Annotated in this window: 46 protein-coding genes and 1 other annotated feature (2 of these 47 cut by a window edge); of the genes, 31 read left to right on the top strand and 15 right to left on the bottom strand. The window is 35.4% G+C overall.

Translation table 11 applies throughout. The features are described from left to right. Together O1A01_RS19925 and O1A01_RS19920 are read left to right on the top strand one after the other, a co-directional pair. Positions 1–115: the end of a DUF84 family protein gene (locus O1A01_RS19925; RefSeq protein ID WP_235858076.1), read on the top strand. Its footprint begins 413 nt before the window's first position; 115 of the gene's 528 nt are visible here — the last part of the coding sequence; its start codon lies beyond the left edge, outside the window; the stop codon is at positions 113–115. A gap of 171 nt (positions 116–286) precedes the next feature. Then, positions 287–1,012 (top strand): D-Ala-D-Ala carboxypeptidase family metallohydrolase, encoded by a 726-nt coding sequence (locus O1A01_RS19920; RefSeq protein WP_235858074.1) that lies wholly within the window; start codon positions 287–289, stop codon positions 1,010–1,012. A 60-nt stretch (positions 1,013–1,072) separates the two neighbouring features. On the opposite strand, the gene O1A01_RS19915 is transcribed toward O1A01_RS19920, so the two are convergent. Beyond that, positions 1,073–1,513 (bottom strand): YtoQ family protein, encoded by a 441-nt coding sequence (locus O1A01_RS19915; protein WP_066413213.1) that lies wholly within the window; start codon positions 1,511–1,513, stop codon positions 1,073–1,075. 227 nt (positions 1,514–1,740) lie between these two features. Between O1A01_RS19915 and O1A01_RS19910 the strand changes: the two genes are divergently transcribed. Beyond that, the gene (locus tag O1A01_RS19910) at positions 1,741–2,271 is read left to right on the top strand and encodes a hypothetical protein (protein ID WP_066413210.1); all 531 of its coding nucleotides are present in this window, start codon (positions 1,741–1,743) and stop codon (positions 2,269–2,271) included. A 185-nt stretch (positions 2,272–2,456) separates the two neighbouring features. On the opposite strand, the gene O1A01_RS19905 is transcribed toward O1A01_RS19910, so the two are convergent. After that, positions 2,457–4,553, bottom strand: a complete 2,097-nt coding sequence (locus tag O1A01_RS19905) for a methyl-accepting chemotaxis protein (protein ID WP_066413208.1) — start codon at positions 4,551–4,553, stop codon at positions 2,457–2,459. 189 nt (positions 4,554–4,742) lie between these two features. On the opposite strand from O1A01_RS19905, the gene O1A01_RS19900 reads away from it, so the two are divergent. Together O1A01_RS19900 and O1A01_RS19895 are read left to right on the top strand one after the other, a co-directional pair. After that, complete coding sequence (locus O1A01_RS19900) at positions 4,743–5,777, top strand: PTS sugar transporter subunit IIC (protein ID WP_270064818.1); 1,035 nt, start codon at positions 4,743–4,745, stop codon at positions 5,775–5,777. Between the two features lie 4 nt (positions 5,778–5,781). After that, positions 5,782–6,096 carry a thioredoxin family protein gene (locus tag O1A01_RS19895; RefSeq protein WP_270064817.1) on the top strand — a complete coding sequence of 105 codons (315 nt, stop codon included), beginning with the start codon at positions 5,782–5,784 and terminating at the stop codon, positions 6,094–6,096. Positions 6,097–6,141: 45 nt separating this feature from the next. Here O1A01_RS19895 and O1A01_RS19890 read toward each other — a convergent pair whose 3' ends face one another. Then, positions 6,142–10,545, bottom strand: a complete 4,404-nt coding sequence (locus tag O1A01_RS19890; RefSeq protein WP_270064816.1) for a S8 family peptidase — start codon at positions 10,543–10,545, stop codon at positions 6,142–6,144. Positions 10,546–11,387: 842 nt separating this feature from the next. Between O1A01_RS19890 and O1A01_RS19885 the strand changes: the two genes are divergently transcribed. The 5 genes from O1A01_RS19885 (at position 11,388) to murC (ending at position 18,530) form a co-directional block, all read left to right on the top strand. After that, positions 11,388–12,182: a DUF1444 domain-containing protein gene (locus O1A01_RS19885; RefSeq protein ID WP_270066441.1), complete on the top strand. Its 795-nt coding sequence runs from the start codon at positions 11,388–11,390 to the stop codon at positions 12,180–12,182. 23 nt (positions 12,183–12,205) lie between these two features. Next, a complete protein-coding gene (ytpR, locus tag O1A01_RS19880; RefSeq protein ID WP_270064815.1) occupies positions 12,206–12,814 on the top strand; it encodes a YtpR family tRNA-binding protein in 609 nt (202 codons plus the stop codon). 179 nt (positions 12,815–12,993) lie between these two features. Next, positions 12,994–15,444, top strand: a complete 2,451-nt coding sequence (locus O1A01_RS19875) for a DNA translocase FtsK (protein WP_270064814.1) — start codon at positions 12,994–12,996, stop codon at positions 15,442–15,444. Positions 15,445–15,526: 82 nt separating this feature from the next. Beyond that, entirely contained in the window at positions 15,527–16,612 is a 1,086-nt protein-coding gene (locus O1A01_RS19870; RefSeq protein ID WP_066413189.1) for a nicotinate phosphoribosyltransferase, read from the top strand. A 622-nt stretch (positions 16,613–17,234) separates the two neighbouring features. Next, the gene (gene murC / locus O1A01_RS19865; RefSeq protein WP_066413186.1) at positions 17,235–18,530 is read left to right on the top strand and encodes a UDP-N-acetylmuramate--L-alanine ligase; all 1,296 of its coding nucleotides are present in this window, start codon (positions 17,235–17,237) and stop codon (positions 18,528–18,530) included. A gap of 54 nt (positions 18,531–18,584) precedes the next feature. On the opposite strand, the gene O1A01_RS19860 is transcribed toward murC, so the two are convergent. After that, on the bottom strand, positions 18,585–19,700 hold the full coding sequence (locus O1A01_RS19860) for an aminopeptidase (protein WP_066413181.1): 1,116 nt from the start codon (positions 19,698–19,700) through the stop codon (positions 18,585–18,587). Between the two features lie 204 nt (positions 19,701–19,904). On the opposite strand from O1A01_RS19860, the gene O1A01_RS19855 reads away from it, so the two are divergent. The 6 genes from O1A01_RS19855 to motS all read left to right on the top strand — a co-directional run bounded on the left by O1A01_RS19855 (position 19,905) and on the right by motS (position 25,160). Continuing rightward, positions 19,905–20,351, top strand: a complete 447-nt coding sequence (locus O1A01_RS19855; protein WP_066413180.1) for a DUF948 domain-containing protein — start codon at positions 19,905–19,907, stop codon at positions 20,349–20,351. Between the two features lies 1 nt (position 20,352). Beyond that, positions 20,353–20,814 carry a YtxH domain-containing protein gene (locus O1A01_RS19850; RefSeq protein ID WP_270064813.1) on the top strand — a complete coding sequence of 154 codons (462 nt, stop codon included), beginning with the start codon at positions 20,353–20,355 and terminating at the stop codon, positions 20,812–20,814. A gap of 297 nt (positions 20,815–21,111) precedes the next feature. After that, a complete protein-coding gene (locus O1A01_RS19845; protein ID WP_066413173.1) occupies positions 21,112–22,188 on the top strand; it encodes a bifunctional 3-deoxy-7-phosphoheptulonate synthase/chorismate mutase in 1,077 nt (358 codons plus the stop codon). A gap of 314 nt (positions 22,189–22,502) precedes the next feature. Next, positions 22,503–23,501 (top strand): catabolite control protein A, encoded by a 999-nt coding sequence (gene ccpA / locus O1A01_RS19840; RefSeq protein WP_066413170.1) that lies wholly within the window; start codon positions 22,503–22,505, stop codon positions 23,499–23,501. Positions 23,502–23,601: 100 nt separating this feature from the next. Further along, positions 23,602–24,405, top strand: a complete 804-nt coding sequence (gene motP / locus O1A01_RS19835) for a flagellar motor protein MotP (RefSeq protein ID WP_066413169.1) — start codon at positions 23,602–23,604, stop codon at positions 24,403–24,405. Then, entirely contained in the window at positions 24,402–25,160 is a 759-nt protein-coding gene (gene motS, locus O1A01_RS19830; RefSeq protein ID WP_270064812.1) for a flagellar motor protein MotS, read from the top strand. The genes motP and motS overlap by 4 nt, the downstream gene beginning before the upstream one ends. 81 nt (positions 25,161–25,241) lie before the next feature. Here motS and O1A01_RS19825 read toward each other — a convergent pair whose 3' ends face one another. From O1A01_RS19825 to O1A01_RS19815, 3 genes are all read right to left on the bottom strand, one after another. Next, complete coding sequence (locus O1A01_RS19825) at positions 25,242–26,414, bottom strand: acetoin utilization protein AcuC (RefSeq protein WP_270066440.1); 1,173 nt, start codon at positions 26,412–26,414, stop codon at positions 25,242–25,244. Continuing rightward, a complete protein-coding gene (locus O1A01_RS19820) occupies positions 26,408–27,052 on the bottom strand; it encodes an acetoin utilization AcuB family protein (RefSeq protein WP_270064811.1) in 645 nt (214 codons plus the stop codon). Before O1A01_RS19820 ends, O1A01_RS19825 begins: the two co-directional genes overlap by 7 nt. Before the next feature lie 70 nt (positions 27,053–27,122). Continuing rightward, positions 27,123–27,755 (bottom strand): GNAT family N-acetyltransferase, encoded by a 633-nt coding sequence (locus tag O1A01_RS19815; RefSeq protein ID WP_270064810.1) that lies wholly within the window; start codon positions 27,753–27,755, stop codon positions 27,123–27,125. Between the two features lie 313 nt (positions 27,756–28,068). Between O1A01_RS19815 and acsA the strand changes: the two genes are divergently transcribed. Beyond that, on the top strand, positions 28,069–29,787 hold the full coding sequence (gene acsA, locus O1A01_RS19810) for an acetate--CoA ligase (RefSeq protein ID WP_270064809.1): 1,719 nt from the start codon (positions 28,069–28,071) through the stop codon (positions 29,785–29,787). Positions 29,788–29,930: 143 nt separating this feature from the next. Here acsA and O1A01_RS19805 read toward each other — a convergent pair whose 3' ends face one another. After that, on the bottom strand, positions 29,931–32,867 hold the full coding sequence (locus O1A01_RS19805) for a transglycosylase domain-containing protein (RefSeq protein WP_270064808.1): 2,937 nt from the start codon (positions 32,865–32,867) through the stop codon (positions 29,931–29,933). Positions 32,868–33,001: 134 nt separating this feature from the next. Continuing rightward, positions 33,002–33,230, top strand: a binding site (T-box leader). A gap of 54 nt (positions 33,231–33,284) precedes the next feature. Here O1A01_RS19805 and tyrS point away from each other — a divergent pair. Next, on the top strand, positions 33,285–34,544 hold the full coding sequence (gene tyrS / locus O1A01_RS19800; protein WP_066413155.1) for a tyrosine--tRNA ligase: 1,260 nt from the start codon (positions 33,285–33,287) through the stop codon (positions 34,542–34,544). 258 nt (positions 34,545–34,802) lie between these two features. On the opposite strand, the gene O1A01_RS19795 is transcribed toward tyrS, so the two are convergent. Then, the gene (locus tag O1A01_RS19795) at positions 34,803–36,920 is read right to left on the bottom strand and encodes a glycoside hydrolase family 3 protein (RefSeq protein ID WP_066413153.1); all 2,118 of its coding nucleotides are present in this window, start codon (positions 36,918–36,920) and stop codon (positions 34,803–34,805) included. Positions 36,921–37,025: 105 nt separating this feature from the next. Then, positions 37,026–38,588, bottom strand: a complete 1,563-nt coding sequence (locus O1A01_RS19790; RefSeq protein WP_066413151.1) for a glucose PTS transporter subunit IIA — start codon at positions 38,586–38,588, stop codon at positions 37,026–37,028. A 248-nt stretch (positions 38,589–38,836) separates the two neighbouring features. On the opposite strand from O1A01_RS19790, the gene O1A01_RS19785 reads away from it, so the two are divergent. Continuing rightward, complete coding sequence (locus O1A01_RS19785) at positions 38,837–40,030, top strand: helix-turn-helix domain-containing protein (RefSeq protein ID WP_066413150.1); 1,194 nt, start codon at positions 38,837–38,839, stop codon at positions 40,028–40,030. A gap of 113 nt (positions 40,031–40,143) precedes the next feature. On the opposite strand, the gene rpsD is transcribed toward O1A01_RS19785, so the two are convergent. Beyond that, positions 40,144–40,746, bottom strand: coding sequence for a 30S ribosomal protein S4 (gene rpsD, locus O1A01_RS19780; RefSeq protein WP_066413147.1), 603 nt, complete (start codon positions 40,744–40,746; stop codon positions 40,144–40,146). 303 nt (positions 40,747–41,049) lie between these two features. On the opposite strand from rpsD, the gene O1A01_RS19775 reads away from it, so the two are divergent. From O1A01_RS19775 to megL, 3 genes are all read left to right on the top strand, one after another. Then, a complete protein-coding gene (locus O1A01_RS19775) occupies positions 41,050–41,658 on the top strand; it encodes a hypothetical protein (RefSeq protein ID WP_066413145.1) in 609 nt (202 codons plus the stop codon). 64 nt (positions 41,659–41,722) lie between these two features. Then, entirely contained in the window at positions 41,723–43,465 is a 1,743-nt protein-coding gene (locus tag O1A01_RS19770; RefSeq protein WP_066413142.1) for a sensor domain-containing diguanylate cyclase, read from the top strand. A 141-nt stretch (positions 43,466–43,606) separates the two neighbouring features. After that, complete coding sequence (megL, locus tag O1A01_RS19765; RefSeq protein WP_066413141.1) at positions 43,607–44,788, top strand: methionine gamma-lyase; 1,182 nt, start codon at positions 43,607–43,609, stop codon at positions 44,786–44,788. 36 nt (positions 44,789–44,824) lie between these two features. Here the strand turns inward: megL and O1A01_RS19760 are convergent, their stop codons facing one another. Beyond that, on the bottom strand, positions 44,825–45,310 hold the full coding sequence (locus O1A01_RS19760) for a GAF domain-containing protein (RefSeq protein ID WP_066413138.1): 486 nt from the start codon (positions 45,308–45,310) through the stop codon (positions 44,825–44,827). A gap of 156 nt (positions 45,311–45,466) precedes the next feature. On the opposite strand from O1A01_RS19760, the gene refZ reads away from it, so the two are divergent. Then, positions 45,467–46,099, top strand: coding sequence for a forespore capture DNA-binding protein RefZ (refZ, locus tag O1A01_RS19755; protein WP_270064807.1), 633 nt, complete (start codon positions 45,467–45,469; stop codon positions 46,097–46,099). Here refZ and hisJ read toward each other — a convergent pair. Further along, positions 46,096–46,902: a histidinol-phosphatase HisJ gene (hisJ, locus tag O1A01_RS19750; RefSeq protein ID WP_270064806.1), complete on the bottom strand. Its 807-nt coding sequence runs from the start codon at positions 46,900–46,902 to the stop codon at positions 46,096–46,098. The genes refZ and hisJ overlap by 4 nt on opposite strands. Positions 46,903–47,090: 188 nt before the next feature. On the opposite strand from hisJ, the gene ezrA reads away from it, so the two are divergent. Beyond that, positions 47,091–48,788, top strand: coding sequence for a septation ring formation regulator EzrA (gene ezrA, locus O1A01_RS19745; RefSeq protein WP_066413132.1), 1,698 nt, complete (start codon positions 47,091–47,093; stop codon positions 48,786–48,788). 36 nt (positions 48,789–48,824) lie between these two features. Here the strand turns inward: ezrA and brnQ are convergent, their stop codons facing one another. Further along, positions 48,825–50,132 carry a branched-chain amino acid transport system II carrier protein gene (brnQ, locus tag O1A01_RS19740; RefSeq protein WP_066413131.1) on the bottom strand — a complete coding sequence of 436 codons (1,308 nt, stop codon included), beginning with the start codon at positions 50,130–50,132 and terminating at the stop codon, positions 48,825–48,827. Between the two features lie 238 nt (positions 50,133–50,370). Between brnQ and O1A01_RS19735 the strand changes: the two genes are divergently transcribed. The 4 genes from O1A01_RS19735 (at position 50,371) to O1A01_RS19720 (ending at position 54,947) form a co-directional block, all read left to right on the top strand. Then, positions 50,371–51,513: a cysteine desulfurase family protein gene (locus tag O1A01_RS19735; protein WP_066413129.1), complete on the top strand. Its 1,143-nt coding sequence runs from the start codon at positions 50,371–50,373 to the stop codon at positions 51,511–51,513. Between the two features lies 1 nt (position 51,514). Continuing rightward, positions 51,515–52,726 carry a tRNA uracil 4-sulfurtransferase ThiI gene (gene thiI, locus O1A01_RS19730; RefSeq protein ID WP_066413126.1) on the top strand — a complete coding sequence of 404 codons (1,212 nt, stop codon included), beginning with the start codon at positions 51,515–51,517 and terminating at the stop codon, positions 52,724–52,726. A 107-nt stretch (positions 52,727–52,833) separates the two neighbouring features. Further along, on the top strand, positions 52,834–53,037 hold the full coding sequence (locus O1A01_RS19725; protein WP_066413123.1) for an alpha/beta-type small acid-soluble spore protein: 204 nt from the start codon (positions 52,834–52,836) through the stop codon (positions 53,035–53,037). A gap of 314 nt (positions 53,038–53,351) precedes the next feature. Then, the gene (locus O1A01_RS19720; RefSeq protein ID WP_270064805.1) at positions 53,352–54,947 is read left to right on the top strand and encodes an amidohydrolase; all 1,596 of its coding nucleotides are present in this window, start codon (positions 53,352–53,354) and stop codon (positions 54,945–54,947) included. Between the two features lie 114 nt (positions 54,948–55,061). Here O1A01_RS19720 and O1A01_RS19715 read toward each other — a convergent pair whose 3' ends face one another. Next, complete coding sequence (locus O1A01_RS19715) at positions 55,062–55,862, bottom strand: NAD kinase (RefSeq protein WP_066413117.1); 801 nt, start codon at positions 55,860–55,862, stop codon at positions 55,062–55,064. A 144-nt stretch (positions 55,863–56,006) separates the two neighbouring features. On the opposite strand from O1A01_RS19715, the gene sppA reads away from it, so the two are divergent. The 3 genes from sppA to O1A01_RS19700 form a co-directional block, all read left to right on the top strand. Next, positions 56,007–57,008 carry a signal peptide peptidase SppA gene (gene sppA / locus O1A01_RS19710; RefSeq protein WP_270064804.1) on the top strand — a complete coding sequence of 334 codons (1,002 nt, stop codon included), beginning with the start codon at positions 56,007–56,009 and terminating at the stop codon, positions 57,006–57,008. Positions 57,009–57,020: 12 nt separating this feature from the next. After that, a complete protein-coding gene (locus O1A01_RS19705) occupies positions 57,021–57,524 on the top strand; it encodes an RDD family protein (protein ID WP_066413114.1) in 504 nt (167 codons plus the stop codon). 83 nt (positions 57,525–57,607) lie between these two features. After that, positions 57,608–57,671, top strand: partial view of a DUF2953 domain-containing protein gene (locus O1A01_RS19700; protein WP_235858071.1) — the beginning only. It continues 635 nt past the right edge of the window; 64 of the gene's 699 nt are visible here — the first part of the coding sequence; its start codon is at positions 57,608–57,610; its stop codon lies off the right edge, out of view.

Here is a 57,671-nt window from a genome sequence, read left to right as displayed (position 1 = left end):
AGAAGGAGCAATAGGAATATTTACTGATGGAGCAATGAATAGAGCTGCTATGTTTGAACATGTTGTAAAACTGTTACTAGGTCAATGGCAATATGTAATGAAAAATAAAAAGTAAAAAGTAAGTAGATAGAATTACTAGCAATCCTTATTTTTATTAATAGTTTAGTAACTTATTACTGATTTTATAAAAACACTTCTAAATCTCTTAAAGTAGGATACATATTTAATGAGCTCATAAGCATGGTTAATTAACCTTGATATTTCTTTATTAGGGAGAGGGATAGAAGTGAGAGGGAAACTAGTAAAATATTTATTTAGCTTTTGTTTAATGTTGTTAGTAGGGATAGGTGTTTCGATTTTTTCGGCTCCAGAGGCGAGTGCATACAATTGGGATCGTACATTAAGAGAAGGTCACTCAGGGGCGGATGTTAGAGAACTTCAAATTCGTGTTGCAGGTTGGGCAGCTGATTCTCCAACCCAAACTTATGTCGGTGTAGATGGTCAATTTGGCCCGCAAACAACAGCTGCAGTCAAAAGATTTCAACGAGCATACGGACTCTCAGTAGATGGTATCGTTGGTCCTCAAACACAAGCGGTCTTAAATGACCTTGAACGGTCTAATGGAACGAAACATTTTAATTATAGCGAATTCCATTCCAAAGATGGTAGTGGATTTAGAGGTGGTAATGTTAGTGAGGCGACAGTTCGAGAAAATGTAAGGCGAATGATGTACAAGCTAGAAGCTGTACGTGTAAAGCTTGGAAACAAGCCAATTATTGTTAATTCGGGGTTTAGAAGTGTATCTCATAACCGAAATGTAGGAGGGGCTTCTAATAGTCAACATACGTACGGGATAGCGGCAGATATTAGAGTGTCAGGTGTATCAAATAGTACGATACAAAATGCTGCGAAAACATCCGGTTTTAGTGGTATTTATAGTGAAAGTAGTTTTACTCATATGGATAGTAGAGTAGAATATCCGTACGGTTCTAGATCTTGGTGGTGGAGATAAATTTTAAAAAAAGTATAGCTTAGTAGAAAAAGCTAAGCTATACTTTTACTTCATTTTCAATTATTCATAAATATAGCTAAGAATTTTAATAGCTTGATTAACGGTTTCAACCGTTACATCTGCTTTATTAGAAAGCTCTTTTAATGGATGGTGTAACGATTCAGGACGAATTAATATTAATGGTTTTTGAAGGGCAATTGCAGTGCTAGCATCCATTGCTGTATTCCATTGTTTATACTTTTCGCCAAATAGGGCAATTACTAAATCTGCTTTTTTCATTAATATAGTAGTACGTAAGTTGTTAATTTGAGAAGCAGCTTCATCTTTTGTAATAGCATTAGGTTGTTTACCGAGTATTTCTTCTCCGATATGGTCAGATCGATGATGATCTGTCATTGGGCTAACAAATTGAATATCGAGCTGTAATGCCTTGGCCTTTTCTTGAATTTCCTCTCTCCAATTACTATGAATTTCTCCGGCGAGATATACAAGTAAATTCAAGTTCATACCTCCCTATATAGTTTATTTTTTACAACATCTACATTTTAGTCTATCATAGGAAACGGGAATATTGAAACTGATTAGCATAGTAAGTATGAAGTAGAGTTGCGAAAAAACGGAAAATTTAGATAATATAATAGTAAAATAGTCTTGAGTCTTCGATTTTAGTTCGGTAATATAGAATTAGTGAGTAAAATTGTTAAATTAGTGTATAGGAGTGGAACACATTGAATAAACGAATCTTCGTCAGTATTGTCTTTCTATTAAGTCTCCTTTTATTAACGGCATGTAATGTATCAGAAAAGGATGCATTAGGCAACGCAGAACTGGCATTAGAGCAGACACTTGAAATGGAACCAATGGAAGGAACAGCTGAAGGAGAAGATTTTACATATTATATACCTAGTGGATTTACAGTAGATGAAGATATAGAAGGTTCTAATAATGTAGTCCTCAATGATAAAGAACAATTGTACATCCTTTTTGTTAACCCATTTGAGCAGGACGATTCAAAAGTTGTCTTTGAATCTACACTACTTTCATACAATAATGTATTAATTAATGAATCATTTATGAAAGACAACAAATTTGTCTATTTAATTATTGATAAAGAACAACAAAAAGACGGAGAATACGAAGTAACATTTGGAATAGGTGGAGTTAAAATAACAACAGTTACCGATACGAACAACATGGAAGATAGCGTTCGAAAAATGGTGGAAATTGTTTCATCTGTCAATCTTGAAGGAGAAGAATAATCCCTTTAAAGTATTCTTTTCAAAGATTAGAACTGACAGTGTATTGAATAGGGACAAGCTAACTTAAATGTATTTTAAGGTAGAAACCAATGCAAGTGATGTTTTTTCCTAATGAAGCTTATTTTTAAGATATATTTTAACAATAGAAAAAGTTGAGTCCTTCATTAGACTCAACTTTTTTTAAATTATTTTTTTGGTTCATTGAACTGTTCATTATGTGTTTCATCCGTATTTTCTTTCCCTGCGTCTAATTCTTCCTCTACATGTTCCTCATCTTCACTAAGCTCTTCTTCCAATTCATTATGTGCATGCTCTTCCACAATGAATTGATTTACTTCGTCTTGAAGTTCTGTTGCTATATCGGATAACGAAATAGCTGCTTCATTTACTTGTTCAATAGCCGCTATTTGATGTTCACTAGATGCACTAACTTCTTCAGATGTAGCAGCAGCCTGTTCGGAAATGTATTGAACTTCCGTTAACTTTTCAGCTAAAGAATTATTTGATTCATTTACTTCATCAACAGCAATTTGTACAGAACTTACTTTTGCATGTATTTCTCCTACGTTACTAGTAATGTTTACAAATGAGTTTTTTGTATCTGCTACAGACTTTCGTTGGTAGTTTCTATATTCACTTAATTGTTCGGCTTCTTCCGTCAAAGTATCCATCTGTTTACTAATGGTGGAGACTAATTTTTTTATATTCATTGCTTCTTCTTTTGAACGTTCCGCAAGTTTTCTAACTTCCTGGGCTACTACCGCAAAACCTCTTCCAGCATCACCTGCTCTTGCAGATTCAATCGTTGCATTTAAAGCTAGTAAATCTGTGTTTTCTGCAATCTCTTGAATAGTTCCTACAATAGAATTAATTTGTTGTGATTGCTTTGAAGTTTGTTGAATTCTTTCTGTTAATAAATTGGCTAACGATAAGAATTGTTCAGACGATGATTGTAATTCCTCGACAATTGTAAGTCCTTCTTCACCAGTAAGTTGCGCTTGATCTGCTTTTTGCTTTATCTCTTGACTAAGTAGTCTAGTACGATCAATTGCTGCTTTTACATTAATTAATATCGTATTTCCTTCCTCTATGTGACTAGCTTGTTCACTAGAGCCGGTTGCGACGTGTTTAATTGCTTCATTTACTTCCGTTGATTGAGCTGTCGTTTCTTCAGAAATCGCTGCTAGATTTTGAGAAGCGGAATGTAAATTATCGGAAGCAGACATAATCTTCAGTAAAGAACTTTGCATCGTTTCTGCCATTTTATTAAAAGTTGCTGCTAAATCGGCCATTTCATCTTTTGTCGTAATGGGAACTCGATATGCAAAATTACCATTACCTATTTTTGCTGCTCCATCTTTTAGCGATTGAATAGAATTTCTAATATTACGATTTAAGAAAAAGCCAGTAATGCTTAAGAAAAGAAGAATCACGATACTAATAATAATGGAGAAAGTCATAATAAGTTGGTTCCTACTATCAAGGTCTGACTGTAAATCTCTTTGAATAGTAGAGACGCCATTTTCAACTTCTTGTACATTATTTTCAACTGTTGAGCTTAATTCTCCGAAATTACGGATCAACCCAACTGATTGTGTATAATTCCGATAAATTTGATCCATAGATTCGACGTATAAATTTAAATAGTTATGTGCCGGAGATTGTTCTTCACCCTCTGCTATATTTTCAGAAAGAAGAGATTGTAGGTTTTCCGCTGCACTTTTGAAATCACGGTATGCATTTTCTTGTCTCGTTGTTAAATATTGCTGCTCATTAAGACGAATATTTAAAAGAGTGGATTCTAATTCTTGATTGTTAGAAACATTCACTGTTAAATTCCGGGCTGTGCTATGAATTTCTCCACGGAGTCCAATATAAGCATCAAATCCAATTTCCTTGTATAAACTTTCTAGCTGAGTAAATTCTTCTAAATAAGTAGTTACTGATTGTTCAATACTAGTAAAGTGTTCCACAAGCGAAGAGTAATCAGAAAATTGTTCCGATAATGAATTAGACATGTTTACTATTTCTTCAATATTTAATTTTATAGTATTGCCTAATCCTTCACTAGGTTGACGCAAAAATTCTTGTTCGCTTCTTCTAGTATCAGCAAATAGAAATTTAATCTCTTTACTTCCATTTACAGCTTCTAGAAGTTCTGTCTCTTGTTGCTTAGCATTACTCTGAACGAAATAAAATAAAAAGTTGCATAATAGTACGATTGCAAATCCGATGATTGATGTAAGTAAAATAAATGTAACTCTTCCTCTAATAGTTTTCATTTTAACCCCCATAAGAAACATAGAAAGATTGAATTATGTAATTTTGGTAAATATTTATTATATTAAGACAATTATAGACATAATTCGCCATTTTCTCAATAAAAGTTTGATAATTCTTTTTTCTCTTTACATGAACGACAAATAAGTTATGATAAAAAATAGAATAGTGACGATAAAAGGAGAGTAACAATGAAGCAATTTTTTCAAAAAAAAGGGGTAACCCTATCAATTAAAGTATATTTAATTGACGGTTTGTCTTATATGGCGCTAGGTTTATTCTCTAGTTTAATTATAGGATTAATTATTAAAACTGTCGGTGAACAGATTCAAACATTACTTCCAACAGTAAGTACATATTTAATTGATATGGGAGCACTTGCGATGGGATTAATGGGACCTGCAATTGGGGTTGCTGTAGCTTACGGATTAAAAGCTCCACCGTTAGTTATTTTCTCTGCACTAATAGCTGGTGCTGCTGGTGCGCCATTAGGAGGTCCAGCTGGTAGTTTCATTGCTGCACTTATTGCTACAGAAGTTGGGAAACTTGTATCAAAAGAAACGAAAGTAGATATTTTAGTTACACCGTTTGTAACCATTGCTTCTGGTTTTTTAATAGCCGCTTTTGTAGGTCCACCAATTAGTGGGGGATTGCAATACTTCGGTAGCGTTATTATTTGGGCAACAGAACAACAGCCAATTATTATGGGGATTATCGTTGCAGTATTAATGGGCTGGGCATTAACTGCTCCTATTTCAGCTGCAGCTATTGCTATAATGCTCCAGCTTGATGGAATAGCCGCCGGTGCAGCAACGATTGGCTGCGCAGCTCAAATGGTAGGATTTGCAGTTAGTAGCTATAGAGAAAATAAGACGTCCGGTTTACTTGCGTTAGGAATCGGTACTTCTATGCTTCAAGTAGCTAATATTGTAAAAAAACCAATTATTATATTGCCACCAACAATAGCAGCTGTAATCGTTGCCCCATTTGCGACTACCATTTTTCAAATGACAAATGTACCTGAAGGGGCAGGGATGGGGACTAGTGGTTTCGTTGGACAAATTATGACGTTTACTTCGATGGGCTTTTCTGCCGTCGTGTTTTTAAAAGTTGTTATACTTCACATCGTTGCACCAGCTGTGATAAGTTTACTATTGTCAGAATGGATGAGGAAAAAAGGCTATATACAACTTGGTGATATGAAGATTAATACAGGGGGAGAATAAATTAATGGAAAAATTACAATCAGTAGAACAGTTTAGTGCTTTGCGAGAAAATGAAGATGTTGTATTCATGTTTTCTGCAAGTTGGTGTCCAGATTGCGTATTTGTAGAACCGTTTTTACCAGAAATAATGGAGAAGTTCAACAATTATACTTTTATTTACGTTGATAGAGATGAGTACATCGATCTTTGCGTAGAACAAAATATTTTTGGTATACCGAGTTTTCTCGTCTTTAAGAATGGGGAAGAGGCAGGTAGGTTTGTAAGTAAAGACCGTAAAACTAAGGAAGAAATAGAAAGTTTTCTAACTTCATTAGTATAATAAAGAGGGCCAAACTGCTATTGCAATTTGGCCCTCTTTTACTTATTAATTTCTTCCTTTACCTTTACCAGGGTTATCTGGTCTACCTGGATTAGGGTTGCCAGGTCTATCATCGCCACCATTGCTAACGTTAATGAATAATTTTCCTTCTGCGATTTGACGAGTAACATTTGAGTAATCATCTTGTACTTTTACTTCAATTTCTGCACCAAATGCTTGAACGCTTGAAGTAGCAGTCCAATAGCCTACATAATATCCAGGAGAAACTTCTCGAAGAGGTAACTCCATCGCATTGTATAATTCTTGGTTATAAAGGTCTGCATTTGTGTTTGTCAGTGGCATACGGATTGTAAATGTTGCATCTAATCCAGGGTCACTATTAAACTCAATTTTTACAGACTCTCCTGCTCTTAAATAAACATCATCAGTTGGAGCTAAGTTTGTAATTGCAGGAGCAGTATATTTTGCATCTACAACAACAGATGCTTCCGTACTATTACCTGCTTTATCTTGTGCTACAACCGTAATAATGTTTTCCCCATTCTCAAGCATCACTCTTTGAGAATATTGACCGTCGTTTACTGCTACGTCTCTACCGTTTACTTTTACAAAATCAAGGTTTTCATCTGATACAGTACCAGTAACGGTAACTGTTTCACGGTTAGTTTTAGAATTGTTTTCAGGGCTAGTAATTGCTAACTCTGGCGCTTCTTGATCTAATACAACCGTAATTGGTTCAGATTCTTCCGTAGTACCATTTGCTGTAGATGCTTTTGTTGTTAATACGTTTACTCCTTGTTGTAGTTCAATATCTACATTAAATGTACCTTGATCTGATGTAGCAACCTCTGCAACTTCTTCACCATTGTTTAATACATGTACTGTTGTAGTAGGAGCTGCTGATCCTTCTACTGTAACAACTTCTTGATTAGTAAATGTACCATCAACAGGTGAAGTTACTGTTGGAGGTGTTACTTCAAAATTAACAGTTGCACGAATCATATAGTTTCCTTCTGCTTCAGGTGAAGGAGACCATGCACCGCCAACTAATTGCCAACTACGACCTGCGTTAGGGCCATCTTCATCTGTTCCTAAACCAGGTGCATTTGGATTTGGATGTGATTGAATGTAAACCATATAGAAATCTTGATTTACGATAATACCGTGTTCTGATAGGTCAACATTTGTCCATTCACCCGTACGTAAAGCGGTAGCTGAGATAGGACCAGCTAATCTATTACCAGGGGACCCGTCTGGACCAGTTGCATCATATACTGCTACTTGGAAGTCAGTTCCACCCGGAGTTGGCCAGCTAGTATCCCAGAAGCGGAATAAGCCTCCAGTTACTAATGCTTGACTATGTCCTTCAGGTAAAGACATTTTCACAGCCCATCCGTTTCCAGCATCGTAAAATGCACGTGCATTTTCAGCTGTTCCATCATCGTATCCAATTTCTCCTGGATATCCAATGAACGGTCGTAAACTAATGTTTTGTTCAGTAGAGCTGTTTCCTTCAACTGTGATCGTAACGTCTTCACTATAGAAGGAAGGAGCCATTACTCTTAATGTATACTCGCCCTCATATGCTGAAATTGTGAATGCTCCATTCTCATCTGTTTCAACAGGAGCGATAGCAGCATCTTCAACAAGTAATAATGTTGCATCTGCTACTGGATTTCCAGTTGCACTATTCGTTACTACTCCAGTAACTGTTCCTTGTGGAATTTCATCTAATACAAAGTTTGCAGTTGCTTCACCGTCAGCTGGAATGTTAACAGATTGTTCAGCTGGATAATAGCCATATGCTTCAGCCTTCACTGTGAATTCACCCGCTGCATGAAGTAATTCATATTGTCCGTTTGCTGGATTCGTATTAACAGAACGGTTAGATTCTACTACTGTTACTTGAGCATTTAAAGGTAACCCAGAAGTGTTAACTGCACTATCATTCACTTCATTAAAGTCTACAAGAGAACCTGCAGGTACAATCTTATCAGGGTCAACTTTTTCATCTTTAGCTGCTACATTGTTATCTTCTTTCGTAATTGCAATAGCAGTTTCTCCATCTGCTAAAGGTTCATCAGATAATTGAACATCATCTAAATACCATCCGACGCGAACAACGCTACCATCAGTTGTAACGTTAAAGCCAACTAAAATCGTATGACCAGCGTACTGAGATAAGTCAACTTCACGATCTACCCAGCCATTTGTTACGTCATCAAAGCGATAAGCTTGTGTCCACGTTTCTCCTCCGTCAGTAGAAACGAATACGTGACCGAAATCCCAACGAGTTTCAAGGTTATGCCAGCTCTTATATTGTAAATAAGCTTCGCTATCTTCAGGTAATTCAACTGGAGGCATAACAAGAGTCATATTTGCTCGGTTGTCATAGTTTCCAGCTAGGTTTGTCGCATATACTTTTTCACCAGAATACGCTCCATTTGGACCACTTGTTGGAACACCCCATTGCCAGCTATTATTGTCACCAAAAGAGTACCAGCCAATTGGATCTGATTCAAAGTCTTGGAAATAACCGATAGAAATACCAGGCTGAACGCTTACTTCATACGTATCAGTTGTAACTTCATTTCCTCCAAAGTCAACAACGTGGAACTTATAGGAAACAGATGGAACAGCAATTTCATCGCCTGGAATAGCTGCTTGATACGTTGCATTGTTGTATGTGCCAGAAGTACGAGTAGCTTCAACGTCTACCCATTCACCTTCAGCATTTTCATATTGAAGTGTTACAGATGTTATACTTACATTATCTTGAACGTCAATGCTTAATGGTAGTGCCATTCCTGCATATGTTTCAGCAGGTGCAGTATGTTCAAATGTAGGTGCTTCATCATCTTCACCATCACGAACTACTTGGCCTTTAATTTTCCCTAACCCAGAAATAATAGAAGACACAGCATCGTGCACATTAATGATACCGTGACCGAAACCGTTATTAGGTGCTTCTGGATATTGAGCGTTCGTTCTTGGTGTTGCAGTATTTTCTAATATTTCCGCAATTTCATCAATCGATAACGATGAATTCACTTGTTTTAATAAAGCAACTGCACCGGCAACGTGTGGAGCAGCCATGGATGTACCGTTCCAACCGCCTTGATAATTACTACCTGGAGTAGCGGAACGAATGTTCACACCAGGAGCAGATACTTCTGGTTTCATTTCCCCATATGGAGAAGGTCCTTGTAAAGAGAAACTACCTAAGTTCATGTTCACGTCAGTTGCACCAACTGCGTAACTTTCAGGATAGTTAGCTGGAACTGCCACAGATCCAGGACCACCTGGGTTTGTTAACGTTGTATTACCAGCTGCGAACACAGGATAAATATCTGCAGCTCTCCATGCTTGAACCATTGGACGGAACCATTCGTTCATTCCTGCTCCGCCGCCCCATGAGTTGTTAACGATATCAGGAGCCATCGCTGGGTTTGGATTTCCATTCGCATCAGTTGGTGCTAGTAACCATTGAGCACCATTTAAAATTTGGGCTTGAGAACCACTACCAGAAGCGTTTAGGATTTTAACACCAATCCATTTTGCTCCAGGAGCGACACCAATTTGGTTTGTACCATTTTGCTCCCCACCTACTGCTGTTCCAGCAACATGCGTACCATGCCCATGGTCATCGTATGCTGCTGATTGACCAGAAACTGCATCAAAGAAGCTGTAAGTATGAGTAGGGCTATTAGGATTTGCTGGGTCAAAGCCTCGGTATTGCTGCATTAATGCTGGGTGATTCCACTGTACCCCGGTATCCATAACGGCAACTACAGCACCTTGGCCATCCACACCCATTTCCCAAGCTTGTGGAGCTCCAACTTGTTGAATATTCCATTCAACGTTGTCGTTTGTAGGAGTATTTTTGTCATTTTCTGTAGTACCAGCAGGTGCCTCTACAGATGGATATAATTGTACTTCTTCGTTTGGCGTAATCATTTCTACTTCTGGGAAAGAAGCGATTTTCTCCATAACTTCTTTCGTAGCAGTTACTGCCATTCCATTTACAATGAAGAAGGATTGAATATCTTTAGCATTTCCAGCTGCTTCTTGTTTCTCTAAATAAGCTTTCACGTCAGCTTGAGTAGAAATAGCAGTCGAACGAAGCTCAGAAACTAACACATTTCTTTTCATAAGTTTTGTTTGCGCTGCTGTTACTGCTTGAACAGTAGCTTCATTTTCTACTTGTTTAGCAATTGCCATTGTGTCAACTTGCTCTTTAAACTTTATTAGAAATGTTACTTTTTCATCTTTGTTAAATTGATCATTTAACGTTTTACTAATTTTTGCAGCAGCAATTTCTTTTGAATCATTAACTGCGACGCTAACGCCTTTTGTTGTAGCTGCACTTACTGACATAAAACTTGGTGCGATTAACAACAAACAAAGCATTAACATAAATACTTTATATACGCTCATTTTTCGGCGCATATGCCATCCCCCTTTAAAAAGTATAGTTTTTTTAAACCAATCGAGCTCACAGAAAAAATGCAATTCCTAAATAGCGAGCTGATCTAAAACTTTAAAAAGACAGTCCCCCCTTCTTTTAAAAATTGCCTCCTGTAAATAAATATGTAGTTTGTCTAGGTGACAATTTAATCGTACGTAAAGCGGAAATAGAAAAGTGTCGATTTTCGTCGAAGTAATTTTGAATTTTCAGAAAATAATTATTTAGTTATATGTGATAGAATCTTGTAGTAGGTAAAATGGAGTACGTTAGAGCTAGAAACTGTTGGGAAATTTTCTTTGTTTGAGGAAAATATTAGGAAAAGTAAAGGGAAATATATTAATCGTTATTAAGGATAAAGGTACTAGTTAATTTGTTTGTGGGGGTATGTGGAATAAAATCGTTATTAATGCCTATTCAAGATATTCCTATAAGAATAAGCGTGACTAAGGTATTATCGTTACGGAGAGTGGCGAAAATAGCAAACAGTCTATTCCGACTAAAACTATTTACTGCTCATACATCTAAAGTATTACATAGGAAAAATTAGAACGTTAGCCAATGTGTATGCATTAAAAAGTCTCCTAGCCTTTTACTATCAAAATTTAGATATAAGGGGGAGGAATTGCGACTATAATTAGTTCAATCAAATATCAATAGAATAAGTTAAACGGACTGATAAAATTTAGAGTAATAAAGATTAGATATGAAATAAGTAGTTCCCCTTTATTGTCATAGTAGTTTTATTGTAAAATAAAAAAGATGTTTGTTAGAGTAAAGATAAGTATAATGGTTTTTCATGAAGGGAGCTTTTACATTGTCACGAATGACAAGTATTCAATTAAAAAACTTACTCGAAAAAGAGCTTGCCCACGAAAATTGGGTGTTTACATATGATAGAGAAAAGGATTCTGTGCGAGTAGAAGATAAAGAGAGTAAAAAAGGGGTAACCATTTCCCTACCTGGTCTTATAGCAAAATACGAGCAGAACGGTCAAAACGCGATAATGGAATATGTATATTATGTTAAAGAAACGTTGTCTAGTATGAAACGACAGGTAACGTTAAATGGGCAAGAACGTAATATATATCCTGTTATTCGTTCTACTTCATTTCCTACAAAAACGAGTGATGATATACCATTAGTTTATGACGATCATACAGCGGAAACGAGGATATATTATGCAATTGATATGGGGAAATCATATCGGTTAATTGATCAAAAACTTGCGGAGCGTGAAAATTTAAATTTAGAATCAATGAAAGAAATGGCCCTATTTAATGTACGATCCTTACCTACAGCTGTAAAAGAAGATACCGTTGCAGGCAATAGCTTCTACTTTATAAATTCTAATGATGGCTATGATGCAAGTAGAATTTTAAATGATTCATTTTTAAATAGTATGAAGAAGAATATAGTTGGGACGATGACAATTTCTGTTCCCCATCAAGATGTATTAATTATTGGTGATATTCGTAACGAAAAAGGGTACGATATACTTGCAGAACTAACGATGAGTTTCTTTGTAAGTGGGAAAATACCGATAACAGCTCTATCGTTCTTATACGAAGAAGGCAAGTTAGAACCAATTTTTATATTAGGAAAAAACAATAAAGAATAACATTGGAAAGGAAGTTAGTGAAAATGAATGTGTTTTATAATAAAGATGGTATTGGAGATACTCTTATTATCTATTTAAAAGATATTAATATAGAAAACCGTGTTGCGGAAGTGAAAGGAAACGTTGCAAAAATAGTTGATAAAGAGACGAATGAGATAGCAGGATATAACATATTTCAAGTTTCCTCTTATATGAACGTGCAATCAGAAAATGGCGTTGTAACCTTAACAGAAGAACTAGTTAGTAAAATTAATAAAGTTTTAAACGAAACTGGTATGGAAGGATACTTAAACCCTGATTTAAGTCCAAAGTTTGTAGTTGGGTATGTAGAGGGAAAAGAAAAACATCCTAATGCAGATAAATTAAGTATTTGTCAAGTTAATGTCGGTACAGAAGTGCTTCAAATTGTATGTGGCGCACCTAATGTAGATGCTGGACAAAAAGTAGTTGTTGCAAAAGTAGGAGCGGTAATGCCTAGTGGTTTATTAATTAAAGATGCAGAACTAAGAGGAGTTGCTTCGTCTGGAATGATTTGTTCAGCAAAAGAATTAGCATTGCCAAACGCTCCTCAAGAAAAGGGAATTTTAGTGTTAGATAATCAGTATGAAGTTGGACAAGCCTTCCCAGCATAGATTTATAAACGTGTGTGGAAGAAAAGCCACTAGAGTATCATTCTAGTGGTCTTTTTTGCACATATATGCTTAGCGTGTACATTCTAGAAAAAAGCCGAAGCATCTAAGATTAGGTTCCTATTTTTGCTAATAGTGGGAGCTGTCACTTAAATATAAACATAGAAAAGAGTGGGAGAACGTTGAGTTGGTGGAAGAAAATAATAAACCAATTAAAAGTTGAAGATGAAGAAAAAAGTGTAATAGCACGTAAAGAATTCATCCCAAAAGAGAAAATAGTAGAAAAAGAACTAAAAGCAAGAGTATCTTACCAGTATCCACAAAACACGACTAAATATTTGCCAGATAGGATGGAGAAAGTAGAGAGAAAAGAGAGAAAAAGAAATTGGGAACAGGTAGAACAACAACCAGTAGAGGAAAAAGAGGAAGTTAAAAAGAAAGAAAAACAAGTAGAAGTTATCGTCAAAAAGGAAGAAAAAAGCTACTTTAAGAAGCCTTTTTATAGAACGGAAGTACCTTCACCTATATATGGTTTTAAAAAAGATGAGCAAAAAATAGAAGATATTGTACCAGAATATGAATTACCAAAAGTAGTATCAAGAAACATAGGTTCTTTTAATGAAATAAAAAATGAATATATATCCTATGATGTAGAAGAAAATATTATAGATGTACATAAAGAAAAAAGTCTATTTTATGAGGATTTGGCTGAACAAGAGAATTCTTCTGGAAAAGCATCAATAGAGGAAATGTATGATCTACCGCCAGCGGAACAAGAAGAAGAAGTATTGGTGGAAGTAGAAACCGAGCAAAATCATGAAGGCGAAATATATCAGCATGAATCTATTAACCTAGTAGATGTAGAGAAGACTGTCGATCAAGCTACTTTAATGCAACAGGAAAAAGACACGTTAGAGCAAACTATTGTTGTTAGATCCGAGCAAATAGACGACGTTGAGGTAAACTCTGATACTACGAAAAAATCAACTCAGCATGAAGAGGACGAAACTGTAGTTCAGGGAGAGGCGCAGCTTCAGTTAATGGAACAAAGTAAACAGGAAATTGCATCTTCTATTGAAGTAGAAAAAAAGGTGGAGCGTACAGAACAGCCGGTAACAAATAAAGAAAACAAAAAACAATGGGTTCCATTTAATGTTATTATGCTTGAAAAAGATCGAAAAAATATGCAAAAACAATCGATGGAAAGACATAGACATAATGGGTTTCAAAAGCCAAATGTAACGCTATTAAACATCCCACCACAATTTTCAAACGATGATGAGAATTGGGTACAAGAACAAAAGCATTTGCTAAATCAAACATTGCAACATTTTAGAGTAGGAGCAACAGTAGTACGTGCAACAAAAGGGCCAGCAGTAACTCAGTTTGAGGTGCAACCAGAGCCAGGAGTAAAAGTTAATAAAGTGACAAATTTAAGTGATGATATTAAGCTAAGTCTCTCTGCTAGAGATATTAGGATAGAAGCTCCGATTCCTGGAAAAAATACAATAGGAATAGAAGTTCCAAACAAAGTTAGTAAGCCAGTTGTAATTCGAGAAATCATTAGACAAAAGGAATTTATGCAACATTCATCACCTCTAGCGGTTGCTTTAGGGCTTGATATAGCTGCACAACCAGTAGTGTTAGATTTAATGAAAATGCCACACGGTTTAATTGCTGGTGCAACAGGATCGGGTAAAAGCGTTTGCGTCAACTCTATTATTGTAAGCTTACTTTTTAAATCTAGTCCAGAAGAAGTAAAATTATTATTAATTGATCCGAAGATGGTAGAGTTAACACCATACAACCATATACCGCACTTAGTCAGTCCTGTTATAACGGACGTAAAAGCTGCTACCGCTGCGCTAAAATGGGCGGTTGAAGAAATGGAAAGAAGATATGAACTGTTTGTTCATGCGCAAGTTAGAGATATATCACGATTTAATGAAAAGGCTGAACAGCATAACCAGGAAAAACTACCTTATCTAGTAATTATTATTGATGAGCTTGCCGACTTAATGATGATGGCTCCTAGTGACGTAGAAGATGCTATATGTCGAATAGCTCAGAAAGCACGTGCATGCGGGATTCACTTATTAATTGCTACACAAAGACCTTCTGTTGACGTAATTACAGGTCTAATTAAAGCTAACATCCCGACAAGAATTGCATTTTCTGTTTCTTCACAAGTAGACTCGAGAACAATCATTGATGTTAGTGGAGCAGAAAGATTACTCGGTAAAGGGGATATGTTGTTCTTACAAAATGGTGCTCCAAAACCAATCCGTGTGCAAGGAAATTTTGTCTCAGATGAAGAGATAGAAAAGGTAGTTAGCCACGTAAAAGCTCAAAGAGAACCAGATTATTTATTTGAACAAGAAGAACTATTAAAGGACCAAGATGACCTAACGGATGAAGATGAGCTTTTCTGGGAAGCATGCCGTTTTGTCATAGAACAAGATGGAGCATCCACTTCCAGTTTGCAGCGACGATTTCGTATCGGATACAATCGTGCAGCAAGGCTTATTGATATGATGGAGAATCAAGGAATTATATCAGGTTCTAGAGGAAGTAAGCCTCGAGATGTGTTATTAACAGAAACAGAGTTGCAAAACATACAGAGTACACAATGATGCTTGGTAGTTGTTTTATTTACCTCCTTTCATTAAGATAAGGATTATAAATAAGAATATAGGGGAAGTAAGGAGCTTTGTGATGAAGGAAATCGAGTTAAAGCTACAAGGAAAAATAAAAAGATTAACGAATCAAACATTTAAGTTTGATGAAAGAATTAAAGATGGTTGGTTCTCTGCTGTTTATTTTTTAAAAACAAGAGAAATTGTTAAAAGGCATAAGGAAGATAATATTGTAACGATGCAATTTTTCCAAAAGAACCATGCAGTGTTATGTGGAACAGATGAAGTAATTGCTTTGTTAAAAACTTTTTCTGATGATCCTAATTCTTTAGAAATTCATTCTTTAAAAGATGGAGATAAAATAAGCCCATTTGAAACAGTACTAACGGTAACCGGGCCATACCAAAATTTCGGGTACTTAGAAGGAGTTATTGACGGTATTTTAGCTAGAAGAACATCTGTAGCGACAAATGTTTATAACGTTGTTAAAGCAGCAGGTAAGAAACCAGTTATATTTATGGGAGATCGCGATGATCACTATACACAACAAGCTGGTGATGGATATGCTGCACATATAGGTGGTTCTACTGCACAAGCAACTCATGCGATGAGTGAATGGTGGGGCAAAGAAGGAATGGGGACTATGCCACACGCACTCATTCAACTATTTAACGGTGATATTGTAGAAGCTTCCAAAGCATATCATGAGACATTTCCAAAGGATGAGCTATTAGTCCTAGTTGACTATAATAATGACATTATTACAGACGCATTAAAGGTAGCAAGGGAGTTTGGAGACTTATTAAAAGGGGTAAGAGTGGATACGTCAAGAACGATGATTGACCAGTACTTCATTCGAAACCCAGATTTACTAGGGACTTTCGATCCGCGTGGTGTAAACGCACCGTTAATTTTTGCTCTTAGAGAAGCACTGGATAACGAAGGTTTTAACCATGTTAAAATAGTCGTTAGTGGTGGATTTAACGAAAAACGTATTAAGGAATTTGAAGAAGCACATGCGCCTGTTGATATGTATGGCGTAGGAAGTAGCTTATTAAAAATAAACATTGGCTTTACAGGAGATAATGTTCTCTTAAACGGAGAAAATCAAGCAAAAGCCGGTCGAAAATACCGATTTAATCCAAGATTAGAAAAGGTAGAATAAACTAAAAAAACTGATAGATACCACATCTATCAGTTTTTCTAACTAGGCAAACTTTTTTTAAAAAAATAAAAATAAAAATATACACAAGGTATGCTAACGCTTTTAACAAGGAGAATGAAGAAATAGGTTATGCTTGTTTTAGAAAAGTTACAATGTTTTACCCTTCAAGATTTAAAATCGAGAGTGGAACGTAGCGAAGTGCAACAGCTAACTTAAAACGTATACCTACGATCAATGTAGTCTATAATGAAGTGTCATTTAGCCAGATAGATTAAAAAAGCAAATATCGTTCATTTTTTCCGTAATAGGTAATAATGATAATATAGGAAAACTTTCTTCCCCCAAATAATAAATGAACAAACAAGCACGTATATGTTAAAAAAACGCCCTACTCTTTTCCTATGGAGTTACATATTGTTTAGTGCTATAATATGTTGATGTGAAGTTACATAAGCATTTACGTAAGGGACTAAATAATGAGCAATTTTAGACGATTGTCATATACTAACTATTAAGATTAGGGAAATGCCTATTTCGGTTTTATGATTTAGTTTATTTTTTGTACTCTCTATGGATAAAGCTTGTAACTTAGTTAGATAGATAAATGTTGGAGGTTCTTTTCATGACCATTTATCATTTTGTAGGTATAAAAGGTACGGGAATGAGTGCACTTGCACATATTCTCCATGATATGAAATTAAAAGTACAAGGATCAGATTTAGAAAAGAGATTTTTTACGCAAATCGGTTTAGAACAAAAAGGGATAAAAATACTCCCTTTCGCAAAAGAAAATATTCAACGAGGCATGACAGTTATTGCTGGTAATGCATTTGCTGATACTCATGAGGAAATAGAGGCTGCCCATGAATTAGGAATTCCTGTAATTCGATACCATAAATTTTTAGGTCAGTTTATGGAGAAATTTACGAGTGTAGCTGTTACAGGTGCTCATGGGAAAACATCAACGACAGGATTATTAGCACACGTTATTCAAGGAGCAAAACCAACTTCGTATTTAATCGGAGATGGCAGTGGTAAAGGTGAAGAGGATAGCGAATATTTTGCATTTGAAGCATGCGAATATCGACGTCATTTTCTGGCGTATCATCCTGATTACTGTATTATGACGAATATCGATTTTGATCATCCTGATTATTTTCAAAATGTTGACGACGTTTTTAATGCCTTTCAAGAAATGGCATTAAAAGTAAAAAAAGGAATTATCGCTTGTGGTGATGATGAACATTTACAAAAAATACAGGCGAAAGTACCAGTTATTTATTATGGATTTGGTGAAGAAAATGATTTTCAAGCACGTTCTATAGAAAAATCAACAGCAGGTACTGAATTTGACGTGTTTGTTCGTAATAACTATTACGCAACTTTTAAAATTGTCGGATATGGTGATCATAACATTTTGAATGCGTTAGCTGTCATCGCTATTTGTCATTATGAAGGTGTATCAGAAGAAATTATTCAAGATAGGCTATTAACGTTTGAAGGTGTAAAAAGGCGTTTTTCAGAGAAGAAAAAGGAAAATCAAGTATTAATTGATGATTATGCTCATCATCCAACTGAAATTCGTGCAACGATTGAAGCTGCTAAGCAAAAATATCCAGAACGAGACATAGTTGCTGTATTTCAGCCTCATACGTATACTCGTACGCAAACATTTCTTCAAGAGTTTGCCGATACATTAAACTTAGCTGATCACGTATACTTATGTGATATTTTCGGTTCTGCTAGAGAGAATCATGGAAAATTAACAATTCAAGATTTAAAAGAAAAAGTAAACAATTCACACGTAATCGATGAAACAAATGTTGAAGCGTTAAAAGCTCATGAGAATGGTGTTATTATTTTTATGGGTGCTGGTGATATTCAAAAATACCAAGAAGCATACGAAGCGCTTCTATAATGTTTAAAAAGAAGTGGAGCCCGTACATTGATGTACGGACTCCACTTTTGTTTTTCACTTTAAATTTTCTGGATTAAGTGCTTCTAATTCAGGGATAACAAATCGTCCGTCTTTACGAATTAGTACATCGTCAAAATAAATTTCTCCTCCACCATATTCTGGTCTTTGAATCATAACCATATCCCAGTGGATGTTAGAATTGTTACCATTCCAAGCGTCTTCATAAGCTTGTCCTGGTGTAAAGTGGAAGCTACCGTCAATTTTCTCGTCAAATAAAATATCTTGCATCGGATGTTGAATATAAGGGTTTACTCCAATAGCAAATTCACCTACGAAGCGAGCTCCTTCATCCGTGTCGAAAATTTTATTGATGCGCTCTGTATCATTTGCCGTTGCTTCTACAATTTTTCCGTCTTGGAATGTTAATTTAACATTCTCATACGTAAATCCTTGATAAGGGGATGGAGTGTTATAAGTAATCACACCGTTTACTGAATCTTTAACAGGTGCCGTATACACTTCCCCATCTGGAATATTCATTTCACCTGCACATTTAATAGCCGGGATGTCTTTTATAGAGAAGGTTAAGTCTGTTCCAACTCCAGTCAGTCTTACTTTATCTGTTTTATTCATTAACTCTACTAGAGAATCCATTGCCTTACTCATTTTACTGTAATCTAGGTTACAGACATCAAAATAGAAATCTTCAAATGCCTCCGTACTCATTTTTGCCAATTGTGCCATAGATGCGTTTGGATAGCGTAATACTACCCATCTCGTTTTAGGTACACGGATTTCACGATGTACACGTTTGCCAACAGTGTTACCATGGATTTTCATTTTTTCGTCTGGCACATCTGACTGTTCACTAATGTTATCTCCAGAGCGTAAACCTATGTATGCATCCATTTTTTCCATAACATTTCTTTCGAAATCAGCAATCATATTGAATTGTTCTTCTTGTGCACCCATTAATAGTGCACGGTCAACTGTTGCATCTTTAAGTGAAACGAATGGGTAACCGCCTGCTTTATACGCTTCGTTTACGAGTGCAGTGACTAATTCTTTTTGTAGGCCAAAGTTTTCTATTAACACCTTTTCGCCCTTTTGTAGACGAACAGAATAGTTAATTAAATTTTTAGCTAACGTTTGGATACGAGGGTCTTTCATTTCATTTCCTCCTTTTTATTTGAAAAATCTTTTATTTTTACTATAATATTGTAACCGAAAAACAAAATTTTGTTTATACTTAAAGTAGTAACTTAAAACTTCTTTTTTTTGCAGGGATTTGCTAGTCATAATAGAATAGAGATAGAAGGATGTTTATACTTTTAGTAGAAGGGTATAGACTAACAACAGGAGGTGTTGAAGTTCATGTTAATTAATCTACTATATATCAGTGCCTTCATTATAGCTATTGCTTTCCTTGTGCTAGTTATTTATGTATCTAAAACGTTACGTTCAGTGCAAGGGACTTTAGATCAAGTAGCAGGGACTCTTGGTGGAATTGAAAAACAGATGCAAGGTATTTCAAGTGAAACAGAGCAATTACTACATAAGACAAACTCATTAATGGATGATATTCAACATAAATCAGAGCAACTTAATACAGTTGTCGTAGCTGTTAAAGATGTTGGAACATCTCTACAAAACTTTAACCATTCCGTTCAACGGTTATCAAATAATGTTGTCCAGCAAATGGACAAGAACCAAGATAAAGTATCACAAGTTGTGCAATGGTCGAATGTAGTAATGGAATTGGTTGAGAAATGGAATGTAAAAAAGAAACAAAAAAATGAATTCGAAAGAGGAGGAATGTAGCATGAGTAAAGATGGGATCAACACAAAAGATTTTTTAATTGGTACATTAATAGGTGGGATTGTAGGGGCTACAACAGCACTATTCCTCGCTCCGAAGTCAGGGAAAGAATTGAGAGACGATTTACAAGAACAAGCGAGCCACTTAAAGGATAAATCTGAACAATGGAAACAACAAGCTACTGAGATTTCTAGCGAGTTAGCTTCGACTGCAAAAGAAAAAACAAATCAGCTATCACAAGTTATATCTGAACAGTCCCAAGTTGTTATGGATAAAGTAAAACATTTAAAGGAACAATCGATTGATGCATCAGAGGAGTTACAAGAGGAAGTGGAAGACGTAATAAATGAAGCTGCTAGCGCAATTGAAAGCGGTTCTGAAGAGATGACGGAAGAAGTTCAAAAGCGACTTGAAGCAACTAAGCAAGCAATTGAAGAAGTCGAAACAAAGTTGAAAAGCGAATAAATCAACTTAAAAGACAGAGTGGCGTACTCTGTCTTTTTTTACATAATTAAAAATAGGAATTCAAAAATGTATCTTTAATCTATTTTCTAATTTCATTATTTTGGACTTGCACAACGTTCTTCCCTTATAAATAAGGCTAATATTCACTTTCACGATACCCAAATTGTTGCATAAAATACTTTATTACTTAAAAGCGTCTAATTAATAAAGTATTTGTTGGTGACAAGTTCGGTTTGATGGTTTATAATTATTTCTAAATTAGTGAATTGGTACACAATTTTGAAAGGGTGAGGAAAGTTGAATCAAAATAATTTAGAGACTTTAAGACAGCAAGTAGAAGATAAGAACTTAGAAATATTAAAATTAATTAACGAACGCGGAAAGTTAGTTCAAGAAATTGGAAAAATTAAAGAAGCACAAGGCGTTCACCGCTATGATCCTGTTCGAGAAAGAGCGATGTTAGATTTAATAACAGAAAATAACGATGGGCCATTTGAAACTTCAACACTTCAACATATTTTCAAGGAAATTTTTAAAGCTGGTTTAGATTTACAAGAAGATGATACGCAAAAAGGATTATTAGTATCTAGAAAAAGAAAGCCAGAAGATACAATTGTTAATATTAAAGGTGAAATGATCGGAGACGGTAAACAATACTTTGTCGTAGGTCCATGTGCTGTTGAAAGTTATGAGCAAGTAGCTCAAGTAGCTCAAGCGGCTAAAGGCCAAGGCCTTAAATTATTAAGAGGTGGAGCTTTCAAGCCGAGAACTTCTCCTTATGATTTCCAAGGCTTAGGTTTAGAAGGATTGAAAATTTTAAAGAAAGTAGCCGATGAATTTGATATGGCTGTTATTAGTGAAATCGTAAATCCAGCTGATATAGAAGTCGCTTTAGATTATATCGATGTTATTCAAATCGGAGCTAGAAACATGCAAAACTTCGAATTGTTAAAAGCTGCTGGTGCAGTGAAGAAACCTGTATTATTAAAAAGAGGAATGGCGGCAACAATTGATGAATTTATCAATGCAGCCGAGTATATTATTGCACAAGGAAACGACCAAATTATTCTTTGTGAAAGAGGAATACGCACTTACGAAAAGGCTACAAGAAATACGTTAGATATTTCAGCTGTACCGATTTTAAAATCAGAAACACATTTACCAGTACTTGTCGATGTGACACACTCAACTGGAAGAAAAGATCTTCTTTTACCAACAGCAAAAGCTGCATTAGCGATCGGAGCAGACGGAGTGATGGCTGAAGTACACCCTGATCCAGCTGTCGCATTATCTGATGCAAATCAGCAAATGGACATTGGTCAGTTTAATGAATGGATCACTCAATTAAGAAGTCATTATTCATATAAAGCATAAATGGGAGAGGAGAGCAAAAATGCTCTTCTCTTTTTTTAGTTATTTTGTATAGAGACGACCTTTATAAGTATTTACTCTTTTTTCTTCTAAATTTGTGAATTGTTAGTATAAAGTAACATAATGAGGCAAAATAACATTAAATTTATGAAAACAATTTATGAAAATTACATAAAATTTTCATTAGAAAGGTCGCGTACACGTTGCTCTTCGTTTGATAGTATCGTATGATAATAAACATATAATTGATTTGGCGGCTTTTTTAGTTGTTATAATGGACGATTATTTTATTAAAAGTATAAGAAGGAGAGATTACAATGAACGTCACAATATATGATGTTGCAAGAGAAGCGAACGTATCCATGGCAACGGTATCACGCGTTGTTAATGGTAATCCAAATGTAAAACCTACAACTAGAAAGAAGGTACTAGAAGCAATTGACAGACTAGGCTATCGTCCGAACGCTGTTGCTAGAGGGCTAGCTAGTAAAAAAACAACTACAGTTGGAGTTATTATTCCTGATATTTCGAGTATTTTCTACTCTGAATTAGCGCGAGGGATAGAAGATATCGCAACGATGTATAAATACAATATTATATTAAGTAACTCAGACCAAAACACAGATAAAGAATTACATCTATTTAATACGATGCTAGGAAAACAAGTAGATGGAATTGTGTTTATGGGCGGTAATATTAAAGATGTGCTTGTAGAGGAATTCGAAAAATCACCTGTTCCGCTTGTATTAGCGGCATCATTTGATAAAGAAGATAAAATCCCAGCTGTAACGATTGATTATGAACAAGCAGCATATGATGCGGTAAAATCTTTATTAGAAACTGGCCATAAACATGTAGGTTATGTTTCCGGTCCTTTTGAAGAGCCTGTAAATGGCGAAAAGAAGTTAGAAGGTTACAAGCGTGCACTTGCAGAAGTAAATCTTCCATTTGAAGAAGAATTGGTGGTTGAAGGTGATTACACGTACGATTCAGGAATAGAAGCAGTAGAAAAGCTTCTTACATTAAAAAATAGACCTACTGCAATATTCGTAGGAACAGATGAGATGGCGTTAGGTGTCATTCATGGAGCGCAAGATAAAGGATTACATATCCCAGAGGATATAGAAGTGGTAGGTTTTGACAATACGAGACTTGCATCAATGGTTCGTCCACAATTAACTACAGTAGTACAACCGATGTATGATATAGGTGCTGTAGCGATGCGTTTATTAACAAAACTAATGAATAAAGAAATGGTAGAAGAAACAAATGTTGTTCTACCACATCGAATTGAAAAGAGACGCTCAACAAAATAAAAAATATGTCGATATATAATATAAAAGAGGACAACTTCTATAATTTGAAATGTCCTCTTTTAGTTTACTAAAGTCAAGGTTGCATATTAGGGGAGAGCGTATGAAAAAGTTAGATGTATTAACACCAGTAGGAATTATTGTAGGGTTTATTGTAGTATTATTCGCAATATTTATAAATGGGGATCTTGCAGAGACTCTCGCATTTTTACATCCTTCTTCATTTTTAATTGTTGTTGGTGGAACCGCTGCTGCATTATTAGTTACATTTAATTTAAAAGAGCTAAAAATATTACCAACTGTTCTTAAGTCTACCTTTTCTAGGGAGGAAAATGAATTAGCAGATGTAATCGATACTTTTGTTGAATTATCTGATCGGGCCCGTCGAGAAGGATTATTAGCACTAGAGGCAGTAGTAGAAGAAGTGGAAGATCCTTTTTTAAAAAAAGGTGTGCTACTCGCAGTTGATGGTGTAGAGCCAGAAGTTATTCATGATATTATGTCTGCAGAAGTAGCAGCAATGGAAGAACGTCATAGTAAAGGTAGAGCAATTTTAGAGAAAGCTGGGGACTTCGCTCCTTCTTGGGGAATGATAGGTACTTTAATAGGACTTGTATTAATGTTAAGAAATTTAGAAAACCCAGCAACTTTAGGACCTAATATGGCAATTGCAATAATGACGACTTTATATGGTAGTTTGTTTGCTAATTTAGTATTTTTACCGATGGCTACTAAACTAGCAAATAAAACAGAAAAAGAAGTATTTATGAAGCAAATTATTATTGAGGGTGTTATAGGAGTACAATCTGGACAAAATCCGAAAGTGTTACAAGAAAAGCTTTCTGCATTTTTAGCGAAATCTGAAAAGGAGAGGGAAGATGAAGAACTTTTGGAGGAAGGTAGATGAGCAAGTTCAGGAAATTGAAAAAAACAGACGATAAAGGTGCACCACGTTGGATGGTCACATTTTCGGACCTATTTATGCTTATTCTCGTTTTTTTTATTCTTTTATTTTCCATGTCCCAGATTGACTTAGTAAAGTTTAAAGCTGTGGCTGAATCGTTTAAACAAGTAAATTTATTGGACTATCACCCATCAGCTATTCCATTTGAACATCCAACAGACTTTTCCATTGATTATGAATCAACAAATAATAACAATTCTAATTATGGTGAAGAACAATCCGAAGATCAATTGGAAGAAGTACTACGAGAGGTTCAGCAATTTCTTGATGAAAATGACTTGGAAGATATCGTCGTAGCGAATCGAACAGAACGTGGCGTAGTACTTGTATTGGAAGAGCAAATTTTATTTAATTCAGGTGAAGCGAGTATTCTCCCTGTAGCGTTTCCATTTTTAAATAAATTAGGAAATCTATTAGAAAGAATTCCGAATTTAGTTAAAATTGAAGGTCATACCGATACGGTACCGATGAATAACTATCAATATCCTTCAAACTGGGAATTATCTACAGCTAGAGCAAGTAGTGTTATTCGCTATTTAATCGATGAGCATGACTTGAATGCAGAGCGATTTATTGCAGTAGGGTACGGTGAAACGAGACCAATTGTTCCAAATACTACGAGAGAAAATATGCAAAAAAATCGACGAGTTGAAATTGTTATTTCAGATCCGGCAAGTGTAGAAGAAATAGATTATTAAAATAGCAAAACCCGAAGACATGTATTTTGTAGCTCTTCGGGTTTATCCTTTTATTTATAAAATCAACTTGCTAAAATAGTTTTATGAAGATTTATCAATCCCAATATGACGAAGTGGATATAAGGCCTGCTCTAAAACTTTTCTATTTTTTTCAGTAATTTCAGCTTTTCTTGGAATTGGGGCGTATATCCCCTCTTCGTCATCCCATTTAGTCGGCAAAGCAACAGGTGACTGATCTTTCCACTTATTAATCCATTTATGTGGTATATTTCTGCTATGTAAGGACATATCATTCATTTCCAGCCATATTAAGCTCCATGCTCGTGGTACTACACGCCAAATATCATATCCACCACCGCCAACTGCAATCCATCTACCATTACAATATTGATGGGCAATTTTATGAGCAATTTTAGGAATTTCCTCATATACTTTCATCGTAGTCGATAAATGTGTTAAAGGGTCGTAATAATGTGCATCAGCACCGTTTTGGGTTACGATTACATCTGGTTTAAAAAAAGCGGCTATTTTCTCTAAAGATTTTTCATATACTTCTAAAAATGATTCATCTTCCGTAAATGCATCAATAGGTATATTAAAGCTGTAACCATATCCGTCACTTTGTCCTCTTTCATTGACATTACCTGTACCAGGAAAAAGGTATCGTCCAGTTTCATGAATGGATAATGTGCATACATCTGCATCTTCATAAAATGCCCACTGTACTCCGTCACCGTGGTGTGCATCTGTATCCACATATAATACTCTAGCTTTATATTTTTCTTGAATATATTTAATAGCGACTGCGCTATCATTATATATACAAAACCCAGAAGCCTTTCCACGGAAGCCGTGATGTAATCCGCCACCTAAATTTAATGCGTGTTTCGCTTTACCCGTCATAACATAATCTACTGCAGTTAATGTTCCCCCAACCAATAAACTGCTTGCTTCATGCATGTTCGAAAAAATTGGTGTGTCCTCCGTGCCTAAACCGTAACTACTTGCCCGGTCTTCCCCTAACATACCGTTCCCAGCTAATTTAACGGCATCAATGTACGCTCTATCGTGTATTAAAGCAAGCTCATCATCTGTTGCAATTCTAGGACTTATGATATCGTTTTCCGATATAGCTTGACTTTCTTTTAATAAACTTAGTGAGAGAGAGACTCTTAGCTGGTTAAACGGATGGTTTTCACTAAATTTATAAGTTTGAAAATCATCCGAATAAATAAATACGGCATTTTTCATAATTCTTTCCCCAATATATTAGGCCATAATACATCATAGCCTTCCTTTTTTAGATCTTGAATTATCGTTGTAGGATTCATCGTTCCAATACGGAAGACTAATATTTTATATAGTTCATTATCGTCAGGGTACACTAACACACTTAATATGTTTACATTACGATTTCGAAAAACTGAGGTAACGTCCGATAATTTTCCAGCGATATTTTTAACTTTTATTTCAATTTGGGAAGAAGGTTGATTTGCACCTGCAAGCTGAACAAAAGTACGAAGGACATCTGTTTTCGTCACAATTCCAACTAATTTGTCTTGCTGAACGATAGGTAAACAACCGATTTTATACTCATAAAAAATACCTGCAATATCCTCAACAAAATCAAGTGGATGACCTGTAACCACTTCTTTATTCATTAATACAGAAATAGGCTTTTCTCTTTCTTCCTTACTTACATTTTCACGTATCACTGAAGGAACTATCGAACGTAAATCACGGTCTGAAACAATACCAACTACATTGTGTTGTTCATTTAAAATCGGTAAATGACGAATTCTTTTTTCTTCCATGAGCATTAGTGCTTCTTCTACTGTGTTATTTGGGGAAAGTGTATATACTTCTGACTTCATAATTTTTTCTACTATCAATAGTTTCAACCCCTTTGAAGACCAATCTGTATGCTGAAAATTGGAAATAAATTAATAACGTTCTATGTAATTAGTACATAAATCGGTTTTTAAATCGAAGCTGGTCAAACTGTTGAACAGATTCTTGTTTTATATTTTTACCAATTCTAGCCATTAAACAATTTGCAGGATGTGAACTAATTTCTGGTTCATCTGTCGCGTAATATACTAGCCCACCAGCGTTCATCATTTTTTCCATCACTTTTCGATATTCCCAAACATTTAACCCAGTCCCCTTTAAGTCCCAATGCCAATAATATTCAGTTGTAATAATAATATAGTTTTCCATCATAGGGTCCATCATGGAAACTTGCAAAAGGCTTTTCCCTATTGAGCACCCACGAAAAGCAGGGATAACTTCAATTGCACCAAGTTCTATCAAATCAATCATATTTCCTTCCGACCATCGTTCCATCGGATCTGGATATAAATAAGTGACATAACCTACGATAGTGTCTTGTACTCTCGCAATTAATATTCTCCCTTCTGGTAATGATGAAATTTCTATAAGTGCGCGGTGTTGCTGTTTTGGTGGCCGAAATGCAATTAAGTCTTCATGAAATTCATAAGACGCGAGCTTATCAGTTGTAATTGGTCCTTCAACAATTACTTTTCCTTTAGGTGTTTTTACTTCTTTTGCATTGTATATTTTAATATGTTCCACATTTTTCACCTACTTTTATCCCGCAATAACAGGCAGTATGACTCATTTTAAGTCGTACTTAGAAAACATCAAAACAGAATATTTTCAAAAGTATTGCGGAATTATTTTATTAATAACATAGTACCATAAGCATAATAGTAGCTATACTTTTATTAAAAACTGGTTCGAAAGAAATAAAACGCTTTCATTATTAGTTTACTAGAAACGCCTAGTAAAAGCATTTATTTTTTTTATAAGTTTTTTAAAAATTGAGAAAAGATTATTTCTGTAATATAATAGTAGAGAATCATCTAACTTAAGGGGGAGTTTGTAGATGAAAGTTGAATCGCTATCTGTAACAAAGGGGAACTACAATCTTCAAAGCTACGAAGATACGTACGAGAATTTTGATTGGAAAGAAGTTGAAAAAAACTTTTCTTGGTCTGAAACAGGAAGAGTAAACGTCGCTTATGAAGCGATAGATCGTCATGCTGAAACATATCGAAAAAATAAAGTAGCCCTATACTATCGTGACCCAGAGCGAAATGAAAAGTACACGTACAAAGAAATGAAAGAGCTTTCAAACAAAGCGGGGAATGTGTTGAAGCAAGCGTGTGATGTTGAAAAAGGAGACAGAGTATTTATTTTTATGCCTCGCTCTCCAGAACTTTACTTCATTGCGTTAGGTGCTATTAAGCTAGGTGCTATTATCGGACCTTTATTTGAAGCGTTTATGGAAGGTGCTGTTAAAGACCGATTAGAAGATAGTGAAGCGAAAGTGTTAGTTACTACTCCAGATTTATTAAACCGTGTTCCTTTAGATAAGCTACCAGCATTAAAACATGTTGTGTTAGTGGGTGAAAATGTAGAGGAAAATGACATTTTAATTGACTTTCATAGCAAGTTTGAAAATGCAAGCAAAGAGCTACAAGTAGAGTGGGTAGACAGAACAGATGGATTAATTTTACATTATACGAGTGGTTCTACTGGAAAGCCAAAAGGGGTACTTCATGTACATAATGCAATGGTACAACATTATCAAACAGCGAAATGGGTTTTAGATTTACAAGATGATGATGTTTATTGGTGTACAGCAGATCCAGGCTGGGTTACTGGTACAGCTTATGGTATTTTCGGTCCTTGGCTAGTAGGTGCGTCGAACGTCGTAGTAGGCGGTCGTTTTAGACCAGAAGCTTGGTATGAAACTATTGAAGATTACGGTGTTTCTGTTTGGTATAGTGCTCCTACAGCGTTTAGAATGTTGATGGGGGCTGGAGATGAAGTAGTGAACAATTTTAATTTATCGTCTTTACGCCACATTTTAAGCGTAGGAGAACCACTTAATCCAGAAGTTATTCGTTGGGGAATGAAAGTCTTTTCTTTACGAATTCATGATACTTGGTGGATGACGGAAACAGGGGGGCAATTAATTTGCAATTACCCTTGTTTAGAAATTAAGCCTGGGTCAATGGGGAAACCAATTCCAGGTGTTATTGCAGCAATTGTAGACGATCAAGGAAATGAGTTACCGCCTAACCGTATGGGCAATCTAGCAATTAAAAAAGGTTGGCCAGCAATGATGTACACGATTTGGAACAATAAAGAAAAATACGAATCCTATTTCATGCCAGGTGATTGGTACGTTTCTGGTGACTCTGCATATATGGATGAGGATGGATACTTTTGGTTCCAAGGGCGTGTAGATGATGTTATTATGACGTCCGGTGAGCGTGTAGGTCCATTCGAAGTAGAAAGTAAATTATTAGAGCATCCTGCCGTTGCAGAAGCGGGGGTAATTGGAAAACCAGATCCAGTACGTGGTGAAATAATAAAAGCTTTCGTTGCACTAATGGATGGTTATGAAGTGACGGATGAATTAAAAGAGGATATTCGTCAGTTTGTGAAAAAGGGATTAGCTGCTCATGCGGCACCAAGAGAAATAGAGTTCCGCGATAAACTACCGAAAACAAGAAGCGGTAAAATTATGAGACGTGTATTAAAAGCTTGGGAGTTAGACCTTCCGACAGGTGATTTATCTACAATGGAAGATTAATTAGGAGAGGGCTGTTCAAAAAGTCAGTAGAGACTGATTTTTTGGACCCCTTTTTTTATGCGTACAAATAATAGGTCCGACCTAATAAGTTTTAGACATCAAAAAAGAGAGCTCCATTAATTGGGCTCTCATTTGAAATAAAATTAATCTTCGTCGTCATTTCCTGGAGGTGGGTTGGTGGAGCTATCTCCATCACGGTTACCTCCACTATTTTCTTCCTTCTTTTTCTTGTCTTCTTGCTCTTTTTTCTTCTTTTCTTCTTCTTTCTTACGAGTTTCTTCTTCTTTCTTTTTCTTTTCTTCCTCTATTTTATCAACATCCCCTAGTTTCACTTCTTTAGAAGGAGAGGACTCTTTCCCAGTCGCATTAATTGCTGTTACGTAAAACACTCCAATATTTTGGTTAAGTTTTAACGATGTTGAATCACCAGCAACAACGGAAGCGATTCTTCTTGATTGTGAAGTTGTATCTGGCGCGTAATATACGTAATAGCCAATTACATCTTTTTCACCACTAGCGTTCCAATTAATTGTGGAACCCGACAAGCTCACATTTGAAACTTGTTTAGGTGCTTGATTATTTTGTGGAAGCGAATCTTCAGAAAGTATGACTAAGTTTTCGAATACTTTATTATTGTCCATATGTTTTGCTAAATCTTCGATACTTTTTAATTGTAATCTCTTCAAGAAGTCTGGGTTTAGCATTGGACCTTCTTTGACAAACTCACTTGGCGTTGAGCTTAACGGTTTATAAGCTACATCACCAATCTTTACATATTTACCACTCGTTAAGCTGTCGTCTACTTTACTTGGTACGAACTTAGCATTAAATAAATCTTCACCTACTAATCCAGCTTGGCGACATAAATCAGAAGGTAATAGTCCAGAAAGCATGCAATAGCTTCTACGAACAATTCCACCTGGCATTTTAAAGCTTTCTGATGTGCTAACTACTTCCGAATCGACTGCATTAGCTGCATTTAATAATCTAGCCCATAGAAGTTGCATACGGTTTGTAGCTGTGTAACCACCTACATTATTACTTAGACTAGTTGTTTGGTTATGTGGATAACCAAACCAAATACCAAATGTTACTTTCGGGTTTGAGCCTACTAACCAAACGTCCGTAGTGTCATTCGTTGTCCCAGTCTTAACTGCCCAATCAGAGTGGAAGTTTAAAAATCTTTTTGCTGGTGTTCCTGTTCCTTGATGGAATACAGTTCGTAATGTATCTAACATTAAATAAGCTGTTTGTGGTGAATAAATTTCTACAGGCTCAACTTCATGTTCATACACTACTTCACCATTATTCGTTTCAATTCTTTCAATTAAATATGGTTCTACATAGTTACCACCGTTAGCGAACGTTGCATAGCCAGCAGTATTTTCTTCCACTGTGACTCCAGTAGTTAATCCTCCAAGTACAGCAGAAAGGTTTTCACGATCTTGGTACACATTTTTGAATCCTTGTTTTACTAAGTAGTCCATCGGTGGGTTAGGACTATTATTCATTAAATCTTTATAGCCATGAGCGGCAGCGATATTGTGAGAAGCTCGGATAGCTTCACGAGCCGTAACTAACCCATTTTCTCTATAGTTCCAGTTTCTAGGTGTCCAAGTAGTAGTTCCTGCTGGTATAGGAACGGAGATGTCAGCTAATATACTTCCTGGCTGCAGTCGTCCAGATTCAAATGCAGGTGCATAAAGTAATAAAGGCTTCATCGTGGACCCGTTTGGTCTGTTCGTTTGCGTTGCAAAGTTATTGTTTGATATATCGAAACCTCTACCACCTACGAAACTAATAATTGCTCCCGTATCGTTGTCGATTAATGAAGCTCCTACTTGTTCATAACTTTGCTCTTCTTCACCAGTTTCCTTATTTACTACCTTAATTGGATAACCGAAAAATTCAAATTCACTCGTAACTCTTTCCATTTCGTCATAAATTTCTTTATGAATCGTCGTATGAATTTTATAGCCGTTTTGACGGATGTTAATTTTGGCAAGTTCTTTATATTGATTTTGTAATTCTGTGCTTGCTTCATACTCTTCTTTCGAATAACCATCTTCCTCAGCAAGAATAGAAGCGATTATTTTTTCGGCTCTGTCTTCAATTTCAAAAGCAACGTATGGATATTCTTCAATTGCAGAACTCTCAGATTCGATAAAATCTTTTGTTAGATCGTAAGCTAACGCATCTTGGTATTGTTTTTCTGTAATATACTCAAGTGCATACATTCGTTGTAGGACGTATCTCATTCTTGAGAAGCCAGGTTCCAGCCCTTCAGCTGTTTTTACTTCTCCGGCACGAGTATATGGAGTATACGCAAATGGACTTTGTGGTAGTCCAGCGATATAGGCAGCCTGAGGGATTGTTAACTCATTAGGCTCTACACCGAAAATACCTTTCGCGGCCGTTTTAACTCCAGCAATATTGCGTCCTGACGAGTTTCGTCCGAAAGGAGATACATTTAAGTATGCTTCCAAAATCTCTTCTTTAGTGAAGAAGTTTTCTAAACGAAGTGCTAGCAGTATTTCTTTTGCTTTTCGATCAAATGAAACTTCGTTCGTAAGTATTTGGTTTTTTATTAACTGCTGAGTTAATGTACTTCCACCAGTTTGTGAGGCGGAATTTGTAACTTCTTGTAAAATTGCACGAAGAATTGCTTTTGGTACTACACCTTCATGCTCATAAAAATACTCGTCCTCTGTTGCGATAAGAGCGTTAATTAAATGAGGTGAAATGTCATCTAATTTAACTTCTTCTCTATCTAAGTCAGCGCGATATTTTCCAAGGTATATATTGTTCGCAAAATACATTTCTGACGTTTCTTCATAGTTGTATATGTTACGCTTCATATCTTCATAAGGACGTAGAGGTTCATCTTTTACGAGAGAAGCGAAATAGCCTGCCCCTGCTCCGCCGGCAAATCCTACACCAATGACCCCAATAATAAAGAAGATCAATAATAAATTCCACACTACTAGGTACGTAACATTAAAGCCTTTTTTTGTATATTTATTTACAAAAACTTGATACGTAGACAGAAGATTTTCTTTGAATCTGTCTTTTTTTGACATATTATCTACCCCCCGGTAAATCATAACCATTATAGCATAGTGAAAAGCTGTATATGACTATTTTTTTCTATTTCCAATAAATTATTTGACATAGAGCTTCATTGTATGATAAAAAGATAGTTAATTAAATATATGGAAACGCAATGATAGGAATTAGTAGTGTATATAGTTAGCTTTTTAGAGAGCTGATGGATGGTGCAAATCAGTACTGCTATATAGATGAATTACCTCCTAGAGCTTCTTTTGTGAACAGTTGTTACTAATTAGCAAAAGACGGTGAAAAGCCGTTATTTTACTTAAGGTGGGAAGGCTTAGTATAGAGCTTTTCAATTAGGGTGGTACCGCGAGCAACTCGTCCCTTTTTTAGGGATGAGTTTTTTTGTGTTTAAAAATAAACAAAATAAAGGAGAAAAGCCAATGTTATTAGAGGATTTAAAATTCCGTGGACTTGTGAATCAAATTACAGACGAAGAAGGGTTAGAGAAATTACTATCAGAAGAAAAGATTAAACTTTACTGTGGTTTTGACCCGACAGCAGATAGTTTACACATTGGTCACTTATTACCAATATTAACATTACGAAGATTTCAACAGGCTGGTCATCATCCGATCGCTTTAGTAGGTGGAGCAACTGGATTAATCGGGGATCCAAGTGGTAAAAAGGCGGAACGTACACTTAATACAGCAGATGTTGTATTACAATGGTCTGATCGCATTAAAAATCAATTATCTCAGTTTTTAGACTTTGAAGCAGATAGTAATCCAGCGGTTATGGCGAATAACTTTGATTGGATTGGCAAGATGGATGTTATCTCGTTTTTACGTGACGTAGGGAAAAACTTCGGAATTAATTACATGCTTGCAAAAGAAACAGTATCTTCTCGGATTGAAACTGGGATTTCGTATACTGAATTTAGTTACATGATTTTACAATCATTAGACTTTTTACATTTATACGAAGAAAAAGGGTGCAGACTTCAAGTAGGGGGAAGCGATCAGTGGGGAAATATTACAGCCGGGCTTGAATTAATTCGTAAATCAGTAGATACAGATGTGAAAGCATTTGGTTTAACAATCCCACTTGTGACAAAAGCGGATGGTACAAAGTTTGGTAAAACAGAAGGTGGAGCAGTTTGGTTAGATAAAGAAAAAACATCTCCTTATGAGTTCTACCAATTTTGGATTAACACAGATGACCGAGATGTAGTGAAATATTTAAAATACTTTACTTTCCTTTCTCAGGACGAAATTAATCGTTTAGAAGCTGAAGTACAAGAAGCGCCTGAAAGACGTACTGCTCAAAAACGCTTAGCTGAAGAAATGACAAAACTTGTTCATGGAGAAGAAGCATTAGCACAAGCTATTCGTATTTCCGAAGCGTTATTCAGTGGTAGTATTTCAGAACTAAGTGCAGCGGAAATTAAACAAGGCTTTAAAGATGTCCCTTCTTTCCATTATGATGGGGAAGAGGAAGTTTTACTTTTAGATTTACTTGTAATGAGTAAAATTTCTCCATCGAAACGACAAGGTCGCGAAGATATTTCTAATGGTGCTATTTACATTAATGGCGAAAGAGAACAAAGCTTAGAAAGAGTTTTAACGAAAGAGGATCGTATTGAAGGACAATTTATCGTAATTCGAAGAGGGAAAAAGAAATATTTCTTAATTACGTTTTAATATTTATGAGGCTGTCCTAAAAGTCAGTAAAACTGACTTTTAGGACTTTTTTTGTTAGTTACCTTTATAAGGATTCTATGAATTTATTAGTTGTAAGGACAAATTGTTTATTAAGTAGTAAACCTAAAAAAGAGTAATCGCATCAGGGAAGTGATGACGATTACTCTTGCTGAATCTTAAGCTATTTGGACTACTGCAGTCTAATGGTAATTTTTCGATAGGGGACTGAACTGCCAGCCCCTATCTTTCACCTCAACCTTAATATTGTAAACCGTGTCCTAGTTTATAAACATTTCCTTCGCTGTCTTTGTAGGCATAGCTGATTCCTTCTGGCATATATTTATCTTTGTCATAGCCCGGAACATCATTTCTTGATACACAATTACCATCTTGATCGACAGCAATCACTTCTTCACTGGCTGGTAATGTCAACGGCAGGACACCTGTTGGCTGATAGTTTCCAGCCATAATTTCAAGCTGTGCTTTGTAGAATGTGTCGTAACCGGCAACAAGAGCATCTGCCAACGGTTCTACATTTCCTAGAAGCCATGGCAAGATAACATTTACACTTATTATAACTTTGCCGCCACGGCTACGGATGTTCTCTATTACTTCATTCAAATGCTCCAAATCGCTTAAAGTAGTTTCTGTATACGGGGTACCATCCAACGCTTTTAAGGATTTATTTTCACATAAACTGAGCTCCAACAATCCTGGTGTTGCATTAAAATAGGTGCCTGATTTCGGTTGCAGGAATAAGATAGCAATATCTGCTTCTTCATACGCATCGGTTAACTGAAATTGACCTAATTCCTTCGCATCGCCCAATGCCTGCTCCGTATACGTAGCTGCATGTTCTGTTTCCTTATGGTAGGCTTTTATATATACTTTTTTACCTTCCAGCTTGTCCGCTGTTAATGGGAGTGTTTCATTTGAGTTTTTCAATATGGTTACTGATTTTTTATGTGCTTCATATGCTGTATCCCAGTGTGCAGGTGTGTTTACTACCTTATCCGCATTTTCTGGTGAATTGTACGTACGATCATCAAACAGACCTAATGCAAACATTTCTGTAAGCAATCTTTCATTCGCTTCATTGATTCGCTTTTCACTGATCCAGCCATTATCCACTGCCGCTTTCAGGTTTTCTATATCATTTGAATCTGCAATGATATCTGTCCCTGCATTTACAGCTTTTGCAAAACGCTCTGCAATACTTAAACTTTCAACACCCCAGCTCATGTTATTGACGATACCACTGTCACTGTTAATATAACCTTTAAAGCCTAGTTTTTTACGCAGCATATATTCAATGAAATATTGATTAAACGCAAAACCAACCTCTTCGAAAGGAATATCTTCGCCTTCAAATTCCTGAACCACACTTTTCTTGATGCTTGGAATCGAGTAATAAGGCATGATGGAAGATGTTCCGTGTTCAACAGCTGCTCGAAACGGTGGTAAATGATACTTTTCTAAACTTCCCGGAGTAGGATAAAGATTCCATTTTCCTTCTTTATAATGCGGGTCAAACCCATTTTCTCTTGGTCCTCCACCAGGGAAATGTTTAGTTGTCATCGCAACGCTATCTTTACCTAATGTTTCCCCTTGGAATTCGTCGATAATACGACCAATTGCATCTGCAATAAATTCTGGATCTTCACCAAATGTACCATACGTTCGCTGCCATCTCGGATCTGTGACAACATCGGCCATGTACATATACCCTTTTCTCAAACCAGTTGCATTCCATTCCTTGTGGGCAGTTTTGGCAAATTCACTGATGATGGAAGCATCCCCACCATTTTTAATATCACCCATCGCTGCTGCCGCAAGACCCAATGTGCCTGGCCAAGTGGAAAAGATACCAATTGCATCATTCATTCCAAAGATAGACTCACCATTTTCATTTCTTGAATTGGAAGTAACGATGACTGGAATACCTAACCGTGTTGCCTCTGCTACTTCATTCATCGTATTAATCCATTCCGCTGTTTCACTCGGACTAAAATTATCACGTAAAATGAAATGGCGTAAATGTCTATTTTCGATGGTATGAGTCGTACCATATACTTTGCTAGTGGCAAAGATACTTTCTCCCTTTTCCACAATACCTTCATCTAACACACCATCATGGCTTGTTTTGCTCTTATCTTCCTGATAAAGACCCATCCTGCGCGTGTTAATCAGCATCATACCGATTTTTTCATCAATATTCATTAAAGAAACTAGGTTTTTCGCTCGTTCTTCCGGGCTTAAGCGCCAATCTTCATAAGGATCAAGCTTTCCATTGTCATTTAAATCTTTAAATGTGAAACCATCTTTTTCAATAAGCTGTTTGTTTCTAACTTCCAGTTTTGGTTGTTTGTGTTCCATGCGAGTTCTTCCTCCTATATTTTTATTTAATTGAATATAAGGTTGTTAGAGGGTACTGCGGTATTTTTTAAAGAACATTCTCACCTAATCCCTTACAACATCATGTTATAAAGCTAGTTTCAATAAACTGTTTTCCGATGATACGTAAGCTTCTTCTGTAACATCGATATGGGCATATTCCTCTGTATTTGTGATGACGACTGATGTAGTGATGTCAAACCCAGATTTTTCTATGTTTTTCCTATCGAATTCTAATAATAGATCGCCTTTCTTCACCTGATCCCCTTGCTTGATATGGACGTTGAAGTATTGCCCATTTAGCTTTACGGTATCGATACCTACGTAAATTAAAATTTCTGCACCATTGTTCGAAGTGATTCCAAGTGCATGCTGTGTAGGGAATAGAGTCGTAACTTCACCATCCACAGGGGCATATACTTTCCCTTCTATCGGTTTGATTGCAGCTCCTTTTCCGACTGTATTTGTAGCAAATAACGGTTCATTCACATCAGCTAATGGGATAACATTCCCTTTTAATGGACTGGAAACTGTTTCTGGCTTAATCACCTTTATATTATAGGTATCATCTTTTTTTCCTTGGAAACCAAGTACAAGTGTAAAGGTTAATCCTAACACAAAGGCTGCTCCGGCTCCGACTAAATGCTGACTGATAGGCGAGAAGGCAGGTATGGACAGTACACTTGGAAGAACAAAATCATTCATCACGACACCAAATGATCCATTGATTGCTCCTCCAATTGCCCCGGCCACAACAACATAAACGATCGTTTTTCTGTAACGCAAGAGAATTCCGTAGTAAATTGCTTCGGTTGTACCAGCCAGTGCACCTGGCAGGATCCCGCTTGCAGCAAGTGACTTCAGTTTATTGTCTCTCGTTTTGAAAAATATAGCGATTGCAACTGCGATTTGAGCAAATACAGCTGGTGCTGCCATGCCGATAATTGGGTCAGGACCATTTGCTAGGTTAGCAATCGCAAGTGGAATGATTGTCCAGTGCAATCCTGCAATAGTAAGAAATGTCCATGAACCGCCGAGAACCGCTCCTGCCAATAGTCCACTTTTATCACTAAGAAAAGTTATAATGGCACCAAGGCCTTCTCCGACTAAATTACCAAAAGGCCCAAAGAAAAGCATCGTTAATGGCACCAGGATAGCTAAAGATATAAGCGGATTAATAAACATTTGGATATCTTTATAGATGATTCTTTTTAGGCATTTCTCTAATCCTGCATAAACAAACATTGCAATAAATATAGGAAATACGGTTGATGAATAGTCTGCCAAATTAACAGATAGACCTAAAAAGCTGATGGATTCAACACCCGTGTCAACAAGGTTTACTATCTGGGGAGTTAAAAGAGCTGCTCCAATCGCTCCACCGACATAACCATTTCCTCCTAGTTTTATTGCAATCGTAATACCAAGAAAGACGGGAAGGAAATAAAATATAGAGTTTCCGGCAGCAGACAAGACAATATAGGTACCGCTTTCATTTGAAAGCCAGCCAATTTGACTTAAGACTGATAAGGCTGCTTTTAACAGACCTGCACCAGCAAGTACACCAATAATTGGGGCAAAGCTTCCAGAAATCACTTCGAGAATTTTAGATATCTTCGACTCTTTTTTTGCGACATTATGCTGACTCATTGTAATGTTCCTTTCTTTTTACTTGAATGGAGAAGCAAAGTTTTATTCATGCTATTTTCTAAACTCAATTAATGCGTTTACAAATTTAAATATTATTTTTTTAAAATACACCTACATGAATAGAATTTTATTTTGAATATATCTCTATATTATCTTGAGTTTTTGTTTTCACATAGGATAAAATTAGCGTTAATCGGATAAAAATCACACATTTGACAAATTTCGCATTAAGGTAGGAGATGATAAAGGTGTACTCAACTATTGTATCTACCGCAATAAAGGTTTCACATCTTACGCAATTAAATACATATGTAGTAGATATGAACGGAGATGTGATCTTTCACGATGAAAAATTCTCCATACCTGATTCCATGCCAGGCGCTAAGCAAAAGGATGTCCTGGAGTTCTTTCATAAACTAAAACAAATAAATCAAGTTTATACCTATATTAACCCTTGGGGGCTATGCTATTTAGGTTATTCTTTTTTGGAAGAGGGAAAAGTTAACGGTATCATCATTGGCCCTTATTTTGAAGTAATTCCGGATATGTACAGTTTAGTACTGCAATACAATCTCACCATTCAAGAAAGCGCTGAATTGAGAAGTTTGATTGAAAAGGTAAACGTTGTCACCACTGAGCAAATAAGCAGTTTCGAGGCAGTGCTTCAGCAATTTAACTCGATAATGGGAGCGGAAATAATCCCTGTAGTGATTTATTCAAATGAAAATGGAGAAAGCAAAGATAGGGATGCCAAAGTGGGCGATAAGGCTAATCTGATACAAGAGAGGTACCGTATTGAAAATGATTTTATGCATGCAGTTGAAAAGGGGAATAAAGAAGAGGCTTTAAAACTGATTAATTCAGGTAATACGCTATTCTCTTTTTCCGAGCGGTTTCCCAACCAGCCCCTCCGCCGACTAAAAAATTTAACTATCGTTTTAAATACATTATTGCGTATCGCTGCAGGAAACAGTAATGTCCCGGCGATTTTAATTCATCGTATCTCTGAAAGATTTTCCTATAGGATTGAGAATGGCGAAAATGTCGCAGCTTTACGCCGAATTCAGGATGATATGATTGGAGAATACAGTGATTTAGTAAAGTCAAATTCTCTACAACATTATTCCCAGATGATACAAAAGGTAATCGAGCACTTAATGAGCTATTATGATCAGCAAATTGATAAAAACGAATTAGCTACAATATTTCACACGCATCCAGGAAATTTATCAAGAAAATTTAAAAAAGAAACGGGCGTGACTATTACAGAATATCAACAAAACCTTAGAATTAACCAAGCGATACATTTATTAAAAACAGAAAACCTGCCCGTTGATGAAATTGCATGGATTGTTGGGTATAGGGACCCCTCTTACTTTGGAAGAGTTTTTAAAAAAGCAACGGGTTATTCTCCTACTGCGTATAGGGAGAATGGTTTTTGATAATGAGGAAACTTCTGGATTGTGACTAGAATACTATAATGAAAAAACCCCTGAAACGTTGATAAAACAACATTTCAAGGGTTTTATTTGCATTATAATGCGAGAATCTACTATTAACGAGAGTAGTACTCAACGATAAACGCTTCGTTAATTTCAGCAGATAACTCAGAACGCTCAGGTAATCGAGTGAACGTACCTTCTAATTTTTCAGCGTCAAAAGTTACGAAGTCTGGTACGAAGTTGTTTACTTCGATTGCTTCTTTAATGATATCTAGGTTGCGAGATTTTTCGCGAACAGAAATAGTTTGACCTGGTTTTACGCGGTAAGATGGGATATCTACACGAGCGCCATCTACTTCGATGTGACCATGGTTAACTAATTGACGTGCTTGACGACGAGTACGAGCAAGTCCTAAACGGTAAACAAGGCTGTCTAAACGAGACTCTAATAAGAACATGAAGTTCTCACCATGAATACCAGGCATTTTACCTGCGATATCAAATGTGCGACGGAATTGACGCTCATTTACACCGTACATATGACGTAATTTTTGCTTTTCTTGTAATTGTAAACCATACTCAGAAAGCTTTTTACGTTGGTTTGGACCGTGCTGTCCTGGTGCATAAGGACGCTTTTCTAATTCTTTACCTGTACCACTTAATGAAATGCCTAAACGGCGAGACAGTTTCCAACTTGGACCTGTATAACGAGCCATGAATGACTCCTCCTTTTATGTTATTATTTTGGTAAAATAATAACCGTTGTGAATATCTCTACCTAGTCATTATATTTTCATGTATCCTCGCTCTGCAGCAAAGAGTTACACGATACACCTTCGAGTTGCGCTCGAGGAACATAATGAAACTACATAGTCTCCACAATAGGCTGCTATATTTTACACAAAGGCTATTGTATAAAATTTTTATAGTAATGTCAAGTTGAAGTGAAAAACAAAGGTTTGTAATTCTACTAGAAATTGATAAAATAAATTAATAATAAAAAATAATAGGTGGTTATTATGAAAGAATCTAGAAAAGAAAGAATGGTGCGGTTTGGAATATTAGCCGTTGTAATTTCCTTTACTATATATTTATTTACTGTTCAATTTAGTATGTTTCAGCAAGCATCTCCAACCGAGGATAATGCTACAGACATCCCTTTTTTAGTAGAGGTCCTTCAAGAAAAGGATGAAAATCATGCTAATCCAATCATATCAATGGTAAGAGAAGCTGAAAACAAACCTGTTCTCATTTCTTATGAAATAAAAATCGAAAACAATTTCCAATTTTCTACTATAAATGCGATAGAATTACAAGAAAATCCAACTCGTCTATTAGCAGATGAATCGGAAGGGGTTTGGTTAGGAATGGATGACGACTGGACATTGTTTACGGAAGAACTAGAAATCGTTACAAACTCTAAAAATGTACCCGAGCAAAAGGAACAAAATTATGAAATGGTAGTGGAAGAAACGGAAAGCTACTATTTAATGAAAATAATGAAAGACGGAGAACTTCTTTTTCAGAAAAACTTTCAAGAACAACCACTATCTATAAAACGTTTATCGATTACGGAAGATTTATGGTTAGTTATTTTCAATAATGATGTCACAGTACTATTTTCATAGATATATAGTAAAATTTAACAAGAAAGTTTATAATATAGGCATAAACTACTAAAAGGTGAATGTAATGGATATTGGTCAAAAGATGATGTCTACTATTAAAACTGAAATTTACGACTATTTGATTGTAGAGAAAAGTTTTTCCGAAAACAAACTGTTGTATTTTTTAGAAAAATTACTTCAAAAAGAATTAAATGCACAATTAGTTACATTTAAATTAAAGGATGAAGAGAATTTTAATAACGAAAGATTATTTAAGAGTGAGAAAGAAAAGCTTATACTATCTTTAAGAGAAGATGAGACAGTAATAGGTACTGTTCATATTTACTTTTATGAAAAAATGAAATTCACTCACTCATTTTTACATGAGTTGTCAGCGGAACTATTTAAACTGTTAACTAAAATAAACTCAAGCGATTTTTCTACTCGAAGTGAAAAAAGATACGAGCAATTATATTCAGTTACTTCACTTTTTCACTCCTCCATGGAAGTGGAAACAGTGTTAAACGAAATTTTCAAAACTTTAAGAGAAATATACGAAGATTTTTCTTACTATTTATTATTGACATCGGATTATGAGAATCTTCAACATTTACCTGTGAAAAATCTAGAAATGGACACAACGAATGAAACAGCATGGCAAGCTTATGTTTCAGGTGAAGTTCAAACAGTAGACTCTATTTCAGAACGTAGATCGTTAGTGTATATTCCTTTAAAAGGAAAACAAGGAGTTTACGGTGTATTACAAATTATTAGCCTAGACTCGATGATTTTTCCGAAAGAGGAATTAAAGTTTTTAGTATTACTTGCAAATACGGCTGGAACAGCTTTTGAGAATGCCCAATTATATCAGCAATCAAGACAACTAATATCCGATTTAAAATTAATCAATGAAACGTCACATCAATTAAATACGAATTTACGTTTAAATGAAGTAACAACATATATGAGAGAAAATATTATTAATTCGTTTCAAGCGAAGGAAGTAGGTTTTTGTACTTTCCAAAGAGCAAATGAAGAAATTGAAATACTGGAAGGTTCAACAGACTTTTTTAAACACAGTTTGTCCAGTTCGTTTAAACATTATATAAGAAAGTATACTTTGCGTACGATGGAACCTTTATTTGTTGGAGATCTTCGTACTTTTGATGAATTCGATGATATTCAGTTTTGTTCCTGTATGTTAATACCGATGGATTTAACAAACGGGAAGATAGGAGCGTGTGTCGTCGTTCATCCATTGCCTTATTTCTTTACGTTTGATCAATTTAAATTACTACAATCTTTAATTCACCACTCAACACTCGCATTTAGTAATTCTATTTTAAGAGAAGAATTAGAAAAGTACGTCATAACAGACTACTTAACAAAACTTTACTCGAGAAAATATTTAGATGATAAAATTAAGCTGTCGATGAAACACGATTCATTCGGAACCTTTATTTTATTAGATATTGATGATTTTAAATTAGTGAATGATCAGTACGGTCACCAAATTGGGGACGAAATATTAATTCAAGTAGGTTCTGTTATAAAAGATAATTTAAGAGATACGGATATTGGAGCAAGGTGGGGAGGAGAAGAACTAGCTATTTATTTACCAAAAATAGATTTATCGCTAGGTTTACAAATTGCAGACCGTATTAAAAAACGAGTTAGTGAGCATACATCACCGTCTGTAACCGTATCATGTGGTGTGTCGTTCTGGCAAAAAGAAAAGAACGACAGTGCGAAGGAATTATTTTTACGAGCCGATACAGCTTTATACAAGGCGAAGGGGCAAGGTAAAAACAAAGTATCTGCCGGTTGAGTAATAGAAACAAAAATAAATTTTGAGCAGTAAAACTTCCTACAAAAGTTTTACAGCTCTTATTTATTTCATAAAAGAAAACGCTTTCATTATTGATTCAAATGGAATATGCTATAAAGAGAGGGGATAGGAGGGTTATATATGAAAAAAGAGCAAAAGTTTGAAACGAAAATAATTCATGACGGATATAGTAGTAAAGATTTTCATGGAAGTTTAGTACCGCCTATTTATCAAACATCAACTTTTTCATTTGAAACGGCAGAACAAGGGGAACGTCGATTTCGAGGAGAAGAGGATGGATATATTTATACAAGACTAGGTAATCCTACCGTAAAAATGTTAGAAGACAGAATTGCTTCTTTAGAAAATGCAGAGGCTGGTCTTGCATTCGGTTCAGGAATGGCGGCTGTGTCTGCAGTCTTAATTAGTTTAACAAAAAGTAATGATCACATTTTATGCTCACAAGGGGTTTACGGTTGTACTTTTGGTTTATTGCAAATGATGCAAGAAAAGTATGGAATATCTCATAGTTTTTCCATGATGCAAACCAGGGAACAAATAGAAGAGGCAATTAAACCGGAAACAGCTTGTATATATGTGGAAACCCCGATAAATCCTACGATGTTGCTAATTGATTTGCAACTAGTTGTTGAAATTGCGAAAGAAAGAAATATACCTGTCGTTGTTGATAATACGTTTAGCTCACCGTATCTTCAAAATCCTATCGACTTTGGTTGTGATATTGTCGTTCATAGTGCGACAAAATATATTGGAGGACATGGAGATGTTATTGCTGGTTTAATCGTTGGAAAAGCAGACACAATTAAAAATATAGCTATGACAACTTTAAAAGATATTGGTGGTGTGTTGTCACCGTTTGATGCGTGGCTCTTAATTAGAGGATTAAAAACATTACCTGTCCGAATGGATCGCCATTGTGATAATGCTGAAAAAATAGTGGACGAATTAAAGAAGCATTCAAAAATAGAATCAATTTATTACCCAGGAGATGAAGAAAGCCCTGCTTTTGATGTGATGAAAAAGCAAATGAGAAGGGGTGGTGGACTCATTTCATTTAAAATTAAAGGTAATAAAGAGGAAGCTCAAAAATTACTAAACGAGTTACAATTAATAAAAATAGCAGTTAGTTTAGGCGATGCGGAAACGTTAATACAGCACCCAGCGACAATGACTCATGCAGTTGTACCAAAAGAGAGTCGAGAGCAAATGGGTATAACCGATAATTTAATTCGATTATCTGTTGGTTTAGAATCTTGGGAAGATATATGGAATGACTTAAATCAAGCATTAAATCAAATATAACGAGAACGGCGCCTTTTATACAAAGGCGCCAAATTCTTATTTAATTTCTGCAAGAATTACTTCTACAAATTTTTCTAAATACAGCTGATCTACTTTATCAAATCTGCCTTTAATTGGACTATCAATGTCTAATACTCCGATTACTTTTCCGTTTTTTACCATAGGTACTACTATTTCAGACTGACTAGCAGCGTCACAAGCAATGTGGCCAGGGAATTGATGAACATCCTCTACTAATTGTGTCTCTTTTGTAGATGCAGCCGTACCACAAACTCCTCTTCCGAACGGGATCCGTACACATGCAGGTAAACCGTTAAAAGGTCCTAACACAAGCATGTTTTCTTCATCCGTTAAATAAAACCCGACCCAATTTATTTCTTTTAAAAACACATTTAGTAAAGCAGAGGCATTTGCTAGATTAGCAATCATATTTGGTTCGTCAGCAATCAATGCTTTTAATTGTTTTATAACTAATTCGTAATTTTCTTCACGCGTACCATTGTAATGTTCGACTTGAAACATCATAATCCCCTCACTTTTTTAATAGAAAATAAAGAAAAACATCAAATTATCAAGAAAACAGATAAACTTTGTCGACATTTATTAAAAGGATAAACGGAACTCTCATAGAAATCAACTAATAGAACTGAAAACTATTAAAGTAGAAAGGAGAATTGTATGGAAAATATAACGAAGCAAAAAATTATCGATTCTGCGATTACGTTATTTAATACAAAAGGGTATTCAGGAACGTCCGTTAGAGAAATATCAAAAATGGCAAAAACAAATGTCTCCAATATCTCCTATTACTTTATGAATAAAGCGGGACTTCAAGAATATTTAATTACTTCATTTTTTGATAGTTATTTAAATGTTTTAGAGGAAGGTTACCAACAATTAAAAACGATGGCTCCGAAAGAATGTATGGTGATGACGGTTAAGCTACTCATGCAATATCATAAAGAACATCGACATTTAGCACGATTCGTTTATCGAGAAATTACGTTAGACACTGTCTTAGTAAGAGAAGTAATGTCTACGTATTTAACGAAAGAAAAATTTTATTGGAAGGCATTTTTAGAGGAAGGAAAAAGACAGAAGGAATTGCAAGCAATTTCTATTCCGATGACGATTGTCCATTTGAAAAGTATGATAAGTATGCCTTTTTTACAAGCGCAATATTTAGCTGAAGTATGGCATTATATGCCTTACGAACCGAATGCGATGGAGCAATATAATAAAATGATAATAGAATGGCTAGAGCAATCTGTATTTGCATCACCATCCTATCATCAGCCATTAGCACTTTAGTTTTCTATAAGTAAGGTAGAATTAATAAATTCATACCCTTGCATCAAATCCTTAGCACTATGGGCGTCAGACCCATATATGAGAGGGATTTTTCTTTTTGCAGCTTCTGTTGCAATGCTAAGTGGTGGATACGTTTCACCGCATAACGGTTTAACGATACCAGCTCCATTATAATCAAGTGAGTACTTTTTCTGTACAATTAAATCTAATATTGTATTCGAGTAGCTCGATAACTCAAAAGGAGCTGGATACTTCTTTTTAAACTTTTCAACAAGTGTTATATGTCCAATCCTAGTAGGTTTATAAGGGCCTAAATCAGAAAGAATGGATTTTTTTAACGTATCAAAATACTTATCATAAACAAAACGAATATTTCCATATTGTTGAATGATAGTGTGAAAGTTATCTTCACTATAATCTATACAATAATAGTTATTTTCTTTTTTTATAAAATGAACAGATAATATACTATCATCGAGCAATAGCCCATATTCATCTAAAAAAGCTCGTGTTTCATGTTCGAATCCCTCGATATAATCAATTTCTAATCCGACGTTAACCTTTATATCTCGTTTATATTTTTCCTTTATCAGTTGGACATCTTTTAAATATTGTGGTAAATCACTCCAACTCATGGCGCTATCTTTTAAAGGAGTAGGGTCTATGAAGCCTTGTGGTAATGGAGCATGTTCAGTAAAAGAAATTTCTCTAAGATTGTGTTTCTTTGCATTATGAACATAAGCTTCTAACGTATCAGTCGACCCGTGCGGACAGTATGGAGAATGGACGTGTTGATCTCTCATTTATATAAAACCCCCTAATCAGCAATTTAATGTAAAAAAATTAAAATAATTGCTCAAAAATTGTCGTTTACATGGTATCATAATTACAATGAATACATATAAGATATAGACTTTGTTTACATATAAATTAGTTTAATATAAATCTATCGTTTTTTGAATGAGGATTAGTAGGTAAAAGGGGACTAAGTATGGAAATAATCATTGGTATTTTAACTATCGCAATCATCTTTGTTACATTCAGTTATTTTTCCAGAAAAAAGATATACAAAGAGATAGACCGGCTAGAAGAGTGGAAAATGGATATTACAAATAAACCGGTTACAGAAGAGTTATCACGTGTAAAACATTTAAACATGACTGGTCAAACAGAAGAGCTTTTCGAAAACTGGAGAAATAAATGGGATGATATTTTAACAAGACAGCTCCCTGATATTGAAGAATTACTATTTGATACAGAAGAATGTACGGATAAATATAAATTCAAAAGAGCAAACCAAACATTACATTTTATTGATGAGAAACTAGAAGAAATAGAAGAGCAAATAAAACAAATTTATTCAGAGCTACAAGAATTAATTGGAAGCCAAACAAAAAGTGTCGAAAAGTTTGCTATTATGGATGAAAAGTATAAAGAATTTAAAAAACAACTGTTAACACAACGCCATCAATACGGCTTATCGATCCAAACTTTAGAAAAAGAGTTAGAATCCCTTGTTGAGAAGTTTCAAGCTTATGAAGAAGCTACAGAAAATGGGAACTATTTAGAGGCGAGAGATATTGTTGCGAGGCTAGAAGAGGACTTTACAGAAATACAATATAAAATCGAGGAAATTCCTAACTTACTCATTGATTGTCAGTCAGTGATACCTAGTCAACTAGCAGAAATTCAAAGTGGTTCAGAAGAAATGCTAGGGGAAGGTTATGTACTAGACCATCTAGAACTAGATAAGGGAGTTAGCGGTCTGGAAGAGAAAGTAAAAGAATTGCTAACTCTATTAAAAGAAGCAAAAGTAAAAGAAGTGACTGAAGTTATAACAGGAGTTAAAGAAGAGCTAGAAGGATTGTATGACAAAATGGAGCAAGAAGTGCTAGCTAAACATTTTATCATGAAGGAAATGGAACCTACAAAAGAAGAGCTTGACATCCTTATGAATGAAGCGGCAGCGACAAAAGAGGAGACAGAAGTTGTTCAAGAAAGCTATCAATTACAAGATGAAGACATTGCAACTCAAAAAAGTCTAGACAAAAGTATTCAAACTCTTTACGATCGTTACGTTACATTAACAAACCAGCTTGATGAACAATCACTAGCATATACAATTTTAAAAGAAGAGCTTGAAGATATATTAGAGCAGATTATTTCGTTAAAGGAATTGTCTAGCCAACATACAACAAAGCTACAAGCTTTAAGAAAAGATGAATTAATAGCTAGAGATCAATTGTACCAACTTAGGAAGCTACTTCTAAACGCGAAACGATCAATTGAGAAAAGTAACATTCCTGGATTACCACAGCAATATGTAGAGCAGCTTACAACTTCACATTTGCAACTAAAAGCAGTAAGTGAACAATTAGAAGCGAAACCTTTAAACATGGTTGCGGTGAATCTTGTATTACGTGAAGCGGTAGAAATGATTGAAAGTTGTTCCGTAAGTATAAATGAGTTGTTGGAACAGGCCGCATTATCAGAGAAGTTAATTCAATACGGTAATAGATATAGAAGTAAAAATTTAGAAGTGCATACAAAATTGTTAGATGCAGAGCAACATTTCCGAAATTATGAGTATGCTAACGCTTTAGAAATTGCTGGTACAACATTGGAAAAAGTAGAACCTGGAATTTTAAGAAGTTTAGATGCTGTGGAACCGGAAAGTAAGAACGAATAAAAACGACTAATGAAAAAACTCTATTGGGCAAAAAGCCTAATAGAGTTTTTTTCTAGACAAAATATAACCAATTAATGCTCCAATTATAGCAGGAAAGAGCCAGCCGACTCCTTCTTCAAATAAAGGTAAGAAGGATAGGATTGCATTTATGGTAGGAAGATGAATTCCCGCAGTAGTTAGACCGTCAACAATACTTATGCAAGCAGTAAAGATCAGCGAAAAAATATAAACAGTAGATGGGTTATTTAAACGTAAAAATGACAAAACAATTAAAACAATTGCTAGCGGATAAATAGTAATGAGAACTGGCAATGAAATAGAAATAAGTAAATCAAGACCAACGTTGGCCACAGCCATACTAAAAAGACTAAAGATCGCTACGAATGCTTTATAGGAAATGGTTGGAAACGTTTTTTCGAAAAATTTACTACATGCAGAAATTAATCCTACAGAAGTAGTTAAGCACGCAAAAGTAATCGCTAATCCTAAAATGAGAGCACCGAATGAACCAAATAAATAATTAGCGGAACGAGATAAAATAACGCCACCGTTAGAAGCTTCTCCTATCGCTTGTAAACTTGTTGCCCCAAGGAAAGCGAGTGAAGCGTATACGATTGTTAAACCTATAGCTGCAATAATTCCAGCTTTCATACATAGAGTGGCAATCGTTTTTTTATCAGTAATTCCTCGGTCCCGAATGGAAGAAATAATAACAATTCCGAACACAAGTGCAGCAATAGTATCCATTGTTAAATAACCTTCAATAAAGCCTGTGAAAAATGGGTTAGTTGCATACGTTTCAGTTGGTGTACCAATCGTTCCCATCGGAGTTAAAATACTTTTAAATACAAGGATTCCTATGACAACTAATAATATCGGGGTTAATATTTTTCCGATGCGACTTACTAATTTTGTTGGATTTAAAGCTAAATAATAAGAAATACTAAAAAAGATTAGTGTATATATTAATAATGCAAGGGCATTATTTCCATCAGGTAAAAAAGGAACTGCACCAATTTCAAATGCGACTGTGCCAGTTCGTGGTATTCCAAAAAATGGCCCAATAGCTAAGTACATAATCATTGTGAAAATGATGCCAAAAGTAGGGTTTACCCGATTGGCAAGAACTTGTAAGTCCCCTCCAGAAAATGCAATCGCTAGTACCCCTAATAAAGGTAATCCCACACCTGTAATTAAAAAACCAATAACTGCAATCCAAATATTTGTTCCAGCAGACTGACCTAATAGAGGTGGGAATATCAAATTACCTGCTCCTAAAAATAATGCAAAGAGCATGAGGCCAAGGATAAAAACATCCTTTTTCGAAAATTGATTATTGCTCATCGTTGTCCCCCTAAGATGTATAATAAAATGTATCCGTTTACATATTACCATAGAAGTGAAGAAATTTGTCGAAAAATTATTCTTTTTCTTTTAATTAGTATGTAATCTTTGTATTATTATTTAATACTTAAGAAAAGGATTATTCTTTCTAAACACTAATGAATCTTTTCTTTCATCATTAGTGTAAATATGTTAGTATTAATAGTTGCGAAAAAGCTTGAAAACTGGGGGTTTTGCATTGATATATTTAGATAATAGTGCAACAACAAAACCTTATGAAGAAGTACTTCAATCATATATAAAAGTAGCAGATGATTACTTTAGTAACCCTTCCTCTCTACATCGCTTCGGAGGAGATGCTGAAAAATTGTTACAGCAAGCTAGAGAATCAGTTGCGAAACTGTTAAATGTTCATTCTAAAGAGATTATTTTTACGTCCGGTGGTACCGAAGGAAATAATATCGCCATTAAAGGTACAGCCTTAAGAAATGAGCAACGTGGTAGACACATTGTTACAACAGAAATTGAGCATCCATCTGTAAGTGAAGCGTGCCAGCAGCTAGAACAATTAGGATTTGAAATTACGTATTTACCTGTGACAGAAGATGGACTTGTTTCGCTTGATGTGTTAAAAGAAAGTTTGCGTCCCGACACGATTTTAGTTTCTATTATTCATGTGAATAATGAAACTGGAGTAGTTCAACCTGTTGAAGAAATAGGTAAAATAATAAAAGCACATTCCTCGGCTATATACCATGTCGACCATGTACAAGGGATTACGAAAGTACCGCTGAATTTTAAAAATAGTTATATTGATTTGTGTACAATGTCTGCACATAAGTTCCACGGCTTAAAAGGAAATGGGATTTTATATATAAAACAAGGCACTAAACTATCACCTTTGTTTGGCGGGGGGAATCAAGAATTAACGTTACGATCAGGCACTGAAAATGTAGCAGGTATCGTTTCAATGGCTAAAGCATTAAGGTTGTCACTTGAAAAGTTTAAACTTGAAAGTAATAAGTTAATGGAAATAAAAACATATTTAATAAACAATTTGCTAACTGTTCCAGATGTTATTGTAAATACACCTACAAAATCAGCACCGCATATTGTGAACTTCTCTGTTCCAGGCATTAAAGCAGAAGTGCTAATTCATTCGTTAGGAAAAGAAAATATTTTTGTTTCTACAACATCAGCCTGTTCATCAAAAAGAAAGGCCCCTAGTAAAACATTAATTGCGATGGGAAAGCCAAAGGAAGAGGCAGAAACAGCATTACGGGTTAGCTTATCTTACAGCAATACAATGGAAGAAGCGAAGCTGTTTTTAGAAGTTTTAACGAAATCAATCAAACAAATTCAACAAGTAACGAGGTTATAACATGACATATGATCACATTTTGATTCGCTTTGGTGAATTATCAACAAAAGGGAGAAATAGAAATTTATTTATAAGAACATTAAGTAGCCATATAAAGCAAGCTTTAAAAGAATTCCCGAGTATACAATTACAAAAAACTCGTGATCGTATTTTTATCGTATTAAATGGCGAACCACATGACGCTATAATAGAAAAAGTTAAAAAAATATTTGGGATACAATCTTTTAGTATAGCGATGAAGGTGAAAACCGATGTACAAGCTATGAAGGATGGTGCACTAGCTGCTATAAAAGATATGGATTATGAAGGGAAAACTTTTAAAGTCTCTGTAAAACGTTCTTATAAACAATTTGAATTAGAAACAAATGAGTTAAACTATGCAATTGGTTCACATGTGTTAGTCAATACAGATAATTTAACGGTTGATGTGAAAAATCCAGATATTAATATGAGGGTTGAAGTAAGACAAGACGCTACTTATATTACGAGCAAAGATATCCCTGGAGCAGGCGGACTTCCTGTTGGTACTAGTGGTAGAGGAATGCTAATGTTATCAGGTGGAATTGATAGTCCGGTAGCAGGATACTTTGCGATGAAGCGTGGAGTAGAACTACATGCAGTTCACTTCTTTAGTCCACCATATACTAGTGAGCGGGCGAAACAAAAAGTAATTGATTTGGTTAAAAAGTTAACACAATACGGTTCCACTATTAAGTTGCATATTGTTCCATTTACTGAAATACAAGTTGCCATTCAGAAACAAGTTCCAAGTAATTATACGATGACTTCGACTCGACGTTTTATGTTAAAAATTACCGATGAACTAAGAAGAAAAGAGCAAGGTTTAGCAATTATTACAGGTGAAAGTTTAGGGCAAGTTGCAAGTCAAACGTTAGAGAGTATGTTTGCTATTAATGATGTCACATCCACGCCGATAATCAGACCGTTAATTACGATGGATAAAACAGAAATTACTGCAATTGCTCGCAAAATAGATACGTATGACATTTCTAAACGCCCATTTGAGGATTGCTGTACTATTTTTACACCTGCAGCACCAAAAACAAAACCAAAATTAGAGAAAGTTTCGTATTATGAAAGCTTCTTTGAAAACATGGAACAGTACATTCAAGAAGCTGTTGCGAAAACCGAGACGATAACAATTACATCAGATTCGTTGGAAGCGGACGATGCCTTGTCAGACTTGTTTTAATTCACGTTCATGAATTTTAAGTAAAAATTGTAATCAATTACCACTGAATTGTTGGAATGATGCCATGTGTTTTTACACATTCTATACTCACAAGGAGGTGATAACACATGGCAAACAACAACAATTCAAACCAATTATTAGTTCCTGGTGTACAACAAGCTCTTGACCAAATGAAATACGAAATCGCTTCTGAATTCGGTGTTCAACTTGGTCCTGATGCAACTTCTCGCGCTAACGGTTCTGTTGGTGGAGAAATTACAAAACGTTTAGTTCAAATGGCTGAACAACAATTAGGCGGAAGTTCATTCTAATAATAATGGCTATAAGGTGGGGGAAACCCCACCTTTCGTTTCGCTCAAAAATATTTATTAAATGGGGGAACTTTAGAATGAAAGAGCAAAATCAAGTTCATAAGCAACAGCAAAAACAAGGAAGAAAACGTAGAAACGAACCGAAACACGCTAAAATATCTAATGAACAAAAAGGATAATGAATAATCCCTTACCATCACTGCATGTGTGAAAGGTAAGGGGTTTTTTGTTGAGATTTAGTAGAAAAAGGGAAGCGATAATTGATAAAATAAAAAATAAGGCGAATCGAAAAGGTAATGAAAAGGGAGATGGCTATGGGAACTATTTGGTACGGTGGTAAAATTTACACAATGTTAAATGAAGGGGAAACAGTGGAGGCGTTATATGTTGAAAATGGCTTTGTTAAAGATGTTGGTAGTTATAACAATTTAATAAAAAAGTATTCAAGTACAATTGATGAAAAGATAAATCTTCAAGGAGAAGTAATGTTTCCAGGGTTCACAGATAGCCATATGCATTTAATTGGCCATGGTGAAAAATTATTACGATTAGATTTATCGACATTTTTATCGCCAGAAGAACTGTTGAGCGCTTTAAAATATAAAGTGCAAAAAACCTCTCCAAATGATTGGGTATTTGGGGAAGGTTGGAATGAAAACAATTTTACAAATAGAAAAATATTTAATCGAGGCGAGTTGGATGAAATTGCTCCAATAAATCCCATGGTTTTATCAAGAATTTGTCGTCATGCAATATTAGTTAACAGCAAGGCTTTATCGTTAGCGAATATTACAAAAGATACACCAAATCCAGAAGGTGGAGTTATTGTGAAAGATGGAAATGGAGAGCCTACTGGATTATTACTAGATCAAGCGCAAGAATTAGTTAAAAATATAATTCCAAAATCAACCCAAACATATTTATATAAAGCTTTACAAACATCCATTAAAGATTGCTTAAGTAAAGGATTAGTTGGCAGTCATAGTGAGGACTTAGCCTATTATGGGAGCTTTCACGATACATATGAAACGTTTAAACAAGTCATCGAACAAGATGGCCTACATTATCGAGTAAACTTATTAGTCCATCATGAGATTGTCGATGATATGCAGCAAGAAGGTTATCGATATAAAGAAAGCACTGCTTTTATAACGTTTGGTGCAATGAAAATCTTTGCAGATGGAGCATTAGGTGGCAGAACGGCATTATTGAGTGAACCATATAAGGATGCACCTAAAAGTAGCGGTGTTGCAATCCATTCGAAAGAAGATTTATTTCGTCTAGTAGAAAAGGCAAGAAATTATCATATGCCTATCGCAATTCATACAATTGGCGACTTAGCCTTTGAATATGCGTTAGATGCTATAAGTATGTTTCCTGCGCCTGTTGGTGAAAAGGACCGTTTAATACACGCCCAAATTTTAAGGAAAGAGTTAATTAAACGTGCAAAGTTATTACCAGTTATTTTAGACATTCAACCGAGATTTGTCGCTTCGGATTTTCCTTGGATCTTGGAGAGGCTTGGAGAAGAAAGAATGGAATATAGCTATGCATGGAAAACATTACTACAAGAAGGTTTTATATGTGCTGGTGGTTCAGATGCGCCAATTGAACCTGTCGATCCACTTTTAGGTATATATGCAGCGGTTAGTAGAAAAGCAGAAAATGATCCAACTGGGAAAGTGTATGGGGAACATGAGAAGTTAACGATGTTTGAAGCAATTAGTTTGTTTACAAAAGGAAGCGCTCAAGCTGTTGGAAACGAAAAAGTTCAAGGTTTTATTGCCCCAGGTTATTATGCGGATTTTACAGTGTTAGAGGATGACCTTTTTAAAGTAGAGGAGGATCAAATTCCTCACGTGAAAGTGAAAAGAACGGTAGTAAATGGTGAAGTGATGTATGAAGCATAAAAAGGAGCAATTTGCTCCTTTTTGTACTTGTTTTATGGAGAGTTACCGGTAAAGTAATCATGAGTATAATCTGCTTACGTGCAAAAACCTACTTGCATCAATGCCTACTAAATTCTATAAAAATGTTCTTCTAACTTTTTCCCAGAAAGAATTGTCTTTTAATTTAACTGTTTTTATTTTTGTATCACTTAATGAGATTTCTAACTTTTGTACGTTTCTAATTCCTAATGCTTCATTATCTAAGCCGATGACCGGGTAATCGTTTCCATCTTGAACTACTTCCAGTGTTAATTTTCGCTCACCAGATAGGATGAATGGAGAGCCGAGAGTTCGATAGTGGTTGTTATTTAATGATGCAAGCTCACTTACTTGTATACTAGATAGCATAGGATCGACGACAGCACCACGAACTGATTTATTGTAGGCAGTGCTTCCGGTAGGAGTGGATACAATCATACCGTCGCCGCGGAAAGTTTCAAAGTGCAAGTCATCTATAAAAACTTCTACAACAAAAGTTTTAATAATACCAGACCGTACAGTACATTCATTCAAACATTGAAACTTTGTATTACCATCAATCGTAACATTAATAAAAGGATATCTTCTAACTTCAATTTGTTCACTTGTAATTGCTTCTACTATTTTTTCAGTATCATCAATATGGAAATCACAATAAAAGCTTAAAGTTTCTCCTGTGGCAATACCAGCATATAAACAGTCATCTTTAAATCCTGTTTTATGTACTGCTTGGAGGAAGGTTCCGTCTCCTCCTATTGCAACGATAATATTCGCTTTACGATAATCGTTTACGATTGTAAAATCATATTGTTTGGCAAGTTGAAAGATAGATTGGACCTTTTGTTCATACTTTTCTTCTGGTTTATAAAAAAAGTAAACGTTGCGGCGATTTGGCATGTGAATTACCTCCTATTTTTAAACTTATCTTAACTTTAACATAGATGTTATTACCAATTTTGCGAACTTTTTAGTACAATTTTATAATGTGGGTTTATTTGTTTCTTTATGAAAAAAATCAAAAATAAAGGGGAGGAACGTAAAATGAGTGGAAAACGATGGTTAGCTTTAGGAATTGCAGGATTATTATTTTTTGTATCCATTATTACATCTATGGCAACTTCGAAATCAGAAGGGCTTAGTAATGCGTTAGCTACTGATTTATTTAATACAGAAGAAGTATTTATGGAAAAGGTGTTAGAAAACGGTAATATTAATCGTAAAGTGTTAGTAATGGAACTAAATGGGGTGATACAGGATACTGGAGAATCCTTATTTATGACGTCTGGTTATCAACATCGAAAATTTCTTAAAATGTTAGATCAAGCGAAAGAAGATGATGGAGTAAAAGGAATTATATTAAAAGTAAATACTCCTGGTGGTGGAGTTTATGAGAGTGCTGAAATACATAGGAAATTAGTAGAAATAAAAGAGGAAACAGATAAACCGATATATATTTCGATGGGATCAATGGCTGCTTCAGGAGGGTACTATATATCTGCGCCAGCAGACAAAATTTTTGCAACGCCGGAAACATTAACAGGTTCAATTGGCGTTATTATGCAAGGGATAAACTTTGGAGAGCTTGCAGAGAGATATGGAGTAAAATTTGAAACGATAAAAAGTGGTGAATATAAAGATATTTTATCGCAAACGCGTGATATGACCGAAAGTGAACGGAGCATATTACAAGATATGGTAGATTCCATGTATAGTCGATTCGTTGATGTTATTGTAGACGGAAGAAATATGAGTGAAGCAGAAGTGCGCCAAGTAGCAGATGGACGAATTTATGATGGTGTTCAAGCAAAAGATATAAATTTAGTTGATGAATTAGGGTACTATGACGATGTTCTTGATGCTTTAAAAGAAGATTATAAGCTAGGTAATGTCCAAGTTGTCCAATATCAAGAAAATATCGGCTTAGGTTCATTATTTCTAATGAAAACAAGTTCTTTATTCCAGCAAAATGCCGAAATGCAGTTGCTGTCAACACTATTTTCTCAACCTAATGCACCAAGGTTGATGTATTTGTATGCAGAGTAGGAGGGGAATATAGTGAGTGAATTTCAAAAAATAAATGATGACGAAAAGAATGTGCTATTAGAAGAAGAACGACAATTAAATGACGAGAAAAAGGACTTTAGATATGCTGGCTTTTGGATGAGGTTTTGGGCATACAGTTTCGATCTTATCATTATTGCAAGTATCGGTAGAATTATTATTCATCCTATTTTTCAAATGTTAGACATTTCTACTTCAAGTAGTTTTATGTTCTCTCCTTCTTCAATTGCAACAGCGATTATTTGGTATGGATATTTTATCGTTATGACGAAAGTATGGAGTCAAACTCTTGGTAAAATGATATTTGGCCTAAAAGTAATTCCGTTAAAACAAAGTAATTTAAGTTGGGTGTCCGTGTTATTTCGTGAAGGAGTAGGAAGATTTATTATTACGTTCAATTTTTTCACTACTCTTCTATATGCCGTTGTAGCTTTTACCGGGAAAAAACAAGGAATACATGATTTTATTGGCGAAACAACAGTCATACATGAAAGATAAAAGTATAAACCTGCTTCTTTACAGAAGTAGGTTTATTTTTGTTTAACAGGGAAATAATGGACAATGGAAGGGGTGTGTCTTTTATGTGGTGGTGGATTGTTATAGTCCTATTCGTCATACTTATCCTATTTATTTTTTTATTAACCA

The sequence above is a fragment of the Sutcliffiella sp. NC1 genome (genome assembly GCF_027594365.1).
In the GTDB taxonomy this organism is placed as follows: Bacteria; Bacillota; Bacilli; order Bacillales; family Bacillaceae_I; genus Sutcliffiella; species Sutcliffiella cohnii.
This window is presented reverse-complemented; position numbering and strand designations above follow the sequence as displayed.

What these genes read in the sequence shown, in the direction of transcription:
- O1A01_RS19905 (WP_066413208.1), bottom strand. Translation starts at nt 4,553, where the DNA reads ATGAAAACTATTAGAGGAAGAGTTACATTTATTTTACTTACATCAATC.
- O1A01_RS19900 (WP_270064818.1), top strand. Translation starts at nt 4,743, where the DNA reads ATGAAGCAATTTTTTCAAAAAAAAGGGGTAACCCTATCAATTAAAGTA.
- O1A01_RS19895 (WP_270064817.1), top strand. Translation starts at nt 5,782, where the DNA reads ATGGAAAAATTACAATCAGTAGAACAGTTTAGTGCTTTGCGAGAAAAT.
- O1A01_RS19890 (WP_270064816.1), bottom strand. Translation starts at nt 10,545, where the DNA reads ATGCGCCGAAAAATGAGCGTATATAAAGTATTTATGTTAATGCTTTGT.
- O1A01_RS19885 (WP_270066441.1), top strand. Translation starts at nt 11,388, where the DNA reads ATGACAAGTATTCAATTAAAAAACTTACTCGAAAAAGAGCTTGCCCAC.
- ytpR (WP_270064815.1), top strand. Translation starts at nt 12,206, where the DNA reads ATGAATGTGTTTTATAATAAAGATGGTATTGGAGATACTCTTATTATC.
- O1A01_RS19870 (WP_066413189.1), top strand. Translation starts at nt 15,527, where the DNA reads ATGAAGGAAATCGAGTTAAAGCTACAAGGAAAAATAAAAAGATTAACG.
- murC (WP_066413186.1), top strand. Translation starts at nt 17,235, where the DNA reads ATGACCATTTATCATTTTGTAGGTATAAAAGGTACGGGAATGAGTGCA.
- O1A01_RS19860 (WP_066413181.1), bottom strand. Translation starts at nt 19,700, where the DNA reads ATGAAAGACCCTCGTATCCAAACGTTAGCTAAAAATTTAATTAACTAT.
- O1A01_RS19855 (WP_066413180.1), top strand. Translation starts at nt 19,905, where the DNA reads ATGTTAATTAATCTACTATATATCAGTGCCTTCATTATAGCTATTGCT.
- O1A01_RS19850 (WP_270064813.1), top strand. Translation starts at nt 20,353, where the DNA reads ATGAGTAAAGATGGGATCAACACAAAAGATTTTTTAATTGGTACATTA.
- ccpA (WP_066413170.1), top strand. Translation starts at nt 22,503, where the DNA reads ATGAACGTCACAATATATGATGTTGCAAGAGAAGCGAACGTATCCATG.
- motP (WP_066413169.1), top strand. Translation starts at nt 23,602, where the DNA reads ATGAAAAAGTTAGATGTATTAACACCAGTAGGAATTATTGTAGGGTTT.
- motS (WP_270064812.1), top strand. Translation starts at nt 24,402, where the DNA reads ATGAGCAAGTTCAGGAAATTGAAAAAAACAGACGATAAAGGTGCACCA.
- acsA (WP_270064809.1), top strand. Translation starts at nt 28,069, where the DNA reads ATGAAAGTTGAATCGCTATCTGTAACAAAGGGGAACTACAATCTTCAA.
- O1A01_RS19805 (WP_270064808.1), bottom strand. Translation starts at nt 32,867, where the DNA reads ATGTCAAAAAAAGACAGATTCAAAGAAAATCTTCTGTCTACGTATCAA.
- tyrS (WP_066413155.1), top strand. Translation starts at nt 33,285, where the DNA reads ATGTTATTAGAGGATTTAAAATTCCGTGGACTTGTGAATCAAATTACA.
- O1A01_RS19795 (WP_066413153.1), bottom strand. Translation starts at nt 36,920, where the DNA reads ATGGAACACAAACAACCAAAACTGGAAGTTAGAAACAAACAGCTTATT.
- O1A01_RS19790 (WP_066413151.1), bottom strand. Translation starts at nt 38,588, where the DNA reads ATGAGTCAGCATAATGTCGCAAAAAAAGAGTCGAAGATATCTAAAATT.
- rpsD (WP_066413147.1), bottom strand. Translation starts at nt 40,746, where the DNA reads ATGGCTCGTTATACAGGTCCAAGTTGGAAACTGTCTCGCCGTTTAGGC.
- O1A01_RS19775 (WP_066413145.1), top strand. Translation starts at nt 41,050, where the DNA reads ATGAAAGAATCTAGAAAAGAAAGAATGGTGCGGTTTGGAATATTAGCC.
- O1A01_RS19770 (WP_066413142.1), top strand. Translation starts at nt 41,723, where the DNA reads ATGGATATTGGTCAAAAGATGATGTCTACTATTAAAACTGAAATTTAC.
- megL (WP_066413141.1), top strand. Translation starts at nt 43,607, where the DNA reads ATGAAAAAAGAGCAAAAGTTTGAAACGAAAATAATTCATGACGGATAT.
- O1A01_RS19760 (WP_066413138.1), bottom strand. Translation starts at nt 45,310, where the DNA reads ATGTTTCAAGTCGAACATTACAATGGTACGCGTGAAGAAAATTACGAA.
- refZ (WP_270064807.1), top strand. Translation starts at nt 45,467, where the DNA reads ATGGAAAATATAACGAAGCAAAAAATTATCGATTCTGCGATTACGTTA.
- hisJ (WP_270064806.1), bottom strand. Translation starts at nt 46,902, where the DNA reads ATGAGAGATCAACACGTCCATTCTCCATACTGTCCGCACGGGTCGACT.
- ezrA (WP_066413132.1), top strand. Translation starts at nt 47,091, where the DNA reads ATGGAAATAATCATTGGTATTTTAACTATCGCAATCATCTTTGTTACA.
- brnQ (WP_066413131.1), bottom strand. Translation starts at nt 50,132, where the DNA reads ATGAGCAATAATCAATTTTCGAAAAAGGATGTTTTTATCCTTGGCCTC.
- thiI (WP_066413126.1), top strand. Translation starts at nt 51,515, where the DNA reads ATGACATATGATCACATTTTGATTCGCTTTGGTGAATTATCAACAAAA.
- O1A01_RS19725 (WP_066413123.1), top strand. Translation starts at nt 52,834, where the DNA reads ATGGCAAACAACAACAATTCAAACCAATTATTAGTTCCTGGTGTACAA.
- O1A01_RS19720 (WP_270064805.1), top strand. Translation starts at nt 53,352, where the DNA reads ATGGGAACTATTTGGTACGGTGGTAAAATTTACACAATGTTAAATGAA.
- O1A01_RS19715 (WP_066413117.1), bottom strand. Translation starts at nt 55,862, where the DNA reads ATGCCAAATCGCCGCAACGTTTACTTTTTTTATAAACCAGAAGAAAAG.
- sppA (WP_270064804.1), top strand. Translation starts at nt 56,007, where the DNA reads ATGAGTGGAAAACGATGGTTAGCTTTAGGAATTGCAGGATTATTATTT.